This window comes from Dickeya parazeae Ech586 (assembly GCF_000025065.1).
Lineage (GTDB): Bacteria > Pseudomonadota > Gammaproteobacteria > Enterobacterales > Enterobacteriaceae > Dickeya > Dickeya zeae.
Window position 1 is genome coordinate 980417 of record NC_013592.1, and the last position, 57671, is coordinate 1038087.

At 53.2% G+C, this 57671-nt stretch carries 56 protein-coding genes and 2 tRNA genes (2 of these 58 running past the window's edge); 35 read left to right on the forward strand and 23 right to left on the reverse strand.

The genetic code is table 11. The features are described 5' to 3' along the window. Positions 1-1020: the end of an ornithine decarboxylase gene (locus DD586_RS04410; protein WP_012883613.1), read on the forward strand. 1134 nt of this gene lie to the left of the window's left edge; 1020 of the gene's 2154 nt are visible here — the last part of the coding sequence; the start codon falls outside the window, past its left edge; the stop codon is at positions 1018-1020. A 269-nt stretch (positions 1021-1289) separates the two neighbouring features. After that, positions 1290-1700, forward strand: a complete 411-nt coding sequence (locus DD586_RS04415) for a hypothetical protein (RefSeq protein ID WP_041164291.1) — start codon at positions 1290-1292, stop codon at positions 1698-1700. Positions 1701-1774: 74 nt separating this feature from the next. Here DD586_RS04415 and ansP read toward each other — a convergent pair whose 3' ends face one another. From ansP to mutY, 4 genes are all read right to left on the reverse strand, one after another. Continuing rightward, complete coding sequence (ansP, locus tag DD586_RS04420) at positions 1775-3232, reverse strand: L-asparagine permease (RefSeq protein ID WP_012883615.1); 1458 nt, start codon at positions 3230-3232, stop codon at positions 1775-1777. Positions 3233-3682: 450 nt separating this feature from the next. Next, a complete protein-coding gene (mltC, locus tag DD586_RS04425; protein ID WP_012883616.1) occupies positions 3683-4765 on the reverse strand; it encodes a membrane-bound lytic murein transglycosylase MltC in 1083 nt (360 codons plus the stop codon). A gap of 54 nt (positions 4766-4819) precedes the next feature. Beyond that, the gene (locus tag DD586_RS04430) at positions 4820-5092 is read right to left on the reverse strand and encodes an oxidative damage protection protein (protein WP_012883617.1); all 273 of its coding nucleotides are present in this window, start codon (positions 5090-5092) and stop codon (positions 4820-4822) included. A gap of 2 nt (positions 5093-5094) precedes the next feature. After that, positions 5095-6180, reverse strand: coding sequence for an A/G-specific adenine glycosylase (gene mutY / locus DD586_RS04435; RefSeq protein WP_041164790.1), 1086 nt, complete (start codon positions 6178-6180; stop codon positions 5095-5097). A gap of 158 nt (positions 6181-6338) precedes the next feature. Between mutY and trmB the strand changes: the two genes are divergently transcribed. The 4 genes from trmB to DD586_RS04455 all read left to right on the forward strand — a co-directional run bounded on the left by trmB (position 6339) and on the right by DD586_RS04455 (position 12128). Beyond that, on the forward strand, positions 6339-7058 hold the full coding sequence (trmB, locus tag DD586_RS04440; protein ID WP_012883619.1) for a tRNA (guanosine(46)-N7)-methyltransferase TrmB: 720 nt from the start codon (positions 6339-6341) through the stop codon (positions 7056-7058). Next, on the forward strand, positions 7058-7402 hold the full coding sequence (locus DD586_RS04445) for a YggL family protein (RefSeq protein WP_012883620.1): 345 nt from the start codon (positions 7058-7060) through the stop codon (positions 7400-7402). Before trmB ends, DD586_RS04445 begins: the two co-directional genes overlap by 1 nt. A gap of 123 nt (positions 7403-7525) precedes the next feature. Then, positions 7526-8242: a YggN family protein gene (locus DD586_RS04450; RefSeq protein WP_012883621.1), complete on the forward strand. Its 717-nt coding sequence runs from the start codon at positions 7526-7528 to the stop codon at positions 8240-8242. An 880-nt stretch (positions 8243-9122) separates the two neighbouring features. Continuing rightward, positions 9123-12128 carry an autotransporter serine protease gene (locus tag DD586_RS04455; protein ID WP_228669747.1) on the forward strand — a complete coding sequence of 1002 codons (3006 nt, stop codon included), beginning with the start codon at positions 9123-9125 and terminating at the stop codon, positions 12126-12128. Between the two features lie 122 nt (positions 12129-12250). Here the strand turns inward: DD586_RS04455 and DD586_RS04460 are convergent, their stop codons facing one another. From DD586_RS04460 to DD586_RS21950, 5 genes are all read right to left on the reverse strand, one after another. Further along, positions 12251-13291, reverse strand: coding sequence for an NADP(H)-dependent aldo-keto reductase (locus DD586_RS04460; protein WP_012883624.1), 1041 nt, complete (start codon positions 13289-13291; stop codon positions 12251-12253). Positions 13292-13493: 202 nt separating this feature from the next. Continuing rightward, positions 13494-13712, reverse strand: a complete 219-nt coding sequence (locus DD586_RS04465) for a YgdI/YgdR family lipoprotein (RefSeq protein ID WP_012883625.1) — start codon at positions 13710-13712, stop codon at positions 13494-13496. A gap of 153 nt (positions 13713-13865) precedes the next feature. Beyond that, positions 13866-14582, reverse strand: coding sequence for a TerC family protein (locus DD586_RS04470; RefSeq protein ID WP_012883626.1), 717 nt, complete (start codon positions 14580-14582; stop codon positions 13866-13868). A 175-nt stretch (positions 14583-14757) separates the two neighbouring features. Next, positions 14758-15444 carry a DNA mismatch repair endonuclease MutH gene (gene mutH, locus DD586_RS04475; RefSeq protein WP_012883627.1) on the reverse strand — a complete coding sequence of 229 codons (687 nt, stop codon included), beginning with the start codon at positions 15442-15444 and terminating at the stop codon, positions 14758-14760. Between the two features lie 196 nt (positions 15445-15640). Beyond that, on the reverse strand, positions 15641-15805 hold the full coding sequence (locus DD586_RS21950; RefSeq protein WP_157668883.1) for a hypothetical protein: 165 nt from the start codon (positions 15803-15805) through the stop codon (positions 15641-15643). A 411-nt stretch (positions 15806-16216) separates the two neighbouring features. On the opposite strand from DD586_RS21950, the gene rppH reads away from it, so the two are divergent. The 9 genes from rppH to ptrA all read left to right on the forward strand — a co-directional run bounded on the left by rppH (position 16217) and on the right by ptrA (position 26071). Further along, positions 16217-16744 carry an RNA pyrophosphohydrolase gene (gene rppH, locus DD586_RS04485; protein ID WP_012883628.1) on the forward strand — a complete coding sequence of 176 codons (528 nt, stop codon included), beginning with the start codon at positions 16217-16219 and terminating at the stop codon, positions 16742-16744. Positions 16745-16758: 14 nt separating this feature from the next. Beyond that, complete coding sequence (ptsP, locus tag DD586_RS04490) at positions 16759-19005, forward strand: phosphoenolpyruvate--protein phosphotransferase (RefSeq protein ID WP_041164792.1); 2247 nt, start codon at positions 16759-16761, stop codon at positions 19003-19005. Between the two features lie 235 nt (positions 19006-19240). Next, entirely contained in the window at positions 19241-20104 is an 864-nt protein-coding gene (gene lgt, locus DD586_RS04495) for a prolipoprotein diacylglyceryl transferase (RefSeq protein ID WP_012883630.1), read from the forward strand. A 31-nt stretch (positions 20105-20135) separates the two neighbouring features. After that, on the forward strand, positions 20136-20930 hold the full coding sequence (gene thyA, locus DD586_RS04500; RefSeq protein WP_012883631.1) for a thymidylate synthase: 795 nt from the start codon (positions 20136-20138) through the stop codon (positions 20928-20930). Positions 20931-21180: 250 nt separating this feature from the next. Then, a complete protein-coding gene (locus DD586_RS04505) occupies positions 21181-21672 on the forward strand; it encodes a prepilin peptidase-dependent protein (RefSeq protein WP_012883632.1) in 492 nt (163 codons plus the stop codon). After that, on the forward strand, positions 21666-22259 hold the full coding sequence (locus DD586_RS04510; protein WP_012883633.1) for a prepilin peptidase-dependent protein: 594 nt from the start codon (positions 21666-21668) through the stop codon (positions 22257-22259). The genes DD586_RS04505 and DD586_RS04510 overlap by 7 nt, the downstream gene beginning before the upstream one ends. Positions 22260-22359: 100 nt before the next feature. After that, positions 22360-22764 carry a YgdB family protein gene (locus tag DD586_RS04515; RefSeq protein WP_041164297.1) on the forward strand — a complete coding sequence of 135 codons (405 nt, stop codon included), beginning with the start codon at positions 22360-22362 and terminating at the stop codon, positions 22762-22764. After that, a complete protein-coding gene (locus tag DD586_RS04520) occupies positions 22748-23134 on the forward strand; it encodes a prepilin-type N-terminal cleavage/methylation domain-containing protein (protein WP_012883635.1) in 387 nt (128 codons plus the stop codon). Before DD586_RS04515 ends, DD586_RS04520 begins: the two co-directional genes overlap by 17 nt. A gap of 39 nt (positions 23135-23173) precedes the next feature. Beyond that, positions 23174-26071, forward strand: a complete 2898-nt coding sequence (gene ptrA / locus DD586_RS04525; protein ID WP_012883636.1) for a pitrilysin — start codon at positions 23174-23176, stop codon at positions 26069-26071. A gap of 146 nt (positions 26072-26217) precedes the next feature. On the opposite strand, the gene argA is transcribed toward ptrA, so the two are convergent. Then, positions 26218-27543, reverse strand: coding sequence for an amino-acid N-acetyltransferase (gene argA / locus DD586_RS04530; protein ID WP_012883637.1), 1326 nt, complete (start codon positions 27541-27543; stop codon positions 26218-26220). 223 nt (positions 27544-27766) lie between these two features. Here argA and amiC point away from each other — a divergent pair, with 223 nt between their 5' ends. Further along, a complete protein-coding gene (gene amiC / locus DD586_RS04535; protein ID WP_012883638.1) occupies positions 27767-29005 on the forward strand; it encodes an N-acetylmuramoyl-L-alanine amidase AmiC in 1239 nt (412 codons plus the stop codon). A 63-nt stretch (positions 29006-29068) separates the two neighbouring features. Here amiC and DD586_RS04540 read toward each other — a convergent pair. Both DD586_RS04540 and DD586_RS04545 read right to left on the reverse strand, forming a co-directional pair. Beyond that, positions 29069-29145: transfer RNA gene (locus DD586_RS04540), tRNA-Met, on the reverse strand. Between the two features lie 39 nt (positions 29146-29184). Then, positions 29185-29261 (reverse strand) — tRNA-Met (locus DD586_RS04545). Between the two features lie 212 nt (positions 29262-29473). Here DD586_RS04545 and mltA point away from each other — a divergent pair. Then, the gene (gene mltA, locus DD586_RS04550; protein WP_012883639.1) at positions 29474-30634 is read left to right on the forward strand and encodes a murein transglycosylase A; all 1161 of its coding nucleotides are present in this window, start codon (positions 29474-29476) and stop codon (positions 30632-30634) included. Positions 30635-30672: 38 nt separating this feature from the next. On the opposite strand, the gene DD586_RS04555 is transcribed toward mltA, so the two are convergent. From DD586_RS04555 to DD586_RS04565, 3 genes are read right to left on the reverse strand one after another with little or no spacing between them, the layout of a single operon-like run. Further along, positions 30673-31152, reverse strand: coding sequence for a GNAT family N-acetyltransferase (locus DD586_RS04555; RefSeq protein WP_012883640.1), 480 nt, complete (start codon positions 31150-31152; stop codon positions 30673-30675). Then, complete coding sequence (locus DD586_RS04560; protein WP_012883641.1) at positions 31152-32165, reverse strand: D-2-hydroxyacid dehydrogenase family protein; 1014 nt, start codon at positions 32163-32165, stop codon at positions 31152-31154. Before DD586_RS04560 ends, DD586_RS04555 begins: the two co-directional genes overlap by 1 nt. Positions 32166-32184: 19 nt before the next feature. Next, a complete protein-coding gene (locus DD586_RS04565) occupies positions 32185-32631 on the reverse strand; it encodes a GNAT family N-acetyltransferase (protein ID WP_012883642.1) in 447 nt (148 codons plus the stop codon). A 263-nt stretch (positions 32632-32894) separates the two neighbouring features. On the opposite strand from DD586_RS04565, the gene tcdA reads away from it, so the two are divergent. Continuing rightward, a complete protein-coding gene (gene tcdA, locus DD586_RS04570) occupies positions 32895-33722 on the forward strand; it encodes a tRNA cyclic N6-threonylcarbamoyladenosine(37) synthase TcdA (RefSeq protein ID WP_012883643.1) in 828 nt (275 codons plus the stop codon). Here the strand turns inward: tcdA and csdE are convergent. Continuing rightward, a complete protein-coding gene (gene csdE / locus DD586_RS04575; protein WP_012883644.1) occupies positions 33710-34153 on the reverse strand; it encodes a cysteine desulfurase sulfur acceptor subunit CsdE in 444 nt (147 codons plus the stop codon). The two genes, tcdA and csdE, sit on opposite strands and share 13 nt — an antisense overlap. Positions 34154-34156: 3 nt before the next feature. Beyond that, the gene (csdA, locus tag DD586_RS04580) at positions 34157-35362 is read right to left on the reverse strand and encodes a cysteine desulfurase CsdA (protein ID WP_012883645.1); all 1206 of its coding nucleotides are present in this window, start codon (positions 35360-35362) and stop codon (positions 34157-34159) included. A gap of 171 nt (positions 35363-35533) precedes the next feature. Between csdA and DD586_RS04585 the strand changes: the two genes are divergently transcribed. The 4 genes from DD586_RS04585 (at position 35534) to rlmM (ending at position 38605) form a co-directional block, all read left to right on the forward strand. Next, positions 35534-35755 carry a YgdI/YgdR family lipoprotein gene (locus DD586_RS04585; protein WP_012883646.1) on the forward strand — a complete coding sequence of 74 codons (222 nt, stop codon included), beginning with the start codon at positions 35534-35536 and terminating at the stop codon, positions 35753-35755. 351 nt (positions 35756-36106) lie between these two features. Further along, the gene (locus tag DD586_RS04590; RefSeq protein ID WP_012883647.1) at positions 36107-37033 is read left to right on the forward strand and encodes a transcriptional regulator GcvA; all 927 of its coding nucleotides are present in this window, start codon (positions 36107-36109) and stop codon (positions 37031-37033) included. A gap of 83 nt (positions 37034-37116) precedes the next feature. Next, a complete protein-coding gene (locus tag DD586_RS04595; RefSeq protein ID WP_012883648.1) occupies positions 37117-37503 on the forward strand; it encodes a DUF423 domain-containing protein in 387 nt (128 codons plus the stop codon). A 1-nt stretch (position 37504) separates the two neighbouring features. After that, positions 37505-38605 (forward strand): 23S rRNA (cytidine(2498)-2'-O)-methyltransferase RlmM, encoded by a 1101-nt coding sequence (gene rlmM / locus DD586_RS04600; RefSeq protein WP_012883649.1) that lies wholly within the window; start codon positions 37505-37507, stop codon positions 38603-38605. An 86-nt stretch (positions 38606-38691) separates the two neighbouring features. Here rlmM and xni read toward each other — a convergent pair whose 3' ends face one another. Then, a complete protein-coding gene (xni, locus tag DD586_RS04605; RefSeq protein WP_012883650.1) occupies positions 38692-39453 on the reverse strand; it encodes a flap endonuclease Xni in 762 nt (253 codons plus the stop codon). A gap of 55 nt (positions 39454-39508) precedes the next feature. Then, the gene (ppnN, locus tag DD586_RS04610) at positions 39509-40873 is read right to left on the reverse strand and encodes a nucleotide 5'-monophosphate nucleosidase PpnN (protein WP_012883651.1); all 1365 of its coding nucleotides are present in this window, start codon (positions 40871-40873) and stop codon (positions 39509-39511) included. 384 nt (positions 40874-41257) lie between these two features. On the opposite strand from ppnN, the gene syd reads away from it, so the two are divergent. From syd to DD586_RS04630, 4 genes are all read left to right on the forward strand, one after another. Beyond that, entirely contained in the window at positions 41258-41806 is a 549-nt protein-coding gene (gene syd, locus DD586_RS04615) for a SecY-interacting protein (protein WP_012883652.1), read from the forward strand. Between the two features lie 733 nt (positions 41807-42539). Continuing rightward, a complete protein-coding gene (locus tag DD586_RS04620) occupies positions 42540-42860 on the forward strand; it encodes a YqcC family protein (RefSeq protein ID WP_012883653.1) in 321 nt (106 codons plus the stop codon). Between the two features lie 2 nt (positions 42861-42862). After that, positions 42863-43648: a tRNA pseudouridine(65) synthase TruC gene (gene truC, locus DD586_RS04625; protein WP_012883654.1), complete on the forward strand. Its 786-nt coding sequence runs from the start codon at positions 42863-42865 to the stop codon at positions 43646-43648. Between the two features lie 18 nt (positions 43649-43666). Beyond that, positions 43667-44119 carry a flavodoxin gene (locus DD586_RS04630; protein WP_012883655.1) on the forward strand — a complete coding sequence of 151 codons (453 nt, stop codon included), beginning with the start codon at positions 43667-43669 and terminating at the stop codon, positions 44117-44119. Between the two features lie 135 nt (positions 44120-44254). Here the strand turns inward: DD586_RS04630 and DD586_RS04635 are convergent, their stop codons facing one another. The 4 genes from DD586_RS04635 to map form a co-directional block, all read right to left on the reverse strand. Beyond that, on the reverse strand, positions 44255-44641 hold the full coding sequence (locus DD586_RS04635) for a DUF3461 family protein (RefSeq protein WP_012883656.1): 387 nt from the start codon (positions 44639-44641) through the stop codon (positions 44255-44257). A gap of 125 nt (positions 44642-44766) precedes the next feature. After that, positions 44767-45591 carry a 2,3,4,5-tetrahydropyridine-2,6-dicarboxylate N-succinyltransferase gene (dapD, locus tag DD586_RS04640; RefSeq protein ID WP_012883657.1) on the reverse strand — a complete coding sequence of 275 codons (825 nt, stop codon included), beginning with the start codon at positions 45589-45591 and terminating at the stop codon, positions 44767-44769. Between the two features lie 74 nt (positions 45592-45665). After that, positions 45666-48350, reverse strand: a complete 2685-nt coding sequence (gene glnD, locus DD586_RS04645) for a bifunctional uridylyltransferase/uridylyl-removing protein GlnD (RefSeq protein WP_012883658.1) — start codon at positions 48348-48350, stop codon at positions 45666-45668. Positions 48351-48400: 50 nt separating this feature from the next. Continuing rightward, complete coding sequence (map, locus tag DD586_RS04650; protein ID WP_012883659.1) at positions 48401-49195, reverse strand: type I methionyl aminopeptidase; 795 nt, start codon at positions 49193-49195, stop codon at positions 48401-48403. Positions 49196-49561: 366 nt separating this feature from the next. Between map and rpsB the strand changes: the two genes are divergently transcribed. The 9 genes from rpsB to bamA form a co-directional block, all read left to right on the forward strand. After that, the gene (rpsB, locus tag DD586_RS04655) at positions 49562-50287 is read left to right on the forward strand and encodes a 30S ribosomal protein S2 (protein WP_012883660.1); all 726 of its coding nucleotides are present in this window, start codon (positions 49562-49564) and stop codon (positions 50285-50287) included. A 125-nt stretch (positions 50288-50412) separates the two neighbouring features. Beyond that, positions 50413-51270, forward strand: a complete 858-nt coding sequence (tsf, locus tag DD586_RS04660; RefSeq protein WP_012883661.1) for a translation elongation factor Ts — start codon at positions 50413-50415, stop codon at positions 51268-51270. A gap of 170 nt (positions 51271-51440) precedes the next feature. Further along, positions 51441-52172: a UMP kinase gene (gene pyrH / locus DD586_RS04665; protein ID WP_012883662.1), complete on the forward strand. Its 732-nt coding sequence runs from the start codon at positions 51441-51443 to the stop codon at positions 52170-52172. Positions 52173-52313: 141 nt separating this feature from the next. Next, complete coding sequence (frr, locus tag DD586_RS04670) at positions 52314-52871, forward strand: ribosome recycling factor (RefSeq protein ID WP_012883663.1); 558 nt, start codon at positions 52314-52316, stop codon at positions 52869-52871. 201 nt (positions 52872-53072) lie between these two features. Beyond that, positions 53073-54266, forward strand: a complete 1194-nt coding sequence (gene ispC, locus DD586_RS04675; protein WP_012883664.1) for a 1-deoxy-D-xylulose-5-phosphate reductoisomerase — start codon at positions 53073-53075, stop codon at positions 54264-54266. A gap of 181 nt (positions 54267-54447) precedes the next feature. Continuing rightward, positions 54448-55209 (forward strand): (2E,6E)-farnesyl-diphosphate-specific ditrans,polycis-undecaprenyl-diphosphate synthase, encoded by a 762-nt coding sequence (gene ispU / locus DD586_RS04680; protein ID WP_012883665.1) that lies wholly within the window; start codon positions 54448-54450, stop codon positions 55207-55209. Between the two features lie 9 nt (positions 55210-55218). Then, positions 55219-56076 (forward strand): phosphatidate cytidylyltransferase, encoded by an 858-nt coding sequence (cdsA, locus tag DD586_RS04685; RefSeq protein WP_012883666.1) that lies wholly within the window; start codon positions 55219-55221, stop codon positions 56074-56076. 21 nt (positions 56077-56097) lie between these two features. After that, positions 56098-57453 (forward strand): sigma E protease regulator RseP, encoded by a 1356-nt coding sequence (gene rseP, locus DD586_RS04690; RefSeq protein WP_012883667.1) that lies wholly within the window; start codon positions 56098-56100, stop codon positions 57451-57453. Between the two features lie 34 nt (positions 57454-57487). Beyond that, on the forward strand, positions 57488-57671 hold the beginning of the coding sequence (bamA, locus tag DD586_RS04695; protein WP_012883668.1) for an outer membrane protein assembly factor BamA. The gene runs 2234 nt beyond the window's last position; 184 of the gene's 2418 nt are visible here — the first part of the coding sequence; its start codon is at positions 57488-57490; its stop codon lies beyond the right edge, outside the window.

The window sequence follows — 57671 nt, forward strand, 5'->3', positions numbered from 1 at the left end:
CATAAGCGTCTGAATAACGCCTTCATGCTACATGCCTCCACCAGCCCGTTTTACCCGCTGTTTGCGGCGCTGGATGTGAACGCCAAAATGCACGAAGGGCCGAGCGGTCGTCGGTTGTGGATGGAATGCGTCAGGCTGGGGATTGAAGCGCGTAAGCAACTGCTGGAGCACTGTTCGCTTATCAAACCGTTTGTGCCGCCGATAGTGGGCGGGAAACGCTGGCAGGATCACGACACCGATGTGATGGCACAAGACGTGCGTTTCTTTAACTTCGAGCCGGGCGACAGCTGGCATGCTTTTGAAGGCTACGCGCCGCAACAGTATTTTGTTGACCCGTGTAAGCTGTTGCTGACTACGCCAGGCATTGACGCGGCAACGGGTGCCTATACCCCATTTGGTATTCCGGCGACGATTCTCGCCAACTACCTGCGTGAGCACGGCATCATTCCAGAGAAATGCGATCTGAACTCGATTTTGTTCTTGCTTACGCCAGCAGAAGACCGTGCGAAGATGGAGCGTCTGGTGGCGGCGTTGGTGCAGTTTGAGCAACTGATCGAGCAGGATGCGCCGTTAAGCGAAGTCTTGCCGAGTCTGTATCGCAAGCATGAACAGCGTTATGCCGGTTATACGTTGCGGCAGTTGTGTCAGGAAATGCACGATTTTTACGCCAGCCATGACGTGAAACGGCTGCAAAAAGAGATGTTCCGTAAAGCCTCTTTCCCACAGGCGGTGGTATTACCGCAGGACGCGCATACCGCGTATATCCGTGGCGAGGTGGATTTAGTGCCGTTAGCTGAGGCTGAGGGGCGAATTGCCGCTGAAGGCGCGTTGCCTTACCCGCCGGGTGTGTTGTGCGTGGTGCCGGGGGAAGAGTGGGGTGGTGCGGTGCTGCACTATTTCCAGGCTCTCGAAGCCGGTATTAACCTGATGCCAGGCTTTGCGCCGGAACTACAAGGCGTTTACAGTGTGGCGCAGGAAGACGGTAGCAAACGTCTGTGCGCGAATGTGATTGCCCGCTAACTTCATCATCATTCTTGCCGCATTATGGATCGACATAATGCGGCAATCCTTGCTCTGCCTTCAGGCACATCCGCCACTCTTTAAATCCCTTCTTGCTATTGATGTTCTCCAATTTATTCCTTTGTCAGACCGAGCTTAATGGATCACTGTCTCACTATGATGCTCCAGTGGATGGTCATTTGACCGTATGTCCACATTAATGTACTCCCCAGTATGTTCGACTCTGGGTCGTGATATTCGAAACAAAGGGAAACATGATGCCATTAGTAATGATGAAACAAGAAACGGCTATTAAACACTTTGAACCAGTCAAGGATACCAATGACATGGTTGAGGCGGTAAAGAGTGATCGAGAACTTCGAATTAGTATGGCTATCGAGCAACATAAAACACGGCCGGAATCAACGGAATTGAATACCACGTTGTTTATTCGTCAGCGGACTTTTGATCAACTGGTGAATGGTACCTATTGTGCGGAACAGGCGGCACCGGTTGGTGGCGTCCCAGACCAGATAGAGCGGTATATTGCCAACAAAGATATTATTGCGAAAGTGAGTACGCGCAAAGGTATCGATGGTTATACCGTTGAAGAGGATTTGGTCGGTGTTGCAGCTGGTAATGCAACTTTTAAATGTCGATATGAAAATGGTGCCTGGATTATGTGGCACTATGACAACTAAATCTGTTTGTTGCGCGTAAAAAGTGAAGCCCCGGCAAACTGTCGGGGCTTCTTATTTATACTACTACTGACGCTTTACCCTGCCGTTTTCTCATGCTCTGCTTTCAGGCGATTGGCGTCTTCTTTTTGTTTGCGCAACCCATACCAGCCCGCGATAAGCAGGACAGCCAGTACCGGAATCGTAGCGATAGTCCAGGTGCCGTTAGGGTAGTCCAGCGCCATCAGCACCAGTACGCTGAGCAAGAAGGCCAGCGTCAGCCAGGAGGAAAACGGCGCCAGCGGCATACGGAAAGAGACCGGCTTGGCTTTGCCCTGATGAATGGCCTGACGTAGCTTCATCTGACAAATAATGATGAATGCCCAGGAACTGATAATACCGAGCGAAGCCACATTCAGTACGATTTCAAATACCTGCGACGGCACAATATAGTTCAGAAATACCCCGATCACATGGATACAGACGGTAACCAGAATCCCGGCATAAGGTACTGACTGCGCGTTCATGTTGCCAAGGAATTTTGGTGCTGAACCGCCCTGAGACAACGAACGCAGGATACGGCCGGTAGAATACAGTCCGGAGTTAAGGCTGGAGAGCGCCGCCGAGAGCACCACGATATTCATGATAGTGCCGATATAAGGAACGCCCAGTTTGCTAAAGAAGGTAACGAACGGGCTTTGTCCGGCCTGATAGGCGTTCCACGGCAGCAGGCAAACCAGCAGGATGACAGAGCCGACGTAAAACAGGCCGATACGCCAGATAACACTGTTGACCGCTTTGGGCAGTGTCTTCTCCGGGTCTTTACACTCGCCTGCGGCGGTACCGATAAGCTCTACTCCGGCAAACGCGAAGATAACCCCTTGTATCAGCACTAATGCTGGTAGCAGACCATGCGGAAACAGACCGCCGTTATCGGTTATCAGGTGCAACCCCGGTATGTTGCCATCCAACGTTTTGCCCGTGCCGAGAAAAATTGTGCCCACGATCAGGAACAGGGAAATCGCCGCCACTTTGATCAACGCGAACCAAAATTCCATCTCGGCGAACCATTTCACGCCAATCATGTTCATGGTAGTGACGATAGCCAGTGCACCGAGCGCGAACATCCATTGGGGAATATCGGCAAAAGTACCCCAATAGTGCATGTAAAGCGCAACAGCGGTGATATCGACGATACCTGTCATCGCCCAGTTGAGGAAGTACATCCAGCCGGCGACATAAGAGGCTTTTTCGCCCAAAAACTCGCGTGCGTAGGAAACAAAGCTACCGCTGGAAGGACGGTGTACGATCAATTCACCCAGTGCCCGCAGAATGAAAAACGAGAAAATACCGCACGTCAGGTACACCAACGCCAGTGCCGGGCCAGCCATCTGTAATCGCGCGCCTGCGCCGAGAAATAAGCCGGTACCAATCGAACCACCGATAGCGATCATCTGCACCTGACGGTTACCCATGCTTTTGTGGTAACCCGCTTCGTGTGACTCGAGCCAACGCCGTTTGGCGTGGTGCTCGGCCTCATTGTTATGTTGATTCATTGCCCGTTTGATTCCTTGTCTGTCATTCAGGAGCATGAAGTTAGCTGTTGTGTCACAGCCTGGTTCATCGTGTGGCTTGCTTTTCATCATACGAATAGCGTTTTTGCTTCTGCGGTGCAGGGGAGCTAAAAACGCCAGCGATGCTACCGTTTCCTGACCGGAGAGGCAAAAACTCTCTGCGTTGATTCCTTCACTTTGTTTTGCTTGTATGCTTCATTTTTCACCTTTATTAAGTGATTAATTGGTTAAATGCTGTTTTCTTAGTCGTTAAGTCTATTAATTGGCTTTTTAGATAGTGTTTGCTTATGACTGTAACCAATCGTTTGCAATGGTCATTTGTTAATCATTGCTAATGATGTGACGCAGAAATGGCGGTGGAGGCGACAAAAAATAGCGGGGGTTGGGAAGCAAGCGGTGTCCTGAACGGACACCGCTTGTTGCGGCGAAATATCAGCGGCTATAACCGCGATAGTTTTTCTGCGCCGTATTAACTTTGTACAGATAATGGCGTGATTCAGCAGACGGATGGCGTGTCGTCAGGGTCTGGTAGACCTGGCTGGGCGACATAGTATTGATAATGCCAAACGCCGTGTCTTTATCGCTGGAGAAGACCCGTAATACGCTGCCCGCGCCGCCGTTATAGGCAGTGATCATGGCGTAGCGTTGTGAAGTCGGATCCTGAATACCAGACAGGTAGACGTTTTTCAGCATCGCCAGATAGGCCGTACCGGTATCAATGTTGTTCTCCGGGTCAAACAGGTAGCTGCGGCTTGGCTGGCCCCATTTCCCTCTCATTTTGAATACATCGCGTCCGGCGCTGTGTTGTACCACCTGCATTAGCCCCAGTGCGTCAGAGCGGCTAACCGCATACGGGTTGAAACTGGATTCTGTTTGCATGATGGCGAGAATCAGTGAGGCGTCGATGCCATAGCGTTCGGAAGCCTGACGCACCATCGGCAGGTATTTGTGCGCACGTTTATCCAGGTGGTTCGGCACCAGTTGAATGGTGACTGACCAGATGACCTTCATACCGGATGTACGGCGTTGCAACTTGTTCTGCAGCAGATAATCAGCAAAATTGCCCGCGCGGCCTTCCCAGCGAATCGGCTGGCCGGTGTTGTCCAGCACCTGACCGTACAGCAGGGGTTCACGGCTTATCTGGATATCGTTGGCATCGGAATAAAGGTCGGTATTGCTGGCGTTATCCCCCATCAACAGGGTGGTGATAATCGCCTGACGCAGACTGGCCAGATAGTTGGTTGAAGAAATGGTTTCGATGGTGATGGTACCGGCGTCGAAGTTGACGTGACTACGCGTCATATATTGATCAGAGTATTTGACGTAGTCTTTGGGGCCGGCGATCAGAACCTCGTTCAATCCCCAGATGTTTTCGATGTTATTGGCGAATTGCCCCATCAAAATGTCGAAGGCGTTGGTGTCTTTAATAAACGCCTCGTTGTTCTCACCTCCTTTTTTGCTGGAGCAGGAGATCAACAACGGGGCGACAAGCAGCAAAGCAAGCAGTTTCTTCATTGTATCTAGCCGTACGAGATCAGGAATGCATCAGGGCCTGGCGGCCCTTGTCATTTAGTGTTGCGGCGGGGTGTAACCGTCGATATGCACGTCCTTGCCTTCAAACAGGAACTGCACCATCTCTTGTTCCAGCAGCTTGCGGTGTTCCACATTCATCATGTTGAGTTTTTTCTCGTTGATAAGCATGGTCTGCTTGGCTTGCCAATGTGCCCAGGCTTCTTTCGAAATGTTGTTATAAATGCGTTTACCCAATTCACCGGGGTAAAGCTGGAAGTCGAGCCCTTCGGCGTCACGTTGTAAAAAAGTACAAAAAATGGTTCTGCTCATGCTTATTCCTCATCATGTGCACAGGCTTCAGCGAAGACCGATTGCGGCTGAGCCAACTGGCGTAACAACCGTTCTACCGGGGCGGCAAGCCCTACGGATGGCGGGTGCGCTAAGTTATACCAAAGACCGGCACCTTCATCCATGCAGGAACCTGTGTCGGAGACCTCCAGCCACATCGGTACGATATCCAGGTGGAAATGGCTGAAGGTATGACGAAAAGCAATGCCCTGACGCAGCCCTTGTGGGGGGATGCCGCGCTGACTGAGCCATTGCACCAATTCATCTTTCGTGGTGAATTGCGGAAAACAGTACAGGCCGCCCCACAGGCCGACCGCCGGACGTTGCTCCAGCCAAACGGTCTGTGCCTGTTGCATCAGCAAGAACCAGGCGTTTCTTTCCGGTAATGTCTGCTTGGGTTTTTTGCCAGGGTATTCGGCCCAGTTGTGGTTAGCGTAAGCGACACAACCGTTACTGAGCGGGCAGAGTTCGCATTTGGGGCGGCTGCGGGTGCAGACCATGGCTCCCAAATCCATCATCGCCTGATTAAATTTTTCGACACCAAGCGCCGGGGTGACGGTTTCGCTCAACGTCCACAACTGCTTCTCGACCTCTTTTTTCCCCGGCCAGCCAGTGACGGCGTAGCAACGCGCCAACACCCGTTTGACATTGCCATCCAGAATCGGATAGTGCTGACCGAGTGACAGCGAGAGAATAGCACCCGCGGTGGAGCGGCCCACGCCGGGCAGGTCGACGATGTCATCGAATCGGGTAGGGAAGTCGCCGCCGTGGCGCTCGACGATCGTTTGCGCCGCCTTGTGCAGGTTGCGGGCGCGGGCATAGTAGCCAAGCCCGGTCCACAGGTGCAGTACATCATCTAATGGCGCCGCTGCCAGTTCCCGCACCGTAGGAAAGCGCGCCATAAACCGTTCGAAATAGGGAATGACGGTGGTGACCTGGGTCTGCTGTAGCATCACTTCTGACAGCCAGACTTTATACGGGGTTTTCTCGAGTTGCCAGGGTAAGGTTTTACGTCCGTAGCGCTCGTACCACTCCAGCACCTGTTGCGCGAACTGTTGCGCTTGCATCATAGAGGCGTCGTTATCCGGCAGGTAAAAATTTGACAGCGATTGCAGCACAGAGTGAATGTACTGTAAACCGGAACTTTCCGCCTCCGCCTACTTGCTAAACAACCGTATCCTTGGATAATGCGCGTTTTCCCAACCCAATCAGACTTACAGAACGCATTATGATCAATAACGTCATATCTCCGGAATTCGATGAAAACGGGCGTCCACTGCGCAGAATCCGCAGTTTTGTGCGCCGCCAGGGCCGCCTGACCAAAGGACAGCAACAGGCGCTGGATGATTTTTGGCCGGTGATGGGCGTGGAATATCAGAATGAGCCGCTGGATTTCACCCAGTTATTTGGGCGTGAGGCGCCAGTGGTGTTGGAGATTGGTTTTGGGATGGGGGCATCGCTGGTGACGATGGCGCAGCAGCACCCGGAACAGAATTTTATCGGTATCGAAGTGCATGTCCCCGGTGTGGGCGCTTGTCTGGGGGCCGCTCAGGAAGCGGGCGTCGACAACCTACGGGTGATGTGCCACGACGCGGTAGAAGTGCTGGAGCGAATGATTCCCGATGGCTCGCTTGCCATGGTGCAACTGTTTTTCCCTGACCCGTGGCACAAAGCGCGCCATAACAAACGTCGCATTGTACAAGCACCGTTCGCCGAGCTGGTGCTACGGAAATTGGCGGTTGGCGGGGTGTTCCATATGGCGACCGACTGGGAACCTTATGCGCAACATATGCTCGAAGTGATGAGTACGGTCGCAGGTTACCGCAATCTGTCTGATCATAATGATTATGTACCGCGTCCGGCTTCACGGCCGTTGACTAAATTTGAGGCCCGCGGCCAACGGCTGGGGCATGGCGTCTGGGATCTGATGTTTGAGAGGAATCAATAATGGCTAAGAATCGGAGTCGTCGTTTACGCAAGAAACTGCATATCGATGAGTTTCAGGAGTTTGGTTTTTCGGTTAGCTGGCGTTTTGCGCAAGGAACCAGTGTGGAAGAGATTGATCGCACGCTGGATCTGTTTGTTGATGAGGTGATCGAGCCAAACGGCCTGGCGTTTGAAGGCAGCGGCTATCTGCAATGGGAAGGTCTGGTGTGCCTGCAACAGCTGGGTAACTGCACCGATGAACAGCGTGAACTGGTGCGTAACTGGCTGGAGTCACATCAGTTGACGGAGGTAACGGTCAGCGATTTGTTCGACATCTGGTGGGATCTGCCCGCTCACCTCGGTTAAATCGCGCGTTTTTTGTCACCACTGCTGTCATCATCGGTGAAGTACGCCGGTGATGGCTGTGGTGAAAGCCTTTGCCGCCGGGTGTTGCGGCTGGTGTTTGACGCCGTTTTTTCAGGAGTTTTTATGCTGCGTAAAATGACCTTGGGAGCATTGATGTTACTGGCCTGGCAAGCGCAGGCAGCCTATCAATGCCATGTTCAACCACAAGACGACATCATTATCAGCCCACAGAGTGTGAGCGTGGTCGGTGCCAGCGGTAATCTGCAAATTTCACCGCAAGGGGATGTATTGAGCAACGGCAGCGCGCTGAACCTCAATAGTGCACAGCGTCAGCAGGCTCAGTCGTATCAGGCTGAATTGCGCCAGCAACTGCCGTGGATTGACGAAGGGGCACGCCAACACCTGGAGAAAGCGCGTCAGGCATTAGACAAGGTGATTGTGCAACAGCTCGGCAGCGACAGTAATGTGCGTAACCGGCTGGGGTCATTGGATGAGCAGCTAAAACAGCAGATGAACCGGATTATCGAGCATCGCAGCGATGGTCTGGCTTTCCATCATCAGGCGATTAAGCGGGCTGAGCAGGACGGACAGCAGATTGTCGAGCGGACAATGGGTGGGGTCTTGCAAGATAGCCTCAATGAAATGGGCGTCAAACAACTGGGCAGCAGCGGCGGTAATCCGTTGCAGGCGATGATGGGGAATCTGGGTGGTCTGCAGCAAGCCATTCAAACTGAGTGGAAAACGCAGGAATCAGATTTTCAGCGTTTTGGTCACGATGTTTGCAATCGGGTGACGGCACTGGAAAATCAACGCCAGACGCTATTGAAGTCAATTAAATAACCTTTACTTCCATAAGGGCGAATGCATTATTCTGTGTTCGCCTTTTTCTTTTTATCATGTACATGCCTCTTCACACTCCTGCCGTGATTTACATTTATTAAACTTCCCCATTTCCTTATTCACGTTATTGTTTCTTGATTTTTCTATTTATTCTCATTTTGTTTCTGTTTTATTTTCTTTCACGAAATTGAAAATGAAATGGCTTGTTTTGTTCATTTTTATTGTGTAAGAATATTATTAAGAGGCGCAAGTTTTCGTTATGACTTGATGTCATCCTGTAAAAATAAATTCATGGTCACCGGGTTACGGGTTGATACGCTAATGGGTGGGATTGAAACCCAACGTATCTGAAACCTGAAGTGTGGCACATGAAGTATGCAGGAGTATGCTGGATTATAACAGCTATAGGGCGTTTCTGAATCAATGGAATGTATTAAATGGAATGTATTACCGAATAAGGATGACGGTCGATGATGGCAAGGTATGCCCCAATAGGCGGTATTTTCACCACGATGATGATGACGTATGAACATTTTTTGTTCAACAAAATTCATCAACTTTCTTTTTTAGTGACGACATCTCATACCTATCTCCCAATGCGCCATAAAGCATAAAGGAAATAATGAGCAGGGTGTCACTCCCCACACAGCAAATAAAACGTCCCGTACTGCTTGATTATCGGATCTCCCGATCCGTGCGTTGAGATTTTATTATTTTTTTCATTGCCAGGATGTGTCATATGTGCATGACGTTTCAGACGTTAGGGGCTTCTCATGCCCCAAAAACGGATTTTTTTCATCACATCTGTCGGGTTGTCATCGATAACATTCGCGTTAAGAGCGTTCGCGTTAAGAGAGGATCGCTCGCGATAGTGTTATTGATGCTGAACATTGGGGGCGCGTTTTCCCCCAGTTATGCCACGACCGCTGATGATTTTCGCACACCGGAATATCTGCGCAACGGTGCCGCGCTCGATTCTATCCACGCGGCTGATGCGTATGCGCTGGGGTACAGCGGTGCCGGGGTCACCGTTGGCATTATTAACCGCGTCGGGGATTTATCCAGTAATGATGAGTTCAATGGCAAGGTGGACTCAGGTTCACACTGGATTAGCGACCCTAGCAGTGCCAGCCCGCACGGTTATTGGGTTGCCGGGGTGATTGGCGCTGCCCGTAATGGGGTTGGGGTTCAAGGCATTGCCTATGATTCGAACCTGTTAACGCTGGGAACGGATAATTCCATTGGGGATTTATTGCAGGGCATGGTGGACATGACCAACCGCTCGGATGTGAAAATCATCAGCAACAGCTGGGGGTTTTTGTTCTATCCCGACCAGATCTCCTCTTACTCGGCTGCCATGCAGGACTTGCTGCTCAATACGGTGGTCCCCGCTTATGTCAGCGCAGGGAATGTGCTGGCCAGTCAGGGGCAGTTAATGGTGATGTCCGCCGGTAACGAAGGACATCTGACGCCGACACTGTTTTCCGCGCTGCCGACGGTGTTGGATAACAATGGTCTTCAGGACAATATCGCCAATACCTGGATTAACGTCATGGCCTATGATCCCTCTCAGCCGACCAGCAGCGCCGCGTTTATTGCCACATTCAGCAACCTGGCTCAGGGGGCGACCGATTATAGTCTGCTGGCACCTGGCGTTAATATCATCACACCCTCCACCAATAACACCTATTTTCGGGTTAGCGGCACCTCCTTCGCTTCACCTTATGTGGCGGGGGTCGGTGCACTGGTCAGCCAGGCGTTTCCCTATATGAGTGGCAAGCAGATTGCTGATGTGCTGTTGTCGACTGCGACGCCACTAACGGGTGATGCGTTGCCGAAAGCGGTGGTACTGGCGAATGAACAGTATGACGAGAATCAGTCGCTCACCGGTACGGCTATCAAAGTGTATTCCACCCATACCGGTATTACCTTCACCGATGATGAACTGACCACACTAATAAGCTCATTGAAAATTAAAAGCCCCTATAACGGTATGACGGATGATCAGGTGCGTGCAGCAATTTTGAGCGCGGCTGCCGACCAGAATATTACCGTGATGTCACAGAGTGCCTATCAGGCGCTATTCGGGCAAGGGGTCGTCAATGCGTTTAAAGCGGTACAAGGCCCCGGTTTACTGAACGCGAAACGTCTGGTGGACAGCGATCTCAGTAGCGGTACGTTTGGTGGGAATTTTGCCCTGTACTCTATTGATACCAAAGGTATTGATAGCACCTGGAGTAACGACATCGGCCAGGTGAAAAATACCACCAGTGGAAGTGCGTTGCTTGGGCTGGATGTCGGCCTGCGTAAGCAGGGTGCCGGTACGCTATATCTGACAGGGAATGACACCTTTGCCGGTCCGACGGTAGTAGAAGGTGGCAAGCTGATTGTCGGTAAGGTAGCCGGTGATGCCGGACATCTGGCCGGTGACGCCTGGGTATTATCCGGCGCGATACTCGGTGGGCATGGCACTATCAACGGCTCTGTCGTGGTACAGAATGGCGGTACATTATCACCGGGCAATTCAATCGGCACACTCACGGTGGGCAATGTACGCTTTGATCCCGGCTCCATTTATCTGGTGGAGATCGATCAACAAGGTCATGCTGATCAGCTGGTGGTGACGAATACTGCCCAGTTGGCCGGGACGGTTAAGCTGGTTGGGCAAGCCCCCGCCCATCTGGGGGAGCAGTTCACGCTGGTGAAGGCTGGCACCTTGACCGGTGCATTTGATGCACTGGAGTCGACGAACAATTCGCTGTTTTTGACCAATGCATTGACCTATAACGCGCAAAGTGCGCTGGTCAGTGTGGTGCGTAACAGTGTGCGTTTTAGCGATGTGGCGCAAACCGCGAATCAGAGTGCGATAGCTAACGCCATCGATAACCAAGCGGGTACAGCGGTATTGAACGCAATTGCCGATCTACCGGATGCCGACAGCGCCCGACGTGCGTTTGATAATCTGAACGGTGAGTTTTATGCCACGGCACGCAATGCGCTGATTCACAACAGTCAGTCGGTTAGAGAGATTCTGAACAATACCATGATCAGTGCAGGAAAAGGCGCGGAACCCTGGGTCAGTAGCTGGGGGTATGACGGTCGTCAGGATAACGACGGCGTGCAGGCCGGAATCAAATACGATGGTTACGGCGTGTTGCTTGGCAATGGTACCCCGGTTGGCGAACAAGGAGCGTTGGGGGTTGCCGTTGGTGCGGAAAAAGGGCAAATCACGATGGATTCTCGTGCATCCCGAGGTGATCTGAACGCTTTGCATGCCGGTGTGTATTTGTCTGGTCGGGCACTGGCGCTCGATCTGCGCTCTGGCCTGAGTTACAGCCATATCACGCTCGATAGCCAGCGCGGTATTACAGTCTCCGGTCTGGATGGGCAGGCAACCGGTGACTATCACGCCAATCTGGCTCAGGGGTTTGTGGAAGCCAGTCACCGCTTTGACGTCTTTGATAGCGTCAGTATAGAGCCCTATGGCAATACCGCCTGGGTCTGGCTGCAAAATCAGGCAGGGCAGGAGAGCGGTAGCAGTGCGGCGTTGGCGTTTGATAAGGAGACCAGCCGTAGCGCCTTTGCAACCGGCGGTTTGCGCCTGAAAGTCCGGCCGTTATCACGCCTGCCAGTATCATTGTATGGGGATATCGGCTATCAGCATCGTTTAAGTCACGATGACAATCAGGTTCGTTTACGCTTTGTTTCCGGTGGCGATACCTTTACCACACAAGGGCTGCCGCTGGCGGATAACACGCGTCTGATGCGGGCAGGGGTGGCGGTGGATTTTTCCCGTAATATGCATTTGTCACTGGGGTATCAAGGCGATCGCGCTACTCGCATGAAAGATGACAGTGCTCAGGCGCTATTTAGTATGGCGTTCTGACTGAACGGTACGGTGGGAACTGCGCCTTCCTGGGAAGGCGCAGTGTATTATCAACGTGCACTATACCATCATGGAGCACTACACCATCATGGAGCACTACACCATTATGGAGCAGTACACCATCACGGTGCGGGAATGGTAAAGCGGCGGTGGATAGCTTCCAGTTCCGTCAGGATCTCTTCACTGAGCGTCAGGCTCAGGCTATCCAGGTTGGTTTTTAACTGTTCCAGCGTTGTCGCGCCAAGCAGGGTGCTGGCGACAAACGGTTGCTGGCGCACAAACGCCAACGCCATTTGCGCCGGGTCCAGACCGTGCTTGTTTGCCAGTGCCACATATTCGGCGATGGCTTGCTGGGTATGCGGTGCCGAGTAGCGAACAAAACGACTAAACAACGTATTACGTGCGCCTGCCGGTTTAGCGCCGTTGAGGTATTTCCCCGTCAAGGTGCCGAATGCCAGCGGCGAGTAGGCCAGCAGTTCCACGCCTTCATGCTGGCTGACTTCAGCCAGACCGACCTCGAAGCTGCGGTTCAGCAGACTATAGGGGTTCTGAATAGAGACGATACGCGGCAACTCATGTTTTTCCGCCAGTTGCAAATAGCGCATCACCCCCCATGGGGTTTCGTTCGATACACCGATATAGCGGATTTTCCCCGCCCGTACCTGTTCGTTTAGCGCTTCCAGGGTTTCCAGTAACGTGACGGCCGGTTTTTCCTGGGTGTACTGGTAATTGAGCTTGCCGAAGCTGTTGGTCTGACGCTGCGGCCAGTGTAGCTGATACAAGTCGATATAATCGGTGTTCAGGCGTTTGAGACTGTCGTCCAGCGCGGCGCGGATATTCTTGCGATCCAGCGCCTGCTGCGGGCGTAAGCTACTGTCATTGAGACGCGCCGGTCCTGAGACTTTGCTAGCGATGATCAGCTTTTCACGCCCACCGCGGCTTTTCAGCCAGGAACCGATGTAGCTCTCCGTGAGTCCCTGCGTTTCCGGCCGTGGTGGAACCGGGTACATTTCTGCGGTATCAATCAGGTTAACGCCGGCGGCAACCGCAAAATCCAACTGGGCATGGGCGTCTGCTTCGCTATTTTGCTCGCCGAAGGTCATGGTACCCAAACCGAGTGTACTGACTTCCAAACTGCTGTGGGGAATACGGTGATAGAGCATTGCGGTTTCCTTTTTATTCTTCTGAGTAACGCGGGTGCGACGGCACCGCAATTTTGACTATAACTAAGCTGTGACGAGGGGGGAAGACCCTTTGTGCGGTCAGACTACGCATTGATCAGGGCAAAAACGACGTCCCCCTGACTATGGGGGCTGCAACGAAGGCGGTTTGGGCCGTATCCCTCAAACCGCCCTGAATAACCGATTAGCGTTCCATTATCTGAGAAACACCGTCGTTGTTGACCTGGTGTTGTACGCCATCTTCATCAGTATAACTGAGCAGTCCGGTTGCGGGATCCAGCACGGGTTTCCCTTTGGTCAACAGCATTTGACCGTCTTTCGTGGCGATAACATAGTGGCTGGCACAGCCGGAGAGTAGGACCACAAAAGTCAGGGCAATGGCGGTTGTTATCCGAGATCGCATGCTGAATTTACCTATTGTTTAGCAAAAAAATTGAATATTTTTTCAGTCTAGCAAAGCGCTGTTCGGATGAGGTTAGGATTTATGGTAAAAAAATTAAAAAGATACGTAAGGATAAGCGGGGAAACGGTGAATACACCGCTTCCCGCCAGAGAATTACTGTTTTTTGACGGATTTCTTACCGCGCATCAGGTTCAGCGCTTCCACCGACATGGAGAAGAACATGGCGAAATAGATGTAGCCTTTCGGCACATGAATCGCGACGCTTTCCAGAATCAGTGTAAAGCCCACCAGAATCAGGAATGACAACGCCAGCATTTTCACCGAGGGGTGACGGTCGACGAACTCACCGATAGGACGTGCGGAAAACATCATGACACCGACGGCAATCACCACGGCAGCCATCATGATAAACAGGTGGTCAGACAGGCCAACGGCGGTGATCACGGAATCCAGGCTGAAGATGATATCCAGCAGCATAATTTGCACGATGGCACCGAAGAACGAATGTACCTGTGATGTATGATCTTCCGAGCCGCCCTCGATCGTTTCGTGAATTTCTTTGCTGGATTTCCAGATAAGGAACAGACCACCGAGGAACAAGATCAGGTCGCGGGCCGAAACGGCTTGTCCGAATACGCTAAACAGCGGATTGGTCAGCCTGATAACCCAGGCGATGGACGCCAGCAGGCAGAGCCGCATCAGCATGGCGCAGAGTAAACCGATACGTCGGGCTTTATTCTGTTGATGTTTAGGCAGTTTGGCGACGACCAGTGACAAAAAGATGATGTTGTCGATACCAAGGACGATTTCTAATATGGTGAGGGTCCCTAGCGCCAGCCAGGCATTAGGGTCTGCGATCCAATCGAACATTATCTCAGTGCATCCTTAAACGAAATGTAAATGACTATTATCTCCGGCCTGATGCCGCACAGGCAAGCGGATTTATCGCCGCTTTCTTTTCAGGCGACGGTTCCGGCAAGTCGGGTATCCGGTGATAGCGCGATACGGTAGGCAGAGACGTCTGGTATACGGCCGCGTTGGGGTATTACAACAGAAAATGGCGGGCCAGTAGCGGGGTGGTAAAGGTTTTCTTCAGATAAAAACCGCGTGGTAGCGTCATAATCGGTTGCCCGTGTTCGCCAATCGCCTCCGTCAGTGCCCGGCTATTGGCGGCTTTGGGGCGCAATTGCAACACCTCGCCGTGACGGGCGGTAATACTTTCCACCTTGCCCAGCACAATCAAATCCATCAATTCTTCCCAATCCTGACGTAATTGTTGTTCTTCTTCAGGACTGGGGCTCCACAACAGCGGCGCACCGATACGGCGTTCACCCAGCGGAATGGGACGTGAACCTTCCACCGGAATCCACAGTACTCTGGCCAATTTATGGCGCACATGGCTACTTTCCCAGGTGACGCCACTGTTGCCAGTGAGCGGCGCTACGCAGACAAAGGTAGTTTCCAGCGGGCGTCCTTGTTCATCTACCGGGATGGTTTTTAATTCAATCCCGATATCAGGGAAATCCTGCTCGGGTTTGCTACCGGCGCTGGCACCCAGAAAACGTTCCAGCAAGACGCCTATCCAGCCTTTGTCGCGTTTCAGGTCGGCAGGCAACGGTAATTGGGCGATACGGGCCAGTTCCGCCAGTGAGTAACCGGCCAGCGCTTGTGCCCGTAGCAACAGTGTGTGTTCGCTGTCCGGCGGTACCTGATGGGGCGTAGGTGTCTGCATGGATCGAGTATCCGTTACTGATAACAGGGTTGATTAAAAAAAGTACAGCTATAACGGGGGATAACGTCAGGCATTCAGCTATTCAGATGAAAAATAATAATAGCATGATTCTTTTATGATTTTTCTCCGGTTCCCCACAATGAAAAACATACTGCCGGTTTTTGTTCATGACAAGACACCGGCAATGAACAGGATTTTACACTATGTTATCCACAGATTTCTTGGATAACCGGGATAACTCAGGATTACTGTTTTGATTTACAGCCTTGACGGGCGGTGCTTTTGCTGGTTTTGCTGATTTTTTGGCTGGTTTTCCCTCTTCGCCTGTGGATAAAACCGGCATAGTGCGATCTTTCGCCATTCTGAAAACCGGATTTGCACCGGGTGGTGGTGAGAAGTGGATTGAACGGGGAAAAGCAGGTTAATTCGTTGAAAGGGAATGGCAATTTAGCGGGGTAGATCACGCTCACATAAAAGCTGATATGAGTTTTGCTCACTTTTTCATGATGTTCTTCACAAAGATGTCCACAGAAAAAGTGAATAAACCGACGGAATTGCCATGCGAATGTTTATAACTTCGATCCTATCTGTGGGTTACCGATGTGTTATCTAAAATCTCGTGGGAATGGCAAGGCTGCGACCCGAGCCAACGACATGTGGCACGATTGGAGCAAACACATCAATAAAAGGGAAGTAAAGCGGGAGTTTACCGTCTGCCAGGAGTGTGAAACAATCGAGTCATCTTTGCATTCTAGTTTATCGAGGTAGTCCGGTGATCGACGATGATGGCTACCGCCCGAATGTTGGTATTGTAATTTGTAATCGGCAGGGTCAGGTATTGTGGGCTCGCCGCTACGGCCAGCACTCCTGGCAGTTTCCTCAAGGGGGAATCAACCCCGGAGAAAGCGCGGAACAAGCCATGTACCGCGAACTGTTCGAGGAGGTGGGGCTGCGGAAAAAGGATGTTCGTATCCTGGCTTCCACCCGAAGCTGGTTACGCTATAAATTGCCAAAACGTTTGGTGCGTTGGGATACAAAACCGGTATGTATCGGCCAAAAGCAAAAATGGTTTCTGCTACAGTTAATGTGTAATGAATCTGACATCAATATGCAAAGCAGCGGCACTCCGGAATTCGACGGCTGGCGTTGGGTGAGCTACTGGTATCCGGTACGCCAGGTGGTGTCGTTCAAACGGGATGTTTACCGTAAGGTGATGAAGGAATTTGTCATCGCCGTGATGCAGCTACAGGAGAATTCGGCTACCCGAATATCATCAGGCACCAGACGAAAACGAGGATAATCCGACACATCATGATGCTCACGCGACTGCGAGAAATTATTGAAAAGGTTGCGGCCGCTGCCCGGCTGAGTGATGCGTTGGACATTCTGGTTAATGAAACCTGTCTGGCGATGGATACGGAAGTCTGTTCTATCTATCTGGCTGATCACGATCGTCAATGTTATTACCTGATGGCGACGCGTGGGTTGAAAAAGCCGCGCGGTCGTACCATCACGCTGGCGTTTGGTCAGGGGATTGTCGGCCTGGTGGGTGAACGGGCGGAGCCTATCAATCTGGCGGATGCGCAAAGCCACCCCAGCTTCAAGTTTATTCCCGCTGTCCGTGAACAGCATTTTCGGTCATTTTTGGGTGTGCCGATTATCCACCGGCGTCAGTTGTTGGGCGTGCTGGTGGTGCAGCAGCGCGAGCACCGGCAGTTCGACAAAAACGAAGAATCATTCATGGTGACGCTGGCCACCCAGATGGCGGCCATCCTTTCCCTATCCCAAATGAAGGCGTTGTTCGGGCAATACCGCCAGACACGCGTTAAAGCGATGGCGGCTTCTTCCGGCGTCGCTATTGCACCGGGCTGGCAGGACCGTAGCCAGCCGTCGTTGGAATTGGTGTTTCCGGCCTCCAGTCTTGACAGTGATCGTGAACGTTCCCGATTGTTGGTGGCGATGGAAGAAGCTGGCGCGGAGTTTCGCCGTTTCAGCAAGCGTTTTAGTGCCAGCTCGCAAAAAGAGAGCGCAGCCATCTTCGATTTCTATTCCCACTTGCTCAACGATGCCCGTCTGAAACGTGATTTGTTTCAGGAAGTGGATACTGGCAGTGTAGCTGAGTGGGCCGTTAAAGTCGTTGTCGAGCGGTTCGCGGCGCAGTTTGCCAGTTTGCAGGATCCTTACCTGCGTGATCGCTCCAGTGACCTGCGTGCGTTAGGTCAGCGTCTGCTGTTTCACCTTGACGACAATGCCCAGAGTAATGGGCAGTGGCCGCCGCGCTTTATTCTGGTGGCCGACGAACTGACTGCTACGTTGCTGGCCGAAGTACCGCAGGATCGTCTGGCCGGGGTGGTGGCCTATGACGGTGCTGCCAATTCCCACGCCGCTATTTTGGTGCGAGCGATGGGCATTCCCACGTTGATGGGCGCGGATATTCAGCCTGAGCTACTGCATCAGCGCCTGCTGGTGCTGGATGGGTATCGCGGCGAGCTGCTGGTTGACCCGGAGCCGGTGCTGGTGCAGGAGTATCAGCGCCTGCTGAGCGAAGAAAACGAGCTCACCCGGCTGGCGGAAGACGATATGGAACGCCCGGCGGTGCTGAAAAGCGGTGAACGGGTGGATGTGATGCTCAATGCTGGTCTGAGTGCCGAGCATGAGAAGCGTTTTATCAATCAGGTTGACGGCGTCGGCCTGTATCGCACCGAAATTCCGTTCATGCTGCAAAATGGCTTCCCTTCGGAAGAGGAGCAGATGACGCAATATGAAGGCATGCTGCGGCTGTATCCGACCCGACCGGTGACGTTGCGTACGCTGGATATCGGCGCTGACAAGCAGTTGCCTTATCTGCCCATCAGCGAGGAAAACCCTTGTCTGGGCTGGCGCGGTATTCGTGTCACGCTGGACCAGCCGGAAATCTTCATGATTCAGGTTCGCGCCATGCTGCGTGCTAACGCCCATATCGGCAATTTGAGCATTTTACTGCCGATGATCAACAGCCTGGATGAGATCGACGAAGCAAAACGGCTGATCGACCGGGCAGCGGCGGAAGTGTCGGAACTGCTTGGCTTTCCGTCGCCGCGTCCACGCATCGGCATTATGATTGAAGTGCCGTCGGTGTTATTCCTGTTGCCGCATCTGGCATCCCGTATCGATTTTGTTTCCGTCGGTACCAATGACCTGACCCAGTATTTACTGGCGGTGGATCGCAATAATCCACACGTTGGTTCGCTTTACGACAGCTTGCATCCCTCAATGTTGCAGGCGCTGAACATGATAATCACGCAGTGCCATCATTATCGGCTGCCTGTTTCGGTGTGCGGCGAGATGGCAGGCGAACCGATGGGCGCGTTGTTACTGATTGGTCTCGGGTTCCGTACGCTGAGCATGAACGGACGCAGCGTTGCCCGCATCAAATACCTGTTGCGCCGCATTGGCGAGGATGAAACACGCCAACTGGTCAACAAAGTACTTAACGCGCAAACCGCCAGTGAAGTCCGCCAGTGGGCGTCGATTTTCATTGAAGAGCGGGGATTGGGCGGTCTGATTCGCGGCGGGCGCTAAACGCAGGCAATTGGATTTCTCCACCCGACTTTCTATCCAGATTTATCTACCCTGATTCATTCATCCGGGCTGCGCTACCCGGAAATGTTTACAGTTCTTTTATTCCCTCGCTGCCAACTGTTTCTACTGGCTATGCTATTATGCGCAACCGCAGACGGGCGATGGCGGTGCTGCCTTCTCTCGGCCCCTTAATAGCCCCGAAATCAGGGACAAAGCAACAAGAATGTGGTGATCGATGACGACGAGCTATCTGGAGTTTCCCAAGTTTGATCCGGTAATTTTTTCATTAGGACCGGTTTCCCTGCACTGGTATGGATTGATGTATTTAGTCGGGTTTGTATTCGCCATGTGGCTGGCGGTACGCCGTGCGAACAAACCGGGTAGCGGATGGCACAAAGACGAAGTAGAAAACCTGCTCTATTTCGGTTTCCTTGGTGTGTTTGTCGGCGGCCGTCTGGGTTATGTATTGTTTTATGCCCTCCCTTTATTTCTGGATAATCCGCTCTATCTGTTCCGGGTGTGGGACGGTGGCATGTCTTTCCACGGCGGGTTATTGGGTGTTATCACGGTTATGCTGTGGTTTGCGCACCGTACCAAACGCCATTTCTTTCAGGTCTCTGATTTTATTGCTCCATTGATTCCGTTTGGTCTGGGTGCGGGCCGTCTGGGTAACTTCATCAATGGTGAACTGTGGGGCCGGGTCACGACAGACACGCCGTGGGCGATGCTGTTCCCCGGTTCTCGCGGCGAGGATATGGCGCTGGCGGCAGGCAACCCGCAGTGGCAGGCCATTTTTAACCAATACGGTGTATTGCCGCGTCATCCGTCGCAGTTGTATGAACTGGCGCTGGAAGGGGTGGTGCTGTTCATCATTCTGAATGTGTTTATTCGTAAACCGCGCCCGATGGGCAGCGTGTCTGGGCTGTTTCTGATCGGCTACGGCTGTTTCCGTATTATTGTGGAATTTTTCCGCCAGCCGGATGCACAATTGGGGCTGTTTAGCGGCATCAGTATGGGGCAGATTCTGTCGGTACCGATGGTGTTAGCGGGTATCCTGATGATGGTATGGGCGTACCGTCGCCAGTCAGCCCGGCAGTAATGGTTAATAAAATTATTGAGATAGAGGTGGTATGAAACAGTATCTGGAACTGATGAAAAAAGTGCTCGAAGAAGGGACTCCCAAGGATGACCGCACGGGCACGGGAACGTTATCGATTTTCGGTCATCAGATGCGTTTCAACCTGCAGGAGGGGTTCCCGTTGGTGACCACTAAGCGTTGCCACCTGCGCTCGATCATCCACGAACTGTTGTGGTTTCTCAATGGCGATACCAATGTCGGTTACCTGCATGACAATAAGGTCACCATTTGGGATGAATGGGCGGACGAGAATGGCGATTTGGGGCCGGTGTATGGTAAGCAGTGGCGTGCCTGGGGGGCGGCGGATGGCCGTCAGATAGACCAGCTACAGACCGTGCTAAGACAACTGAAACAGGATCCGGATTCGCGCCGCATTATCGTTTCCGCCTGGAATGTGGGGGAACTGGATAAAATGGCGTTGGCACCGTGCCATGCTTTTTTCCAGTTCTATGTCGCTAACGGTAAACTCTCCTGCCAGTTGTACCAGCGTTCCTGCGACATCTTCCTGGGCCTGCCGTTTAACATCGCCAGCTATGCGTTGCTGGTGCACATGATGGCGCAGCAGTGCGATCTGGAAGTCGGCGATTTCGTCTGGACCGGTGGCGATACCCATCTCTACAACAACCACCTGGAGCAGACCCGTCTGCAGCTTAGCCGCGAACCGCGTCCCTTGCCTAAGTTGGTTATCAAACGTCGTCCGGAGTCGTTGTTTGATTATCGTTTTGAAGATTTCGACATTGAGGGGTATGACCCACACCCGGCCATCAAGGCACCGGTAGCGGTCTAACTCTTCGTCCCGCACGAATCTCACCGCCCAAAGGCGGGTACGGCCGACAATGGAAAGTGCGTTTCCTGTTGCGTCCGGTACCTTTCGATGGGCGGTTTTTTATCTGTAGATGGAAAGGTGGCTGCCAGTTTGCGAGCAGTCGCGCATTTCCCCTGTCTGTTGCCGTTGCCCCCCATACTGTTTGCGATACGTCCTGTAACTTCATGCTTCAACGCTATTCATACTGATACTGCACTTTAAAATCACCGCTATGGACAAAACCAACCGTAGGCAGCAGGGTTTTTCCCTGCTGGAATTAATCGTGGTGATAACCATTGTGGCGTTGCTGGCAGGCGGCGGGTGGCACAGATGGCTGTCTTACCGTCAGGCGTTGATGCTGGAACAGCATGCCCGCCACATGCTGGCGTTCATCGGCCGTGTACAGGCGAATGCTTACTGGCGTAATCAGAATGACAGTCTGTGGGTCAAATCAGCGCCCGGCAACTGGTGCATAGGGCGTGGTACTGAACCTGCTGCCTGCCCACCGGACAGCCCTTTCATTTTTACCCGCGCTTCGCAGGACGTCGCACTCGTCGAAACGACCAGCGATCGGCTGATGTTTTACGGATTGCGCAATGCGGCGCAAGCCGGGCACCTCACCGTGGGTAACCCGGCAGGGCGCGTACGGGTAGTGATTTCAGTACGTGGGCGCTTGCGCCTTTGTAGCGAATTACAGCCAGTGCAGGGGATACCACTATGCTGATCGTATCGACCAGACGACGTGTCCGCGGTTTTACCCTGCCGGAAGTGATGCTGGCGATGGCGCTGAGTAGTGTGACTATGCTGGCGGTGGCACAACTGTTGCCGTTGCTGCGGGCCAAGACGCAAGACAGTACCAGCCAGCTCCGTCTGGAGCACGTGTTGAGGCAGACGTTGTTCGGCATAGAAAAAGATATTCGACGTGCCGGATTTTGTGGCGGTAGTTGTCAGGGAACAGCATTGACGCTGGAGGCTGACGCCTCGAATCAAGTGAACTGTCTGTCGGCTGCTTACGACGTGAATCGCAATGGCCGCTTCGAAACGGCAGAGCAATCTGAGCCGGAGTTTTTTAGTTACCGCTTGCGTGCTGGTACGCTGGAGGTGCAAACGGGTGGCCCACGCTGTCAGGGAAATCGATGGGAGAAGTTACTGGATCCCAGCGAGGTGACGATTACCCGTTTTGAGGTCACCAGGGAGACTTCCGGTGTGCAGCCGCGCTACCGGTTATTGCTGGCGGGCTACTGGACAACACGTCCCAGGCAGCGCCAGCAGGTTGAGAGTCTGGTGGCCGGGAGAAATCATGCGGGTTAGGCAACGCACATCACGCCGGTTACATAGATCACACAGCCCCTATAGGCATCCATATAGACCACCATATAGACAACAGCGGGGCAGCATACTGGTGGTCGTTATGCTGGTGATGATGATAGGGATGTTGATGTTGGGTGGGTTACAACGCCAGCTGGATCTCCAGTTGCAGCAAGGTATTGAGGAGCAGCGTTTCTGGCAGGCTTTCAATCAAGGATTGTCATCACTGAACTGGGGCATGTCATTACGCTGGCCGGTGAGTGATGAATGGCAATGTCAAACCTTGCCGTCGGCACAATTACGCGCGTGCCTGCGTATCAATCACGATGACCGTTCCGGGTTGTTGCGAGGTGAAGGACAGGTTGATGGCGAACTGCAACCGTTGACGTTTTATCACCGGGTTATGATCGATGTCACAACAGCAGAGGGCTATATCCGGCCCATTATGGGTGGGTGGTCAGATTTTTGTCCAGATGCGATGGAGCAGGCCTGTGTTCCGGTGCAATGAAAAGCGAGTGGGCTGCGCGAGTGCTGGCTTCAGTTTGCCGGAAACACTGGTGGCAATGCTGTTATTCGCGGTTTCGTTGGCAGGGCTCTTGCAATATCATCAGGTACTTCAGCAATCATTGTTGCATCAGATGCAACAGCGTCAGGCGTGGCGGCTGGCTCACCAGAAACTGGAAGGTGAAAACGTCGGGCCGGTTTTATCGTCGCCGCTCGTTCCAGCTGGATGGGACGTAAACCGTACCGAACAAGCCTATCCGCCGTTTTGCCGTCGCATAACGGTGACGGTGGTCACGCCTTATCGCTACCGGGCGGCGCTCAGCCGCTGGTTTTGTGATGCCCCCGATGCTGTTGAACAACGCGGTAACCCGTAGCCTGAAATAAGAGCCTATATAACGCCTCTGGAGAGAGTAATGCGGAAATTTTGTGTGTGGTTTAGCGTACTGCTGTTGTTTTTCTGGTTACCGCTCTCTCAGGCGTCGGATGGCTGGCAGCCACTGCCGCAGACGATACGAAAGAGTGAGAATGATGTAAGACAGTATCAGGCGATACGGCTCGACAATGGGATGACGGTACTGCTGGTTTCTGATGCTCAGGCTACCCGCTCACTGGCGGCGCTAGCGTTACCGGTCGGTTCGCTGGATAACCCCCCGCAGCAACCTGGGTTGGCCCATTATCTGGAACATATGTTGCTGATGGGGTCGAAACGCTATCCACAGACCGATGGGTTGGCCGAATTTTTGAAAATGCATGGCGGCAGTCACAATGCTAGCACGGCTTCTTACCGCACGGCGTTTTACCTTGAGGTGGAGAATGACGCGTTACAACCAGCAGTTGACCGGCTGGCGGATGCGATAGCAGAACCACTGCTTGACCCCATCAACGCCGATCGTGAACGTCATGCGGTTAATGCGGAATTGACTATGGCTCGAGCTCGCGATGGGCTGCGTATGGCGCAGGTCGGGGCGGAAACCATCAACCCGGCACATCCAGGTTCCCGCTTTGCAGGCGGCAATCTGGAAACCCTTAGTGATAAGCCCGGCAGTAAGCTGCATGATGAACTGGTGGCGTTCTACCAGCGTTATTACTCCGCCAATCTGATGAAAGGCGTGATTTATGGCAAGCAGCCGTTGCCGGCGCTGGCGGCTATTGCGGCCTCGACATTTGGTCGGATTGCGAATCATCAGGTGAGTGTGCCGCCGATTACCACACCGGTAGTCACAGATGAGCAACGCGGGCTGTTTATTCACTATGTTCCGGCGCAACCTCGCAAACAGCTAAAAATTGAGTTTCGGGTTGATAACAACAGCCCGGCGTTTCGCAGTAAAACAGATACCTATATCAGTTATCTGATCGGTAATCGTAGCCAAAATACGCTTTCTGACTGGTTGCAGAAGCAGGGGCTGGCCGAGTCCATTCGTGCCAGCTCTGACCCAATGTCCGAGCGTAACAGCGGTGTATTCAATATCAGTGTCGATTTGACTGACAAGGGACTGGAACAGCAGGATGATGTGATTGCCGCCGTATTCAGCTATCTGGATAAACTGCGCAACGAAGGCATTCAGTCGCGTTACTTCGATGAGATCTCGCGAGTGCTCAACATTGACTTTCGCTACCCCTCTCTGAACCGTGATATGGGGTATGTGGAATGGCTGGTGGATACCATGTTGCGGTTGCCGGTGGAGTACACCCTTGAAGGGCCTTATCTGGCTGATCGCTTTGATCCTGATGCTATCAAGAGTCGGTTGTCGGGCATGACGCCACAGAATGCCCGCATTTGGGTGATAAGCCCGGAACAACCCCATGACAAAGAAGCCTATTTTGTCGGCGCACCTTATCAGGTGGATAAAATCGGCGATGCCAGGATGACAAAATGGCAGCAAATGGGCCAATCGTTGGCGCTCAGCTTACCGACACCTAACCCTTATATCCCGGATGATTTTTCACTGATCACGGCTGATGCGGCGATTACGCACCCCAGGAAAGTGGTCGATCAGCCGGGGTTGCGGGTGTTTTACATGCCAAGCCGCCATTTTGCCAGCGAACCCAAAGCCGATATCACCGTGATGTTGCGTAACCGCATGGCGAATGATTCTGCCCGCCACCAAGTGCTGTTCGCCCTGAACGATTATCTGGCGGGTGTCGCGCTGGATGCGCTTAGTTATCAGGCTTCAGTCGGCGGTATCAGCTTTTCGACCAGTAGCAATGACGGGTTGGTGATGACAGCCAGCGGCTATACCCAGCACCTGCCAGAATTACTGCTGACACTGGTTGAGCAGTATGCCAGTTTCAATTCGACGCAAGAGCAACTGGAGCAGGCGAAATCCTGGTACGCCGAGCAGCTCGACGCCAGTGAGAAGGCTAAAGCCTATGAACAGGCGATGTTCCCCATTCAGGGGTTATCGAGCGTACCGTATAGTGAGCGAAGCGAACGACGCAATTTGCTCAAGGACATTACGCTGCAGGAGCTGATGGAATACCGTAAGGCGTTGTTGCAGCAGGCGGCGCCGGAGATGCTGGTGGTGGGTAATCTGGCTCAAGAGAGAGTGGTCAGCCTGTCGTATAACCTGCATGAGCGTCTTGGCTGCGGGGGTACGCAGTGGTGGCGTGGGCAAGCCGTCAGCATTAGTCAGTCACAAAAGGCCATGTTGCAACGTGCTGGCAGCAGCACCGATTCGGCGCTGGCGGCGGTCTATATTCCGGCGGGATATGGCGAAGTACAGAGTGCGGCGTACAGCAAGCTGCTAGGGCAGATTATTCACCCTTGGTTCTTTAATCAATTGCGGACTGATGAGCAATTGGGATATGCCGTGTTTGCCACACCGGTTTCCATTGACCGGCAGTGGGGGATTGCGTTCCTGTTGCAAAGCAATAACAAGCAACCGGCTTACCTTTATCAGCGTTATCAGGACTTTTTTGGCAAGACTGAGCAGCGGTTGAACGCAATGAGCGCCGAGACTTTTGCCCAGAATAAGCAGGGGCTTATCAATGCGCTCAGCCAGCCGCCTCAGACGTTGGATGAAGAAGCGGCCCGTTTGCGTGGCGATCTCGACCGTGAGAACTTTGCCTTCGATACTCGCCAGCAGTTGATCGGCCAGTTGGCGTCCATCTCATCGGCACAATTAACGGACTTTTTCCGGCAGGCGTTGCATCCGCAAGGGTTGGCCATTTTGTCCCAGATTTCCGGGAGTGCGAGTGGGCATGTTGACTATGCCCGGCCATCGGAGTGGCAATTCTATGCCTCAACGTCCGCGCTGCAACAAACGCTACCGCTAAAGCCCGTTGAGCAAAAACAGACGGAAACGCAGTAAACACGGAGATAGGTAACAGACAGGTAGTGGGGCGACAGGCGGCGCTACCTGGCGATGTACCGGCGTAATTCCCTTCAGGGAGAGAGGTAACGCGTGGCGATGGGCCACGCGTTATGACATCATCAGTACTGCTTTAACTAAGCTGCTTACAGGTCGATGACCAGAATCTTGGAGCGACGTTGGTAGTTGTAAAGCTCTTGCTTACGTTTTGGCAACACCGCCACTTCCGCTGGCTGGAAACCACGTTCCTGGAACCAGTGAATGCTGTGGGTGGTCAATACAAACAAGCGTTTTAACCCTTGCTGGCGCGCTTGCACGGAGATGTGATGCAGCAACTGATCGCCACGCGATGAATTGCGGTATTCCGGGTGGACCGCCACGCAGGCCATTTCACCGATACTTTCCTCTGGAAACGGATAGAGTGCGGCACAGGCAATGGTCAGATTGTCGCGGACCACAACGGTGAATTTGTCGATCTCCATTTCCAGTTGCTCGCGAGAGCGGCGCACCAGAATACCCTGTTGTTCCAGCGGACGAATCAGCTCCAGAATCCCACCGATATCGTTGATGGTTGCCCGGCGGATTTGCTCGGCGCTTTCCATCACGATTTGGGTACCGATGCCGTCACGGGAGAACAGTTCCTGCAGCAACGCGCCATCTTCCTGATAACTTATCAAATGGCTGCGGCGCACTCCGCTGCGGCAGGCTTTCACCGCTCCGCGCAGGAAGCGTACGACTTCGGAGTTGTAGTCGCCCGCGTCTTCCAGTGACTGAATGCGCAGTTGGGCTTCGTCGGGCAGCAACTCCGATACGATGTTGCCTTCGACATTCGTGACCCCCTGAGAGGCACAAAAGCCAATCATCTTCTCGGCTTTGAGCTTGATAGCCAACTGGGTGGCGACTTCTTCTGAGGTCAGATTGAAACTTTCGCCAGTGACGGAAACCGCTACCGGTCCCAGCAACACGATTGCACCGCTGTCCAACTGACGATGTAACGCTTCTTCGTCAATGCGGCGGATGCGTCCGCTGTGGCAGTAATCTACGCCATCATCCACCCCAAGAGGCTGGGCGATGATAAAGTTACCACTGACCACATTGATGTGTGCACCCTGCAACGGCGTGTTCAGCAGACTCATCGACAGCCGTGCGGTGATATCCAGTTGCAGCATACCGGCCGCCTGTTTCACCAGCTCCAGCGTGGTGCTGTCCGTTACGCGAGTATGCTTGTGATAGCGAGGTTCATAGTGATGGGCCATCAGATTCGCATCTATCTGGGGGCGTGCGCCATAAACCACCACCAGCTTGATACCCAGACTGTGTAACAGGCCGATATCATTAACAATTTTGGTAAAATTTTCGTGTTCGATGGCCTCGCCGCCGAGCATGATGACAAACGTTTTACCACGATGTGCGTTGATGTAAGGAACTGAGTGGCGGAAGCCTTGAACCAGTTCTGTACTACGTTCCTTCACTGCGAGCCCTCTTGAATTTTTATTCGATATTTTCGTATTTTTATTCCTTGTAAACCAAAAGGCAAGCGATAACTTTTCGGTCTGACCTTATAGTTTAACGAAGCCCGTCTGACACAGTAAAAAACATGAAAATGATTTTTGCATGACAGCGTGAGAGGTATTGGTTAAAGTTTTTGACGTTTTTCTCAATCTGTCTGATTTTTATAGTCATTAGCGGAGCCGCATGTCTGATCCGAAACACCATCTGACCCGTCGTCATTTATTGCAGGGCGCCGCCGCCACCTGGTTATTGAGTATCAGTGGCGTGGGGCTTGCCGCTACCTCGCAGGTGATTGCTGTGCGAGTGTGGCCTTCTTCAGCGTATAGCCGCGTGACGCTGGAATCCAGCCAGCCGCTCAAGTACCGGCAATTTATGCTGGAACACCCTGACCGACTGGTCGTCGATATCGAAAATGCCTCGCTAAACAGTGTGCTGAAAAATGCGGGCCGACAATTCGAGCGGCTGGATCCCTTCATCAAGACGGCACGGGCCGGACAATTCGATAAAAATACCGTACGACTGGTGCTGGAGCTGCGCCAGAAGGTTAACCCCAGGCTGTTTACACTGGCTCCGGTCGCGGGCTTTCGACATCGATTGGTCATGGATTTGTATCCTGCCGCCGGGCGTTATGATAATGCGGATGATCCGCTACTGGCCTTGCTGGAGGATTACAACAAAGGTGATCTGGAGCGGACGTTGCCGCCGGAAAGGCCTAACGATGGTAGGGGCGGACGTGAAAGACCGCTGATTATTATGCTGGATCCGGGGCACGGTGGCGAAGACCCTGGCGCTATCGGTAAAAACCGAACCCGCGAAAAAGATGTGGTGCTGCAAATTGCCCGGCGCTTGAAAGCGTTGATTGAGCGTGAACGCAATATGAAGGTCTACATGACCCGCAATGAGGATGTGTTCATTCCGCTGAAGGTACGGGTCGCCAAAGCGCGTAAACAGCGTGCCGATTTGTTTGTTTCTATCCATGCCGATGCTTTTTCCAACCGCTCAGCTCGCGGTTCTTCCGTGTTTGCCTTGTCTAAAAAAGGCGCGACCAGTTCAGCGGCGCGTTATCTGGCACAAACGCAGAATGAATCGGATTTGATAGGGGGCGTGAGTCTCAGTGGTGATCACTATTTAGACAGCACGATGTTTGATATGGTGCAAACCACGACCATTAACGATAGCCTGAAGTTTGGTAAGGAGATCTTGCACCGGCTGGGAACCGTCAATCATCTACATAAGAACAGTGTTGATCAGGCCGGTTTTGCGGTGCTGAAAGCGCCGGATATTCCATCCGTGCTGGTGGAAACGGCATTCATCAGTAATCTGGAGGAAGAGCGTAAGCTGCGAACCAGTCGTTTTCAGCAGCAGGTAGCACAATCTATTATGGATGGGATAAAGGCTTATTTTGCAGCGCAGGCGCGTTAGGCGTGTGAAGAAAATAGTCTGAACGACAGGCATAAAAAAACACCCATCAGGGTGTCTATTTATTGGTTGCGGGGGCCGGATTTGAACCGACGACCTTCGGGTTATGAGCCCGACGAGCTACCAGGCTGCTCCACCCCGCGTCCGTCTTCTTACTTTTAGTATGATGCTGGTACATCAATTGGTTGCGGGGGCCGGATTTGAACCGACGACCTTCGGGTTATGAGCCCGACGAGCTACCAGGCTGCTCCACCCCGCGTCCGTGGATGCGCACTATACTCCGCGTTCGATTCGATGCAACCTCTTTTTTCAAATAGTCTACGTTTTTACAGATAGATGGTGAAAATCTCATCATGGTGTTTCTTTTTTAGACTGCTGAGGCCCATTTTGTCATGATGCGTTTTATTACCTCCGTCTGTTTGCTATCGTTTTGCGTGGTTTCACACTCAAGAAAACAAGAGAGCACGGAAAATGAAAGGATGGTGGGGGAAATACGTGTTGACCGGTGTGGTCATCGCGATTCTGGCAGGCTGCCAGACCCGGCCCAGCGATCGCGGTCAACAGTATAAAGATGGGCGTCTTGATCAACCGCTGGAGTGGGTAAATACGCCGAATGCCAATGGCAAGCCGGTGAATGCAGGCGATTTTTCTCAGCAGATTAGCCAGATCCAGGCCTCCTCTCCCGGCCTCTACTCTCGTAACAGTGATATTTTTCAGGCTGTCCAAAACTGGCTCCAGTCTGGTGGTGACACGCGCCAACTGACGCAGTTCGGTCTCAATGCCTGGCAGATGGAAGGTGTCGACAGTTTCGGCAACGTGCAATTTACCGGTTATTACACCCCGGTGGTGCAGGCGCGTCGCTACCGTCAGGGTGAGTTCCGATTCCCGTTGTATGCCATGCCGCGTGTGCGTAAAAACGGCCGTTTACCGGACCGTGCCGCCATTTATTCCGGCGCATTGAGCAACGAACTGGCTATCGCCTGGACCAATTCGCTGATGGACAACTTCATGATGGAAGTGCAGGGCAGCGGCTATGTTGATTTTGGTGATGGTGGTCCTTTGACCTTTTTTGGTTACGCCGGCAAAAACGGCCATGCTTACCGCAGTATCGGCAAGATATTGATTGACCGAGGCGAAGTTCCCCGAGAAGAGATGTCGATGCAGGCCATTCGGCAGTGGGCCGATCGGCACTCCGAGGCGGAAGTGCGAGACCTGCTGGTGCAGAATCCTTCTTTTGTGTTCTTTAAGTCTATGGCATCAATGCCCGTCAAAGGGGCGAGCGCGGTACCGCTGGTAGCGCGAGCTTCGGTCGCGTCTGACCGTTCATTAATACCGGCGGGTACCACGTTGCTGGCGGAAGTCCCGCTGCTGGACGCACAAGGCAAGTTTACCGGTAAGTATGAGATGCGCCTGATGGTAGCGCTGGATGTGGGAGGCGCGATTAAAGGACAGCACTTCGACATCTATCAGGGGATCGGCCCGGAAGCGGGTCATGCCGCCGGGTTTTACAACCATTATGGCCGGGTGTGGGTGCTGAAAAACGCGCAATCTTCCTCTGCCATGCCGTTGCTCAGTGCAAGCAACGGCGCTGCCACAAGTACTGGTGGGCTGATGGGCAGCAATCCACATTAATGTGTGGCCCCGCCAGCGTGCACGCTGGCGGGAATATATCAACCGATAGCTTTGACCATTTGGATACAGGGCAGTGAAAATCCGCGCGGCGATTGATAAAGACTGACCTCATCGCCTTCGAACCCCTGAGCGCGGTAAAACGGTGCGGCGTTAAGGGTGGCATCGAGCCTGATTTCCGCCAGACCCGCCGCGCGGGCTAACGCTTCCAGATGCAGCATCATCCGTTTGCCGACGCCTTGCCCCATCACGTCCGGCTCAACGAACACCGCATCTATCATTCCGGTATGAAGATTGATCATCCCCGTCCCGACGATCCGGGCGGCTATTTCTGCCAGATGAAAATGGTGGGTGACGGTGTTTTCAAATTTCTCGCTGAATTCACCGCTGGTCCACAGCTGTAGCTGTTCTGCCGTGTAATCGTGTCGGCAACCGTGCAAGATGGCGCGATTGCGCAGTTCAAATGCGGCCGGTGCATCGGCCCGGCGAGCCTTACGCAGCGTGATGGTGGGCGTGTGCATTACTCGGTTCCTGCAGCGGTATCATGAGAATGTGTGTCGGCAAGCGCTGCGTGGTTCACCAGATTGGTTGGGTGACCAGCAGCAAACGCCACCACATTTTCGAAGGCGGTTTTAAAGTACAGCTCGTAGCTACCTCGTTCGACATAACCGATATGCGGTGTAGCCAGGACATTTGGCAGCGTTAGCAGCGGTTCGTTTTCTGACGTGGCTGGCTCATTGTCGAATACGTCCAGGGCTGCCTGTTTGCCCGTATGAGCTCGGAGTTCATGCCAGAGCGCGCCCGGCTCCACCAGTTCGGCGCGGCTGATGTTAACGAACAGCGAGTCCGGTTTCATCAGTGCGAGGTCTTCCTGAGTGACGCAGTGGCGTGTGGCTGCGTTCAAACGCAGATGTAACGACAGAATATCCGCGCTGGCGAAAAAGGATGCCTTGCTGTCGGCAGCGGTAAAACCGTGCTGGCGCGCCAGCTCCCGCGATCTGTCACTGCCCCACACCAACACTGTCATTCCAAAGGCGGCAGCATAGCGGGCGATACGCTGCCCGATTTTACCGTATCCCCAGATACCGAGCGTCAGACCATGTAAGGTTCTCCCGAGCCCCAGCGGGCCGTTTTGCTGCCAATTGCCCTGCGTCAACTGCGCGTTATAGCCAGGAAGGTGGCGTGATGCCGCCATGATAAGGCTCCAGCATAATTCCGCGGGCGCAATCGGTGAGCCTGTCCCTTCAGCCACCGCAACACCATGCCGGGTGCAAGCGCCTACATCGAGGTGCTGGCTCACTTTACCGGTCTGGCTGACCAGTTTTAGCGACGGGAGCTGGCTCAACAGCGCGTCGGTGATACGCGTGCGTTCGCGAATCAGCACCAGCGCGTCAACGCCCCGCAGTTGGGCCGCCAGTTGGGCGGTATCGGTATAGGTTTTATTCAGAATCCGGACCTGATGGCCTTGCAACAGCGAAAAGCAATTCAGTTGTCTGACGACGTCCTGATAGTCATCCAGAATGGCGATATTCATGCTAATCCTTAACCGCGTTTCATGGTGTGTTGGGGAGGCAAGTCATAATGAACTCACGCTCGTTTTGGTCGGTGACCCGAAACCCCAGCCGGTGATACAGATGGCGGGCCGGGTTATTTTTCAGCACGCTCAGCACCACCGGCTGGTGTTGCGTGCATGCCTGAGCGAGCAGCTTTTCAATCAGTTGTTTGCCAAGCCCACGGTTTTGAAAATCCGGGTGGATTTGAATCTGCATCAGATACCAATGTTGCTCTTGCGGCATGAAACAATACTTGAACAGCCCGGCAGGTTGTCCGTCGACCTCTACGATATGTGCGTGTTCGAATCCATAACGCACACGGCGCATCAGGCTCTCGGCGTCTGTCGAGGCGCCAATATCCGTCAGGTATTTCCCCATGGTGAGCCAGCGTAGTTGTAGCAGGAAGTCGATATCGGATTCGGTGGCGGGGATCAGGTCAACATGCATGGTTCTTTCTCCGGCAGCGCTGGGTTTCATGATGCGTCAGTAGCTAAAGTGCCACAGCTCGCCGGCGTTCGTCACCTGCCAGCGCGATAAATAGGCGTGTCGGCTTGGCTTGTGTAAACCAGCTTGTGGTAACCAGACAAGGCAAGGGAAGAGGGTTAGACAACAGGATGACCCACAAGTAACGCTTCTGGAGCGGTATACGCTGCGTAAACCGTTTGACTGGGGTATCATCGCTGCCGTTTTTGATTGAAAGAAGGTGGGCGATGAGTACGCAGTTATCCGAAAGTTATTTGCAGCGTTTTGGCGGTACGGCGCGATTGTACGGCCAGCGGGCGTTGTCGCTGTTTGCCGGGGCACATGTCTGTGTTATCGGTATCGGCGGGGTTGGCTCATGGGCAGCTGAGGCGTTGGCTCGCACCGGTATCGGCGCGATTACCCTGATTGACATGGATGATGTGTGCGTCAGCAACACCAACCGGCAGATTCACGCCTTGCGCCAGCACACCGGACAGTTGAAAACCGAGGTGATGGCACAGCGCATTCTGGCGATCAACCCGGAATGTCAGGTGACTTGCGTTGATGATTTCATCAGCGCGGATAACGTGGCGGAACTGCTGGATAAGCGTTTTAGCTATGTGATTGACGCGATTGATAGCGTGCGCCCTAAAGCCGCACTGCTGGCCTGGTGCCGCCGTAACAAGATTCCGGTGGTGACGACCGGCGGAGCGGGAGGGCAGATTGATCCCACTCGTATTGAAGTCGTCGATCTGGCGAAAACCATTCAGGATCCGCTGGCGGCCAAGCTACGCGAGCGGTTAAAGCACGATTTCAATATCGTTAAGAACAGCAAAGGTAAGCTAGGGATCGATTGTGTGTTTTCCAGTGAGCCTCTGGTCTACCCGCAGCCGGATGGCTCGGTTTGCGCGTCACGCAGCACCGCTGATGGTGTGAAGCGTATGGACTGTGCATCCGGTTTTGGTGCCGCGACGATGGTGACTGCCACGTTTGGTTTTGTGGCTGTATCCCATGCGTTGAAAAAAATGATGGCGCGTGATGCCCGTCAGGCTGCGGCATCCAATCAGGATTCGTGACTGGCGATCTCCTGGATGCGGTTGGCCAGCGCGGCCAGCCCGCCTGCGCGTGAGGCGCTCAGTTCGGTACGCAGACCCAACGTATCGAACAGCGCCAGCGGGTCGTTCTGTCGTAACGACTGTGCCTTTTTACCTTCCACCGCTGTCAATATGATAGCCAGCAATCCACGCACAATGCGGCCGTCGCTGTCGCCATAGAAATGCAGTGTGCCGTCCGTCTGGCGTTGATATCCCAGCCAAACGCGGTTTTCACAGCCAGACAGTTCAATCTGCTCCTGACGATAGGCTTCCGGTAGGGACGGCAAGGTTTTACTGAGCAGAATCAACTGGCGGTACCGCTCTTCCCAGGAGCGGCAGGCGCTAAACCGCGCTATCAATGCCGCTTCATCGATATCGGTACCAAACGGGTGATGTGTGGAGTCGGTAGTCATCAATCAATCCATCAGTAATTCAAGTGCTTTTTGGGTCGAGTGGACCAGCTGGTCTACATCCTGCTGCTGGTTGTAGGGCGCAAATGAAGCACGCAACGTGCCCGCGACCCCCAGCGCCGCCATCAGCGGTTGGGCACAGTGGTGGCCTGCCCGCAGCGCGATACCGTCTTCTGCCAGCAATGTCACCAGATCATGGTGATGTACACCTTCTATAGTGAAGGACAGCAGGCTGGAATTGGGAGCCCGGAAACTGCGAAAGCCGGGCAATACGCTCAGTTGTTGCTCTGCATCGCTCGCTAACGTGATGCTGTGCTTGTCTGCGGCGATACGATCCTGTTGCTGCCACCAGTCAATCGCTGCCGCCAGACCGATAACCCCAGCAATATGTGGCGTACCCGCTTCAAACCGTTGCGGGATCGATTGAGGCGTAAGACCGTCAAACGATACCGTCGTCATCATTTTTCCCCCTCCTTGCCAGGGCGGCATGCTTTCCAGCAGGTCGGGTTTGCCGTACAGCACGCCGATACCGGTCGGGCCATACAGTTTGTGACCAGAGAAGGCATAAAAGTCGGCATCTAACGCCGAGATATCCGTTTGCCCATGCACAATACCTTGCGCGCCATCGACCATCACCACGGCACCGGCCTGATGTGCCAGTGTAATCGCGAGTCGCAGGTCCGGCATTCCGCCGGTCACATTCGACATCTGGCTAATTGCCAGCAGACGGGTTCGGGTAGTGAGCAGCGAGGGGAGCAGATGGAGGTTGGGGTGATGGTCTGCGCCAATCGGCAGTTTTACCACGCACGCCCCGGTTTGCTGCGCCACCATCAGCCACGGGATCAGGTTCGCGTGGTGCTCGGATTCACAGACCAGAATTTCATCACCGGGCTGTAACCGGGGGCGGGCATAACATTGCGCCACCAGGTTGATGGCTTCCGTTGTCCCTTTCGTCCAGACAATGCTGCGCGCCTGTTGCGCGCCAATGAAGCTGGCGACTTTTTCGCGCGCCAGTTCAAATGATGCTGACAACTGGCGGGCAGCACGGTGCTGGCTGCGGTGCACATTACCCGTTTCACTGGCGTAACACTGCTCAATCGCGGTGATGACGACGTCAGGTTTCAGCGCAGTGGCGGCGCTGTCGAGATAGACGCCTGGCTGACGAAGCGCAGGAAAGTGCTGGCGAAAATATGGGGCATTGAACGGTTTCATGTCGATCCTCTGTTGAACGATAGATCCTGTCCCATTTTTGTGGCTGAAACAAGTTTAGGACGATCCTGAACGAAAACTGTGCACACCTTGCTACCCTTAATCTTGCTGGTTTTAGCGTTTAATAACGAGAAATGCCGTAATTTAGGCATTAAAAATCATCAGGAGTTAATTATGAAGAATAAGATTATCACTCTTATCGCGCTGGGTATGGTGTTGTCGCTGTCAGCCTGTTCCAGCAACTATGTGTTAGAAACCTCTGATGGGCGGACTATTGTTGCTAATGGTAAACCCAAAGTGGATGAGGAAACGGGCCTGATTAGTTACACCGACGCCTACGGCCATCATCAACAGATTAACCGTAATGATCTGAAATCAATGACGGAAGCGAAGTGACGGATAGCGTCTGAGTGGAAAGTACAGACGAAAAAAAAGCACCGCAAAAATGCGGTGCTATGCAAAAATCACTTAGACAGACAGGGTAAATGTACAGGAAATGATAAGGTAGCATCGCTACCACGTCTGAAATGCAGACAGTAAATAAATAGCAAACACAACATCACAACCACAAGCCAAAAACACATCAGCTAGCTGGTGCGCTTTTCGTTCCGGCTCAGGGAAGTGGCGCTACTATAGGTATTTGCTGGTACATCCTCAACGGACAATTTATAATGCATCGGATTACAAAAACTAATGGCAAATCGCGGTACGGCTACCGGGATAAGCCGCTTATGAAGAATCCGGTTTATGTCGAAACGATTGCCGCCTCTCAATGCCCTACGTGTGTTTGATGCTGCTGCCCGCCACCTGAGCTTTACCCGTGCGGCCGAAGAGTTATTTGTTACCCAGGCTGCCGTCAGTCATCAGATCAAATCGCTGGAGGATTTTCTCGGCCTGAAATTGTTCCGTCGTCGTAACCGTTCTTTGTTGCTGACGGAGGAAGGGCAGAGCTATTTTCTGGATATCAAAGAAATCTTTTCCGCTCTCAATGAGGCAACCCGCAAGTTGCAGGCACGGAGTGCTAAAGGTGCGCTAACCGTCAGCCTGCTGCCCAGCTTTGCCATCCACTGGCTGGTCCCCCGTTTGTCGAGTTTTAATACCGAATACCCCGGTATTGATGTGCGAATTCAGGCTGTTGACCGGGAAGAAGAGCGGTTGTCCGATGATGTGGATGTGGCGATTTTTTACGGTCGAGGCAACTGGCCGGGACTGCGGGTGGAAAAGCTGTACGCTGAGTATCTGCTACCGGTTTGTGCGCCGCAGTTACTGGCAGGAGAGCATCCGCTGAAAACGCCGGCGGATTTGGCATGGCATACGCTGTTGCATGATGCCTCTCGGCGTGACTGGCTGGCTTACACCCGCCAGCTAGGTATCGCACAAATTAATGTGCAGCAAGGGCCGATTTTTAGTCATAGTGCGATGGTGTTGCAGGCGGCGATCCATGGGCAAGGGGTGGCCTTGGCTAACAATGTGATGGCGCAAACGGAAATTGAGGCTGGCAGATTGGTGTGCCCGTTTAATGACGTGCTGGTCAGTAAAAATGCGTTTTATCTGGTTTGTCATGACAGCCAGGCGGAACTGGGTAAAATAGCCGCCTTTCGTCAGTGGATCCTGGCGCGTGCGGCCAGCGAACAGGAAAAATTCCGTTTCCGCTACGATAACACGGCGCGTTGATCGACCGTTTTCGTTGCACATTCCGTTTACGCTGAGCCCACCGGGTTCAGTCTCTTTTTCTTGATAATGGATACACTCGAACGATGAACAGCCGTTTTATGCTGATATTCGCTGCCGTCAGTGGGTTTGTCTACGTGGCATTGGGCGCATTTGGCGCACATGTACTGAGCAAGTCGCTGGGCGAAGCAGAAATGTCCTGGTTGCATACCGGGCTCCAGTATCAGGCGTTTCATACGCTGGTGATTCTGGTGTTGTCGGTGATGATGCATCAACGGGCGAATGTCTGGTTTTACTGGAGTGCGGCGTTTCTGGCGCTAGGTACGCTGCTGTTTAGCGGTAGTCTGTATTGCCTGGCCTTGTCGCAGCTCAAACTATGGGTATTTGTCACCCCGGTAGGGGGCTTCTGCTTCCTGACAGGATGGCTGTTACTGTTAATTGGAGCCTTACGCTTAAAGAAAAAGGCTGAGTAGCATGAATAAAGTGATTTTGTATTGCCGCCCTGGGTTTGAGAAAGAGTGCGCGGCGGAAATTACCGACAAAGCGGCGCGTCATAACGTGTATGGCTTTGTACGGGTAAAAGACAACAGCGGTTATGTGGTGTTTGAGTGTTACCAGCATGAAGATGCCGATCGACTGATTAAAGAGTTACCGTTCCAGGAATTGGTGTTTGCACGTCAGATGATGGTCTGTGGCGAGTTATTGCGTGACTTACCGCCGGAAGATCGCATCACGCCGATAGTGGGCATGCTGACCGGGGCGCTGGAACGTGCCGGTGAGTTGCGGGTTGAAGTACCGGACACCAATGAAAGCAAGGAACTGATGAAGTTCTGTCGCAAGTTCACGGTGCCGCTGCGCGCTGCACTGCGGGAAAACCGCATCCTGCTGGCGCAGGAGAAAGCCAACCGCCCGGTGATTCATGTGTTGTTCATTGCCCCAGGTTGCTGCTATGTCGGTTATTCCTACAGCAATAACAATTCGCCGTTCTATATGGGGATCCCCCGGCTGAAATTCCCTGCGGACGCCCCCAGCCGTTCGACGCTGAAGCTGGAAGAGGCATTTCATGTTTTCGTACCGGCCGACGAGTGGGATGAGCGCCTCGGCAGTGGTATGTTCGCGGTGGATTTGGGGGCCTGCCCCGGGGGCTGGACCTACCAACTGGTCAAACGCAGTATGATGGTGCATGCCGTCGATAACGGTATGATGGCGCAGAGCCTGATGGATACCGGACAGGTGATCCACCATCAGGCAGACGGTTTTCGTTTTGAACCGCCGCGCAACAATATCTACTGGCTGGTGTGCGATATGGTGGAAAAACCGGCCAAAGTCACCAGCCGTATGGCGGACTGGCTGGTCAATGGCTGGTGTCGTGAAGTGATCTTCAACCTCAAGCTGCCGATGAAAAAGCGCTATGAGGAAGTGACCCAGAATCTGGCCCTGCTGGCGCAGCGACTGGAAGAGAACGGCATTAACTTCGAGATTCACGCCAAGCATCTCTATCACGACCGTGAAGAGGTTACCGTCCACGCCCGGCGTATTTGGGGTGCGATCCCCGGTCGTCGCGACGAGCGCTAAGTGTGTGACAGGATTGCCGTTGGCCGCAAGACGCCACTGCGCCAACGGCCCGACGACATCCCTACTTACGCTTCCTGACCCTGCGTCTAACCCGATGCAGGCAGGCGTAATTGCTGCAGGTTGCCGTTCAGTACCAAATCGGTTCTGAGTGTTGCAACCTGACGGCAACGGTAAGCCATCTCTTGTTGAGATTCGAGCTTGCGGCGCCATTTCTCCGGTATCTGTTCCAACTGCTGGTACAACGCTTCCAGCGAGCCTGCCTGTTGTAGCAACTGTGCGGCCGTTTTTGGTCCAATGCCGCTGACGCCGGGTATTTTGCTGCTGCTGATACCCGCCAGCCCCCAGTAATCCGGTAGCTGCGCTGGTTGCACGCCAAACTCCTGTTGGATGAACGGGACATCCAGCCAGCGCTTTTGAAAGTAATCCCGAATGCGCAGGGTGGGGGCCAGTAACTGGCAGTAGCCTTTGTCGGTCGACACAATAGTGGCCTGGTGCCCTTGGGCGGCGACTTTGCTGGCAAGCGTCGCGGCCAGATCGTCCGCTTCATTGCCTGGCGAGTGCCAGCTAGCGACCCCGAGCGCCAGAAAAGCCTCTCTTATCTGCGGTAACTCATACGACAAATTTTCTGGCATAGGTGCGCGCCCGGCCTTGTACTCCGGTAGCAACTGGTGGCGCCAGCTCTGGTCGCGATGTTCGTCGTCAAAAACGGCAACGGCGTGGGTGGGTCGACTGTGCTGGAGCAACTGATTCAACGCATGTTGACAAGCGGTCAGACAAGACGAGCCCTGTACCGCATGAATGCGTCTTATCAGGTTGAGCGCGTCGACAATCAATAGGTGTACGGCCATAAGCGGTGATCATGTGAGTGGTCGCCACCGGCTAATGCCGGTGGCTGACGGATGGTCAGGAACAGATTTCATAGCATGGCACATAGGCGCTGCCGGGCAGTTTCATGCGCTGCTGGGAGACAAAGTCCTGCAATAGCTGGTCCATATTTTTCATGATGTCGGCATTACCGTGTAGCTTGTAAGGGCCGAATTCTTCAATCAGGCGGATACCTGCGTCTTTGACGTTACCGGCCACGATACCGGAAAAAGCCCGGCGCAACGTCGCAGCCAGCTGTTCGGCGGGCTGGTCGGGATGCAGATTGAGGTTCGCCATGTTCTCATGCGTCGGCTCAAACGGCAGCTGCAGGTCTGGCGCGATACGCAGCGACCAGTTGAAACTGTAGGCATCGCCGGTGTGGCGACGGTGCTCTTTCACCTGTGGCATGGTTTTCTTCATCTGCCGGGCGACTTCGGCCGCATCGTTAATGATGATGGAGTAATAGCGGCGAGCCTGACGGCCTAACGTACTGACAATGAATTCATCAAGCACCCGGAAGTAGTCGGCGCTTTCCCGTGGACCAGTAAGAATAATCGGCAACACCTGCTCGCTATTGCTCGGGTCCATCATGATCCCCAGCAAATACAGGAATTCTTCCGCCGTACCCACCCCGCCGGGGAAAATCACGATACCATGGCCGATGCGGACAAAGGCTTCCAGGCGCTTTTCAATATCCGGCATGATAATCAGTTCGTTCACCAACGGGTTAGGTGGCTCAGCCGCGATGATGGAAGGCTCGGTCATCCCGATAAAACGCCCATCCCGGTAGCGCTGCTGGGCATGCCCTACGGCGGCACCTTTCATTGGCGCTTCCATCGCGCCCGGACCACAGCCGGTGCAGATGTTCAGTTCGCGTAAACCCAGCTGGCTGCCGACTTTACGGGCATACAGGTATTCATTTTCATTGATGGAATGACCACCCCAGCATACAACCAGATTCGGCTCCTCGCCGACGTGCAAGGCTCTGGCGTTACGCAGAATGGAAAACACCAGATTGGTGATGTGGGTGGAGTCTTCAAGATCCAGATTCTGATAACGACCGGCGTTTGCTATCTGACCGTTCACAAACAGGATGTCACGCAACACCGCGAACAGGTTGGCTTGCAGCGAGCGGATAATTTGCCCATCAACAAACGCCTCTTCGGGAGGGTTGACGAGTTCCAGTTTGACGCCACGCTCACGGCGCAGCACGTTGATGTCGAAATCCTCGTAGCGGGAGAGCAACTCCTTGCTGTTGTCCGTCTGACTACCGGAATTCAGTACGGCGAGGGAACAGTTGCGGAATAACCGGTAAAGATCGCTGCTGGCGGTGCTTTTCAGCATGTCGACTTCCAACTGCGACAGTAAATCCATGGACCCTAATGGGCTGATATGTGTGATCATACTACTCCCTGAAACGCAGTGTGCGGCTACAGTTGTTCAAGACTTTTGTGTAGTTCATTGATAAATCCATACACTCATAAAACCATACAGTTATCAGACTTATGTGTTGAGACAATACCGGGTTGATGCAATATCGTGCAGATACAACACGATGCCGATACGAGATAACCGGGACCAACACGGGTTCAATGCGTTTGTGTGGTATGTTTCTCTGATACCTCACCTTAACGTGTCGCGTAGTCTTTTGCCAAGGTATGCGAATGCTCCAACGGTTAAAGTTGCGTGGCGTTACGCACTTTGATGCGTATTCTGTCGACGACGGGCACCATAATCAGGATAAAATGCGTGCCAGTAGCAGTTAACCGGTACAGAGTGAGAGGCAAGATGGAGCAGCAGGTATCACAGGCGCTGAGTGTGTTCACCCGGCATTATGTCGAGCTATGGCAACGAGAAACCGGGCACCCCCCAGCGAGCGATGAGCTGTACGGCGTGGCTTCACCCTGTATTGTCGCAACATTGGAAAACCAGGTGCACTGGTTGCCACAGACGCCAGCCATATTTGTGCAACTGGATGGTGTTGAGAAGGCTCTGGAGATTCAGTTACATCCTGATATTCATGCTTTTTACTCCAGCCAATTTGCCGGTGACATGACGGCACGTTTTGAGGAACTGGATTTCACGCTGCTTCAGGCCTGGAGCGAGGATGATGTCGTTCGTCTGCAGGAGAATCTGATTGGTCATCTTTTGACACAAAAACGACTAAAATTGTCACCTACATTGTTTTTGGGGACAACGGATTCTGAAATGTCGCTAATCTCTTTATGTAACCTGAGTGGCGAAGTGGTGCTGGAAGAATTTGGTACACGCCAGCGTCGGGTGTTGTCACCGAATCTGACTGATTTTCTGTATAAGCTGTTGCCATTGATTCCATAATGCTGAATCGCGTTTCGCTTTTCGGCGTGTGAGAGATCTCTTACATTGTGTGTAAGCGATCTCTTATCTTTAATATTAAACTAAGATTTCCATTCAATTTTTGTATTATTAATTAATGAATTAATGGCAATCGTCATCAAGACGCACTTTTTGTATGGCTATTGTGGCATTTGGGTGGCTTGCTGATTCGCTTTAATTAATACATCTTATTATTCAGTTTCGTAACACGGTAACAGGTTATGTCGACCATGCCAGGAGGGCGGGACGCGTAAACGTTGTTACAGCCAGACTCTTTTTTCAGGATGAAATAAGGGACACCTCCAGGAAGGAGAATGAGAGCCGGCCTGGGAATGCCGGTGGGGCAGGAGCCTAAAGGAATGGGATCACGGATGATTGTGAAGGATCGAACGTCATGGACGAAAGAGGGATCGCCAGCAAGGATTGTGGGTTAGGACGACCATAAAGGACAAGTTTTCAAGGACGAGCAGGGAAGCAACAAGGTAGCGGGATTGCTGCAAACGAACTAAGAGGGAGCCGAGAAATCGGTTCCCTCTTTTCGTTTTCAGCCCTAAACCACCTCCTTGGGAGGCGGTGATTGTTGTCAGTTTTATCCCGTCTGTATTATCTCGCCTGTCGTGGTTGATATCGCTGGTGCAGGGGATCGAGATGCCAGAATACGGTAACGATGCTATGCTTTGCCGCCCTGTAATTGCGTCTGATGAGAACCGGACCTATGAGTGTAGAGATTCAGATTCGACAATCGCTGTTTGCTATTGAGCGTGCGCTGAAAGCGAGCCCGCTATGGCAGTCTTCTGCGCCTGATGAAGCCGCATTTGCCAGCCACGAGCCGTTCTGTATCGATACGATGGCGGCGGAACAGTGGCTGCAGTGGGTTTTTTTACCGCGTATGCATGCATTGCTGGATGGTAATGCGCCGTTGCCGACCCGGCTCGCGATTCTGCCTTATTTCGAGGTGGCGTTCGATGGGCGTGCGGATGAGGTGGGTGAGTTGCTGACGCAACTGCGTGTGCTTGACACATTGTTTGAGGAATAAGGATGCTGGAGATTGTTTATCAGGATGAGCATCTGATAGCGGTAAATAAACCATCGGGTTGGCTGGTACATCGCAGTTGGTTGGATCGCAAAGAAAAAGTGGTGGTGATGCAAACGGTGCGCGACCAGATTGGCCAGCATGTGTTTACCGTACACCGCCTCGATCGCCCAACCTCCGGCGTGTTGTTAATGGCGTTATCGTCTGATGTGGCACGCCTGCTGGCGCAGCAGTTTGAGCAACATCAGATGGAGAAAATGTATCACGCGGTGGTACGTGGCTACGTGATGGACGATGGTGTCATTGATTATGCTTTGACGGAAGAGCTGGACCGCATCGCCGATAAATACGCCGACCCGGATAAAGCGCCGCAGCCAGCCGTTAGCCATTATCGGGTGTTGGCCCATGCCGAACTGCCTGTAGCTATCGGGCGTTATGACACCGCCCGTTACAGCCTGCTGGAGTTAACCCCTAAAACCGGCCGTAAGCATCAACTGAGGCGACATATGGCGCATTTGCGTCATCCCATCATTGGGGATACGACCCACGGCGACCTTCGTCAGAATCGTGGTATGGCAGCGCACTTTGGTTGTGCCCGGTTGATGCTGCATGCCAGCCAGTTATCGCTTATCCATCCGGTGACTAACGAGCCACTGGTTATCACAGCGCGCTGGGATGAGGCATGGCAAGGCGTAATGACGCAGTTTGGCTGGCAAGGCCATCTCCCTGATGTTGAAAGGGTTGAGTTTCCATTGGCGTCGGGTCAGGATAGCAACCTGACGTCAGCGTAAAAAAGGAGAGTCAGCGTCATGGCGCAAGTGGGTATTTTTGTTGGCACCGTATACGGTAACGCGTTGCTGGTTGCGGAAGAAGCGGAAGGCATTCTCAAGGCTCATGGACACGAGGTGAAAATTTTTGAGGATGCTTCAGTGGATGACTGGCTGGCTTACAGTCAGCAAACGGTACTGGTAGTGACCTCTACCACCGGACAAGGGGACTTGCCTGAGTCTATCCTGCCGCTGTATGAGGGGTTGCGCGAAAAAGTCGGTTATCAGCCAGACCTGCATTATGGGCTGATTGCGTTGGGCGATAGCAGCTACGATACCTTCTGTGGTGGTGGGCATCAGTTTGATGCACTGCTACAGGAGATGGGGGCAAAACGTGTCGGCGAGTTGTTGGAGATCGACGCGGCTGAGCATCCGGAGCCGGAAGTGGTGTCCTGCCCATGGGTAGAGTCCTGGGCGGCGATGCTGGCGGCGTAATGACTGTCTGTATTCAGGTTGTGAAAACGGGGCCTGATGGCCCCGTTTCTTGTATGGCTGGCATGTGGTTGTGGTATCACAAACCGCGTTTGTGATACGGCATCAGCCTCAATAGCAATCGGGATGCCTGATTGCTTAGCGTTGGGTCAGTTTTTCAAGATCGGCTTCGATTTCGCTGATCTTATTAGTGACTACGCTTTCCAGATGGCGCAGGTCGGACAGAATCTTGCGTTTCAAATCCACTTCAACCTGATCTCGCTGGCAAATCTGATCGAGCTCATCCACGACATAACGCAGATTGGGGCTGATCTCGTTGATTTCTTTGTAACCCTGCCCGGCATTGTCTGCCACGATGGTTTTACGCTGACGCGGATACTTGAATTTGACGCTTTTAGCGAAGAATTCCCCTTTATCCTTGCGAAAGTAAATTTTCAGAATATCGTTGTTGGCCTCCTGACGAAGACTGTACCTGTCGATATCTTCCGGGTTGGAAATCCCAAGACTTTTCAGATTGTCGTACATAACACCACCTTTCTTGTTTTACGTCGGCCTGAAAAACTGGGCCAGTACTGTTGGTCGTGACGGCGGGATGCCGTAAAAAAAATGGCGGGTTGCTTACCCGCCATTCAGTTTAGTCGATAGTGGTATTAGTCGATAGTGCGCAATAACTCATTAATGCCCACTTTTCCGCGGGTTTTCGCGTCTACTTTTTTCACGATCACGGCGCAATACAGGCTATAGCTGCCGTCTTTAGATGGCAGGTTGCCGGAAACGACCACCGAGCCAGCCGGTACGCGGCCGTAATGTACTTCGCCGGTTTCACGATCGTAAATTTTGGTGCTCTGGCCGATGAAGACACCCATCGAAATCACCGAGCCTTCTTCGACGATCACGCCTTCTACGACTTCAGAGCGCGCACCGATAAAGCAGTTGTCTTCAATAATGGTCGGGTTAGCCTGTAACGGTTCGAGTACGCCACCGATGCCAACACCGCCAGACAGGTGTACGTTTTTACCAATCTGAGCGCAGGAACCGACGGTTGCCCAGGTGTCCACCATGGTGCCTTCGTCAACGTAGGCACCGATATTGACGTAAGACGGCATCAGCACGGTATTGCGGGCGATAAACGCCCCCTGGCGCACGCTGGCTGGCGGGACGACGCGGAACCCTTCACGCTGGAAGCGCGCTTCGTCGTAACCGGCGAATTTCATCGGTACCTTGTCGTAGTAGCGGGTTTCCGCACCTTCCATCAGGTGGTTGTCGTTGATGCGAAAAGAGAGCAGCACCGCTTTCTTCAGCCACTGGTGCGTCACCCACTGACCGTTGATTTTCTCAGCCACACGCAGCGCACCGCTGTCCAACTGGCTGATAACCTGATTCACCGCTTCGCGCGTTACCGCGTCCACACTGGCCGGGGTGATCTCTGCGCGACGCTCAAATGCGGTCTCGATGATGTTCTGTAATTGCTGCATCCTGTTTCTCTTTCGTGATTAATCAAACCAGGCCGCGTGCCGCCAATACCAGACGGCGGCACGCAGCTTAATAGTTAAGAAGCTACTTTATCGTTTGGGTCGAGGGCTTCTGTCAACCGTTGTTGCAATTTAAGCCGCAATTCGGGGCTTAATGCCCGCCTTTCGCTATCAGCCAGAATAAACAGGTCTTCGACCCGTTCGCCGATGGTGGAAATGCGCGCGCCGTGCAGCGACAGGTTGAGGTCGGCAAACACTTCGCCCACCCGAGCCAGCAGACCGGGCTGGTCGAGGGCAATCAGTTCCATGTAGCTGCGTCTGTCGGTATGGGTTGGCAGAAAACTGACTTCCGTCGGTACGCTGAAGTGGCGCAACCGGGAAGAGGGGCGTCGCACCCTGGGGTGTTGGTAATCCCGCTGGGTCAATGCCTGCTCGATGGCATGGCGAATCATATCATGCCGATCCGGTGCCAGCGGGCTGCCGTCCGGCTCCAGCACGATAAACGTGTCCATCGCCATACCGTCGCGGCTGGTGAAGATCTGGGCGTCGTGTACGCTGAGATTCCGGCGGTCCAGCTCGCCTGCAACCGCTGCAAACAGATAAGGGCGATCCGGGCTCCAGATGAAAATTTCGGTACCGCCACGGCTGGCTTGATGGCTAATTAATACCATCGGCTTGCTGGTATCATGCTCCAGTAAATGGCGGGCATGCCAGGCCAGTTGATTTGGAGAGTGACGCAGGAAATAGTCTGCACGGCAGCGACTCCAGATGTGGTAGAGCGCTTCTTCGTCGATATTGTCCATACGCAGTAACGCCAGCGCCTGCAAACGGTGGTGACGCACCCGTTCGCGCAAGTCTGGCGAGTTCTGCATGCCGCGGCGAAGCTGCTTTTCGGTGGCGAAATACAGCTCGCGCAACAGGCTTTGTTTCCAACTGTTCCACAGCGTTTCGTTAGTGGCGCAGATGTCGGCTACGGTCAGGTTCAGCAGGTAACGCAACCGGGTTTCACTTTGAACCTGTTCGGCAAACTGTTGAATGACCGTAGGGTCCTGAATATCGCGTCGCTGAGCGGTGACTGACATCAACAGGTGGCAGCGCACCAGCCAGGCCACCAATTGCGCTTCCCGTGAGTTCAGCCCATGCTGTGCGGCGAACTCCAGCGCATCTTTGGCTCCCAGTTCCGAGTGATCGCCGCCGCGCCCTTTGGCAATATCGTGGAATAGTGCTGCCAGCAGTAATAATTCCGGTTGCGGCAGGCGCGGATACAGCTCTACGCACAGTGGGTGGGATGCGCGGGTCGCTTCTTCGGTAAAGCTCTCCAGTTTCAGCAGCACCCGGATGGTATGTTCATCCACGGTGTAGGCGTGGAACAGGTCAAATTGCATCTGCCCGACAATGTTGCCCCACAATGGCATGTAGGCCCACAAGACGCTGTGGGTATGCATCGGCAACAGCGCCCGGCTGACGGCACGCGGGTGGCGCAGAATGTTCATGAACAGGCTACGAGCTTCCGGTATGGTACACAGCGGCTGACTCAGGTGACGGCGCGCGTGACGTAAATGTCGCAGCGTGGTTGAGTAAATACCGGTGATTTCCTGATTACGCACCATCAGGTGGAACATGCGGATAATGGCTTCAGGTTTGCGCTCAAACAGTGTTTCGTCACGCAAGTCGATAAGCTGGCCGCGTAACTGAAAATCTTCATCCAACTGGCGGGGTTTCTCGCTGGTATCCAGTGCCAGTATCGCTTCGTCAAACAGTTGCAGCAGCATCTGATTGAGTTCACCGACCCGGCGCGTCATCCGGTAGAAATCCTTCATCATGCGCTCAACTGGCGCGTTGCCTTCTCCCTGATATTGCAGCAGTTGCGCCACATTGAGCTGCCTGTCGAACAATAAGCGGTTATCGTAACGTGGCAGGATCAGATGCAAGGCAAAACGAATACGCCAGAGAAAACTCTGGCACTCGTTCAATTCGTTACGCTCCGCTTCCGTCAGGAACCCGAATCCCACCATTTCGTTAAGCGATGTCGCGCCAAAGTGGCGACGGGCCACCCATAGCAGGGTGTGGATGTCTCGCAATCCGCCCGGGCTGCTTTTGATATCCGGTTCAAGGTTGTAGCTGGTGCTGTGGTAGCGCTGATGGCGTTCGCGTTGTTCTGCTATTTTGGCGGGAAAGAAGGTTTCTGATGGCCAGAATGCATCGCTGAAAATGTGCTTTTGCAGCATGAGGAACAGAGCCACATCGCCGCAAATCATACGGGATTCAATCAGGTTGGTGGCGACGGAAATATCCGCCCGTCCTTCTTCCAGACATTCATCCAGCGTACGCACACTGTGGCCGACTTCCAGCCGCAAGTCCCACAGCAGGGTGATAAACGTTCCGATAGCCTGGGATTGCACATCGGTGAGTTTGTGCTGGCTTAGCACCAGCAGGTCAATATCCGACAGGGGGTGCAATTCTCCGCGCCCGTAGCCGCCTACCGCGACCAGTGCGGTTTGCGGCGTACATTCAAACCCATAGAATCGCCACAGCCGTTGCATCAGGTGGTCGATAAATAGCGTGCGGGCATCAATCAGAGCTTCCGCACTCACGCCCGCTTTGAATTCCTCCGACAGCCAGTTTTGGAACTGTTCCATATGGGTTTTCAGCGTCTGGCATTTCAGCATGTCATCCGTGAAAGTCAGCGGTGAAGCGGGGATAGGGTGAGCCGTGGATGGCGGAGAGCCGGTGATATCATGCGGGGAGTTGTTATCGATCATGTTGCGCCACCATAAACAAAAAAAGCCGGCGTTAGCCGGCTTATGCTCAATTATTCCTGATGCGTGATGATGTTGGGGATGGTGTCATCCTTACGCAACGTCATTATTTCGCAGCCGTTTTCAGTCACCACAATAGTATGCTCGTATTGCGCCGACAAGCTACGATCCTTGGTTTTTACCGTCCAGCCGTCTTTCATGGTACGAATGCGGTAATCACCGGCGTTAACCATAGGCTCTACGGTAAACACCATACCCGGTTGTAACACGACGCCGCCGTCGTCGGCATCGTAGTGCAGTACCTGCGGTTCTTCATGGAAACCGCGGCCAATACCATGACCACAGTACTCGCGCACCACAGAGAAATCCTGCGCTTCAACGTATTTCTGGATTTCGCGGCCCAGAGTACGCAACCGGATACCCGGCTTTACCATCCGCAGCGCCAGATACAGGCTCTCCTGCGTCACTTTGCACAGGCGTTCCCCCAAAATCGTCGGTTTGCCGACGATGAACATTTTGGACGTATCGCCGTGAAAATCGTCTTTGATCACCGTAACGTCAATGTTGACGATGTCGCCGTCCTTGAGGATTTTGTCATCGCTTGGAATACCATGACACACCACTTCATTGACGGAAATGCAGACAGACTTAGGAAAGCCGTGATAGCCGAGGCAGGCGGAAATCGCATTTTGCTTGTTGGTGATGTGGTCATGGCAAATGCGGTCCAGTTCACCGGTGCTCACGCCGGGGACCACGTACGGCTCGATGATTTCCAGTACTTCTGCCGCCAGACGGCCGGCCACGCGCATTTTTTCGATGTCTTCAGAGGTTTTTATTGATATTGCCATTGCATTCAGTCCGCAGGTATCGTCGTTTCGACGAAAGAGGGTCAGTAAATAGTGATTTATGGTATCAGCCCAGCCTGACACTGCCAAATCATCATTCCTTCATGGGACTGTCATCGCAGGCAGGATCTACAGCGGTAGAATGCAACAAAAGTTGGTGTCCGGGGGCGGTTTATGGTATAAAGCGCGCCGGTGTTCCGGCTGGAATTTCAGATGACTGAGTTCCTGTCGGTTCAAACTGAACTCACTATGTGTATAACACACACGTGTCGACACATTCGCCGGGGTGCCTGTAATGGTTTTTCCATTCTGGTCGGTGTAATGGGACACGTGGAGGCATAACCCCATACTTAATCTATAGAGGTAATCATGGCAACTGTTTCCATGCGCGACATGCTCAAGGCTGGCGTACACTTTGGTCACCAGAAACGTTACTGGAACCCGAAAATGAAGCCGTTCATCTTCGGTGCTCGTAACAAAGTTCACATCATCAACCTTGAGAAAACAGTACCGATGTTCAACGAAGCCCTGGCTGAGCTGAACAAAATTTCTTCCCGTAAAGGCAAGATTCTGTTTGTTGGTACTAAGCGCGCAGCAAGCGAAGCGGTAAAAGAAGCTGCTAACAACTGCGACCAGTTCTTTGTGAACCATCGCTGGTTGGGCGGTATGCTGACTAACTGGAAAACCGTTCGTCAGTCCATCAAGCGTTTGAAAGATCTGGAAACTCAGGCTCAGGACGGCACGTTCGACAAGCTGACCAAAAAAGAAGCTCTGCTGCGCACCCGTGAACTGGACAAGCTGGAAAACAGCCTGGGCGGTATCAAAGACATGGGCGGTCTGCCTGACGCGCTGTTCGTTATCGACGCCGATCACGAACACATTGCTATCAAAGAAGCAAACAACCTGGGTATCCCGGTATTTGCAATTGTTGATACCAACTCCGATCCGGATGGCGTTGATTACATCATCCCTGGTAACGACGACGCCATTCGTGCAGTAAGCCTGTACCTGAATGCTGTTGCTGCTGCTGTCCGTGAAGGCCGTTCTCAGGATCTGGCTGCTCAGGCAGAAGAGAGCTTCGTCGAAGCTGAATAATAAGGCCAGCTCTGTTGAGCCCTTATTAACCAGGTATTGACATATGTTGGTTAGGGGGCCTTGTCAGGCCCCCTTTTTACTTATCTCTTACTTATCTCCGCCACGAGATAACCGAGGAAAAGATAATGGCTGAAATTACCGCTGCCCTGGTAAAAGAACTGCGCGAACGTACCGGCGCAGGCATGATGGAATGTAAAAAAGCTCTGGTTGAAGCCAACGGCGACATCGAGCTTGCAATCGACAACATGCGTAAATCTGGCCAGGCTAAAGCTGCGAAAAAAGCGGGTCGTGTTGCCGCTGAAGGTGTGATCCTGACCAAAATTGCCGCTGATGGCAAATACGGCATCATCGTTGAGCTGAACTGCGAAACTGACTTCGTAGCAAAAGACGCTGGCTTCAAAGCGTTTGGCGAAGAAGTGGCTACCGCTGCACTGAACGAACGCATCACTGACGTTGACGTTCTGAAAGCGAAATTCGAAGAACAGCGTACTGCGCTGGTCGCGAAAATCGGCGAAAACATCAACATCCGTCGTATCGCTGTGATGACTGGCGACGCGCTGGGTTCTTACATGCACGGTGCTCGCATCGGCGTTATGGTTGCTGCTACCGGTGCTGAAGAAGAGCTGATCAAGCACATCGCTATGCACATCGCTGCCAGCAAACCGGAATACGTCAACGCTGAAGACGTACCGGCTGACGTGGTTGCCCGCGAGCATCAGATCCAGTTGGATATCGCCATGCAGTCCGGCAAGCCGCGCGAAATCGCTGAGAAAATGGTTGAAGGCCGTATGCGTAAATTCACCGGCGAGATCTCTCTGACCGGTCAAAACTTCGTGATGGACCCGAACAAAACCGTTGGCCAACTGCTGAAAGAGCACAACGCTTCTGTGAGCAGCTTCATCCGCTACGAAGTGGGTGAAGGTATCGAGAAAGCTGAAGTTGACTTTGCTGCTGAAGTCGCAGCAATGAGCAAACAGTCTTAATAAAAAGGGAGCCGCCAGTTGGCGGTTCCTTTTTATCCAGCCAAGCTATTCGCGATACCCGTAATTCGTGATACAAGCAATTTCATGGCATCTGGCCCCTTATCAATGGTGCGCCGGGTGTGGCAGTAATAACCCCCAGTACGATGACAGCCTGTTAGGACAAGAACACCATGGCAACCAACGCAAAACCCGTATATCAACGAATCCTGCTGAAGCTGAGTGGCGAAGCGCTGCAGGGAGCTGAAGGTTTCGGTATCGATGCGAGCATTCTCGATCGCATGGCCCAGGAAATAAAAGAGTTGGTTGAATTGGGCATTCAGGTCGGCGTAGTCATCGGTGGCGGTAACCTGTTCCGCGGCGCGGGTTTGGCCAAAGCAGGCATGAACCGCGTGGTGGGCGATCATATGGGGATGTTGGCAACCGTGATGAACGGTTTGGCGATGCGTGATTCGCTGCATCGTGCTTATGTCAACGCCCGTCTGATGTCGGCCATTCCGCTTAATGGCGTGTGCGACAATTACAGCTGGGCTGAAGCTATCAGCCTGCTGCGTAACAACCGTGTGGTGATTTTTTCTGCCGGTACTGGCAATCCCTTCTTTACCACTGACTCTGCTGCTTGCCTGCGTGGCATTGAAATCGAAGCCGACGTGGTATTGAAAGCTACCAAAGTAGATGGCGTTTTCTCAGCTGATCCGGTTAAAGATCCGAATGCAACGCTCTACGAATCACTGAATTATCAGGAAGTACTGGAGCGTGAGCTCAAAGTTATGGATCTGGCCGCCTTTACGCTGGCGCGCGACCATAATCTGCCAATCCGTGTGTTCAATATGAACAAGCCAGGGGCGCTGCGTCGTGTCGTGATGGGCGAAAAAGAAGGGACGTTGATCAGTAATAACGGCTAACGTCTAATTTAAGGTAATATCTTGTTTTGGTGACACAAGATTGCGCCTATATTGCCAGCCTGCTGCTGGCAATCGATGATTCGCTGGGTCATGCGCGCCGTGCGTGACCTGACTGGCAACCAGTTTTCAAGGGTTCACAACGTGATTAATGAAATCAGAAAAGACGCCGAAACACGCATGGATAAATGCGTAGAGGCTTTCAAGAACCAGATCAGCAAAGTGCGTACTGGCCGAGCGTCCCCTACTCTTCTGGATGGTATCCATGTGGAGTATTACGGTAGCGCAACCCCGTTACGCCAGTTAGCCAATATCGTGGTGGAAGACTCCCGTACGCTGGCTGTCACCGTATTTGACCGGACCTTGGGCCCGGCGGTGGAAAAAGCTATCATGGCATCCGACCTCGGGTTGAATCCGATGTCTGCCGGTACGGTTATCCGTGTTCCGCTGCCGCCGCTGACAGAAGAACGCCGTAAAGATCTGATCAAAGTGGTGCGTGGTGAAGCAGAGCAAGGGCGAGTGTCGGTGCGTAACGTTCGTCGCGACGCTAACGATAAGCTCAAGGCACAACTGAAAGACAAAACCATCAGCGAAGACGAAGAGCGTCGCGCTCAGGATGACGTCCAGAAACTGACTGACGGTTTTATTAAGAAGATTGACGCCGCTCTGGCGGAGAAAGAAAAAGAACTGATGGATTTTTGATTCATCAATTCGTTACAGCGCCGCTGGCAGGTGTGCAGTGTTGTCTGCTCCTTCCGCGGCGTTTTGTTTTTCAGCTTTTTTGATGCGAGATGTTTTGTGTAACGCCACGCATTTTCACACCAGCCTCATCGACAGGTCGGCGCTGACGTTACAGACTGGCACCACGCCTGTCATCAACCCCAGCTTTATCAGGTCATATTCATGAAGCAACTGACAATCCTCGGCTCCACCGGTTCTGTTGGCGTTAGTTCATTGGCCGTGGTCAGGGCCAATCCAGACAAATTTTCGATAATGGCATTGGTCGCCGGGCGTAATGTTTCCCTGATGGCGGAACAGTGCCTGGAGTTCTGCCCGGCGTATGCCTCAATGGCGGATGAAGATGCGGCACACGAACTGCGTATCCGCTTACGTGACGCGGGGAGCCGGACGGCTGTGTTATCTGGCGCGCAGTCTGCCTGCGAGCTTGCAGCGCTGGATGGGGTCGATCAGGTGATGGCGGCGATTGTCGGTGCAGCAGGGCTGTTGCCGGCACTCGCGGCAATTCGTGCGGGTAAACAGGTTCTGCTGGCGAATAAAGAATCGCTGGTGACTTGTGGTCGACTGTTCATGGACGAGGTGTCGAAGAACGGGGCGAGATTGTTGCCAGTCGATAGTGAACACAGTGCGATTTTTCAGAGTTTACCTGAGCCAATCCAGCGGCAACTGGGATATGCTTCGTTAACGCAATACGGGGTTGAGCGAGTGGTGCTGACCGGTTCGGGTGGGCCATTTCGTGAGATTCCGCTTGCTGCATTGGAGAGTGTCACCCCTGAACAGGCGTGCGCCCATCCAAACTGGTCTATGGGGCGAAAGATTTCGGTGGATTCCGCCACCATGATGAATAAGGGACTGGAATATATCGAGGCGCGATGGCTGTTTAATGCCTCGGAATCACAGATGGAAGTGGTTATCCATCCCCAATCCGTTATCCACTCTATGGTGCGCTACCGGGATGGCAGTGTGATGGCGCAATTGGGTACGCCCGATATGCGAACCCCTATAGCCTATGCGATGGCTTATCCTGATCGTGTTTTTTCCGGTGCGGCAGCACTTGATTTCAGCCGCCTGGGCGCGTTGACCTTCTCTGAGCCGGATTTTCAGCGCTACCCTTGCCTGCGCCTGGCGATTGAGGCATGTAATCAAGGGCAGGCTGCCACGACGACTCTCAATGCAGCAAATGAAATTGCGGTTGCGGCATTTTTACAATCCGGTATTCGGTTTACCGATATCGCCGCAGTCAATCAGTGCGTGATGGAACAACTGACATTACCTGAACCGCAAAGCGTTGATGATGTGTTGTCTATCGATACCTGGGCAAGACAAGCCGCAGAAAATGTATTGCGGCGTTATCAGTGACCTGACGCGGGTGTGTTTGTTCACATGCGCCTGAAATGGTATAGTCTGCGCCGCTTGATGCAGGTGGTTATTAATAAAATACCACGGTGATGAAAGCTGTGTGTTCACAGCTTTTTTTATGCTGTCAGGTTTGGCTGCGACTGGATAATCATTTTCTTGCTCGAGGAAATCAATACACGCTATGCCCGCCGAAAATCAACACGGTAATCAAAAGTTGTTACCTAACGGCCCCCGCCATGTCGCGATCATCATGGATGGCAATGGTCGTTGGGCTAAACAGAGGGGAAAGCTGCGGATCTCCGGTCATCAGGCAGGAGTGAAGTCAGTACGCCGTGCGATCAGTTATGCGGTCAGCCAGAACCTTGAAGCCTTGACGCTATACGCATTCAGCAGCGAAAACTGGAACCGCCCGGCGCAGGAAGTTTCTGCGTTGATGGAGCTGTTCGTGCGCGTATTGAATAGCGAAGTCAAAAGCCTGCACAAGCACAATGTCCGTTTGCGAGTTATCGGTGATATTAGTCGATTCAGTAGTCGATTACAGGGACTGATCCAGCGTTCCGAAGCGATGACAGAAAATAATACGGGCCTGACTCTGAATATTGCTGCGAATTATGGCGGGCGTTGGGATATTATCCACGGGGTCAGAAAAATCGCCGAGCAGGTTCAGGAAGGGTTACTGCGTCCTGATACCATTGATGAATCGACTCTGAATCGTTATATGTGCTTAAACGATCTGGCTCCGGTCGATTTGCTAATAAGAACCAGCGGAGAACATCGTATCAGCAATTTCCTGCTATGGCAGATTGCGTACGCAGAACTCTATTTTACCGATGTTCTCTGGCCGGATTTTGACGAACAAACCTTTGAAGGTGCCATTCATGCCTTTGCTCAACGTGAGCGTCGCTTTGGGGGAACTACGCCTGACGATGCAGATGCATCGTAGGGGGTATTTTTGCTGAAGTATCGCCTGATTACTGCGCTGATTCTTATTCCTTTGGTTATTGCGGCGCTTTTTTTCCTGCCGCCGTTGGTTTTTTCTTTGGTGACGCTGGCTGTGTGTATGCTGGCTGCCTGGGAATGGGGCCAACTGGCTGGTTTGGTTTCTTACTCACAGCGAATCTGGCTTTCCATTGCCTGTGGTTTCCTGCTGGCAGCGATGATGCTGACCTTACCGGATTACCACTATTCCATCACGTTTGTGCCGGTCTGCCTGTCCCTATGGATTTCTCTTGCCTGGTGGGGCGTGGCGCTATTGCTGGTGCTGTTTTATCCCTCCTCCGCTGCAATGTGGCGACATTCCCGTGCGCTGCGTCTGTGCTTTGGCCTGCTGACTATCGTGCCGTTTTTCTGGGGTATGTTGGCGCTGCGCCAGTTCGAATATGAAACCAATCCTTTTAGCGGTGCCTGGTGGTTGCTGTATGTGATGGTGTTGGTGTGGGGCGCTGACAGTGGCGCTTATCTGTTTGGCAAGCTGTTTGGTCGGCGTAAGCTGGCACCCAAAGTGTCGCCGGGGAAAACCTGGGAAGGTTTCATCGGCGGGCTGGCAACCTCTGCAATGATTGCGTTACTGTTTAGCCATTATGCGCCATTGTCTATCTCAACCTTTACCCTGTTAGTGTGTTCTATTGTCGCGACGCTGGCTTCGGTATTAGGGGATTTGACTGAAAGCATGTTCAAGCGTGAGGCCGGCATCAAGGATAGCAGTCACCTGATCCCGGGCCACGGTGGGGTACTGGATCGTATTGATAGCCTGACTGCAGCCATACCGGTATTTGCCTGTCTGATGCTGCTGCTGTTCAAGGCTGTTTAGGAATACAGGTAGAGTCGGTTTATGCTGAATATTCTCTGGAACCTGGCTGCATTTGTCGTCGCACTCGGTGTGCTTATCACCGTGCATGAGTTTGGGCATTTCTGGGTTGCCCGCCGTTGCGGCGTTCGCGTCGAACGTTTCTCCATCGGCTTCGGGAAGGCATTGTGGCGCCGTCATGATCGTCAGGGCACCGAGTATGTCATCGCGCTGATCCCTCTGGGCGGCTATGTGAAAATGCTCGATGGTCGGGTCGATGAGGTCCCTGAAGAACTTCGGCATCGGGCATTCAACCACAAAACGGTCTGGCAGCGTGCGGCTATTGTCAGTGCCGGACCCATTGCCAACTTCGTATTTGCCGTCATTGCCTACTGGCTGGTGTTTATCATTGGCGTGCCGGGTATCCGTCCGGTAGTGGGTGAGGTTTTGCCCGGATCGATTGCCGCACAGGCGCAAATTTCACCGGGAATGGAACTAAAGTCAATTGATGGCATCGAAACGCCTGACTGGGATAGCGCGCGTCTGGCCTTGATTGGCAGGATTGGCGAACCTGACGTTGTTTTCGAAACCGCACCGTTAGGTTCCACCAGTACAGAGAGCAAACGGCTTGATCTGCAACGCTGGCATTTCGATCCGGAAAGGCAGGATCCGGCGGTGTCGCTGGGGATTGTACCGAAAGGGCCTCAGGTTGAAGCGGTGTTGACTCAGGTCCAGCCCCGCTCTGCCGCTGAAAAAGCGGGTTTGCAAGTCGGGGACAGGATCGTTAAAGTCGATGGTCAATTGCTGGCTCGCTGGCAGCAGTTTGTCATTGCCGTGCGTGATAACCCTGGCAAACCGATTACGCTGGAGGTGGAAAGAGGCGGAGATACGCTGTCCTTTACGCTAACACCTGACAGTAAAACGGTGGGAAAAGGGCGGCTGGAAGGGTTTGCTGGCGTGGTGCCGAAAGTAACCCCTTTGCCTGATGAGTACAAAACCGTGCGCCAGTATGGGCCGTTCAGCGCCATCTATGAAGCTGGGAATAAAACCTGGCTGTTGATGAAACTGACAGTCAGTATGCTGGGTAAGTTGATTACCGGCGACGTGAAGCTGAATAACCTGAGCGGTCCGATTTCTATCGCACAGGGAGCAGGCATGTCAGCAGATTATGGATTGGTGTATTACCTGATGTTTTTGGCGTTGATTAGCGTCAATCTGGGGATTATCAATCTGTTCCCTCTGCCGGTACTGGATGGTGGTCATCTGCTCTTTCTGGCGATTGAAAAGCTAAAGGGTGGACCGGTTTCCGAGCGTGTGCAGGACGTCAGTTATCGCATTGGCACGGTGTTGCTGGTGATGTTAATGGGGCTTGCACTTTTCAATGATTTCTCCCGCCTGTAGGCGTGGATTAGGTTAGGAAAAACGCATAACAACGATGGCGATGAAAAAGTTGCTCATAGCGTCGCTGCTGTTTAGCAGCGCCACCGTATACGGTGCAGACGGGTTCGTAGTGAAAGATATTCATTTCGAGGGCCTGCAGCGGGTTGCCGTCGGTGCGGCATTGCTCAGCATGCCTGTTCGGGTGGGGGATACTGTCACTGACGAGGATATCGGTAACA

Bases quoted from the DNA above. Each gene is read 5' to 3' on its own strand.
- DD586_RS04415 (WP_041164291.1), top strand. From the start codon at position 1,290: ATGATGAAACAAGAAACGGCTATTAAACACTTTGAACCAGTCAAGGAT.
- ansP (WP_012883615.1), bottom strand. From the start codon at position 3,232: ATGAATCAACATAACAATGAGGCCGAGCACCACGCCAAACGGCGTTGG.
- mltC (WP_012883616.1), bottom strand. From the start codon at position 4,765: ATGAAGAAACTGCTTGCTTTGCTGCTTGTCGCCCCGTTGTTGATCTCC.
- DD586_RS04430 (WP_012883617.1), bottom strand. From the start codon at position 5,092: ATGAGCAGAACCATTTTTTGTACTTTTTTACAACGTGACGCCGAAGGG.
- mutY (WP_041164790.1), bottom strand. From the start codon at position 6,180: ATGATGCAAGCGCAACAGTTCGCGCAACAGGTGCTGGAGTGGTACGAG.
- trmB (WP_012883619.1), top strand. From the start codon at position 6,339: ATGATCAATAACGTCATATCTCCGGAATTCGATGAAAACGGGCGTCCA.
- DD586_RS04445 (WP_012883620.1), top strand. From the start codon at position 7,058: ATGGCTAAGAATCGGAGTCGTCGTTTACGCAAGAAACTGCATATCGAT.
- DD586_RS04450 (WP_012883621.1), top strand. From the start codon at position 7,526: ATGCTGCGTAAAATGACCTTGGGAGCATTGATGTTACTGGCCTGGCAA.
- DD586_RS04455 (WP_228669747.1), top strand. From the start codon at position 9,123: ATGCTGAACATTGGGGGCGCGTTTTCCCCCAGTTATGCCACGACCGCT.
- DD586_RS04460 (WP_012883624.1), bottom strand. From the start codon at position 13,291: ATGCTCTATCACCGTATTCCCCACAGCAGTTTGGAAGTCAGTACACTC.
- DD586_RS04465 (WP_012883625.1), bottom strand. From the start codon at position 13,712: ATGCGATCTCGGATAACAACCGCCATTGCCCTGACTTTTGTGGTCCTA.
- DD586_RS04470 (WP_012883626.1), bottom strand. From the start codon at position 14,582: ATGTTCGATTGGATCGCAGACCCTAATGCCTGGCTGGCGCTAGGGACC.
- mutH (WP_012883627.1), bottom strand. From the start codon at position 15,444: ATGCAGACACCTACGCCCCATCAGGTACCGCCGGACAGCGAACACACA.
- DD586_RS21950 (WP_157668883.1), bottom strand. From the start codon at position 15,805: ATGGCGAAAGATCGCACTATGCCGGTTTTATCCACAGGCGAAGAGGGA.
- ptsP (WP_041164792.1), top strand. From the start codon at position 16,759: ATGCTCACGCGACTGCGAGAAATTATTGAAAAGGTTGCGGCCGCTGCC.
- lgt (WP_012883630.1), top strand. From the start codon at position 19,241: ATGACGACGAGCTATCTGGAGTTTCCCAAGTTTGATCCGGTAATTTTT.
- thyA (WP_012883631.1), top strand. From the start codon at position 20,136: ATGAAACAGTATCTGGAACTGATGAAAAAAGTGCTCGAAGAAGGGACT.
- DD586_RS04505 (WP_012883632.1), top strand. From the start codon at position 21,181: ATGGACAAAACCAACCGTAGGCAGCAGGGTTTTTCCCTGCTGGAATTA.
- DD586_RS04510 (WP_012883633.1), top strand. From the start codon at position 21,666: ATGCTGATCGTATCGACCAGACGACGTGTCCGCGGTTTTACCCTGCCG.
- DD586_RS04515 (WP_041164297.1), top strand. From the start codon at position 22,360: ATGCTGGTGATGATGATAGGGATGTTGATGTTGGGTGGGTTACAACGC.
- ptrA (WP_012883636.1), top strand. From the start codon at position 23,174: ATGCGGAAATTTTGTGTGTGGTTTAGCGTACTGCTGTTGTTTTTCTGG.
- amiC (WP_012883638.1), top strand. From the start codon at position 27,767: ATGTCTGATCCGAAACACCATCTGACCCGTCGTCATTTATTGCAGGGC.
- mltA (WP_012883639.1), top strand. From the start codon at position 29,474: ATGAAAGGATGGTGGGGGAAATACGTGTTGACCGGTGTGGTCATCGCG.
- DD586_RS04555 (WP_012883640.1), bottom strand. From the start codon at position 31,152: ATGCACACGCCCACCATCACGCTGCGTAAGGCTCGCCGGGCCGATGCA.
- DD586_RS04560 (WP_012883641.1), bottom strand. From the start codon at position 32,165: ATGAATATCGCCATTCTGGATGACTATCAGGACGTCGTCAGACAACTG.
- DD586_RS04565 (WP_012883642.1), bottom strand. From the start codon at position 32,631: ATGCATGTTGACCTGATCCCCGCCACCGAATCCGATATCGACTTCCTG.
- tcdA (WP_012883643.1), top strand. From the start codon at position 32,895: ATGAGTACGCAGTTATCCGAAAGTTATTTGCAGCGTTTTGGCGGTACG.
- csdE (WP_012883644.1), bottom strand. From the start codon at position 34,153: ATGACTACCGACTCCACACATCACCCGTTTGGTACCGATATCGATGAA.
- csdA (WP_012883645.1), bottom strand. From the start codon at position 35,362: ATGAAACCGTTCAATGCCCCATATTTTCGCCAGCACTTTCCTGCGCTT.
- DD586_RS04585 (WP_012883646.1), top strand. From the start codon at position 35,534: ATGAAGAATAAGATTATCACTCTTATCGCGCTGGGTATGGTGTTGTCG.
- DD586_RS04590 (WP_012883647.1), top strand. From the start codon at position 36,107: ATGTCGAAACGATTGCCGCCTCTCAATGCCCTACGTGTGTTTGATGCT.
- DD586_RS04595 (WP_012883648.1), top strand. From the start codon at position 37,117: ATGAACAGCCGTTTTATGCTGATATTCGCTGCCGTCAGTGGGTTTGTC.
- rlmM (WP_012883649.1), top strand. From the start codon at position 37,505: ATGAATAAAGTGATTTTGTATTGCCGCCCTGGGTTTGAGAAAGAGTGC.
- xni (WP_012883650.1), bottom strand. From the start codon at position 39,453: ATGGCCGTACACCTATTGATTGTCGACGCGCTCAACCTGATAAGACGC.
- ppnN (WP_012883651.1), bottom strand. From the start codon at position 40,873: ATGATCACACATATCAGCCCATTAGGGTCCATGGATTTACTGTCGCAG.
- syd (WP_012883652.1), top strand. From the start codon at position 41,258: ATGGAGCAGCAGGTATCACAGGCGCTGAGTGTGTTCACCCGGCATTAT.
- DD586_RS04620 (WP_012883653.1), top strand. From the start codon at position 42,540: ATGAGTGTAGAGATTCAGATTCGACAATCGCTGTTTGCTATTGAGCGT.
- truC (WP_012883654.1), top strand. From the start codon at position 42,863: ATGCTGGAGATTGTTTATCAGGATGAGCATCTGATAGCGGTAAATAAA.
- DD586_RS04630 (WP_012883655.1), top strand. From the start codon at position 43,667: ATGGCGCAAGTGGGTATTTTTGTTGGCACCGTATACGGTAACGCGTTG.
- DD586_RS04635 (WP_012883656.1), bottom strand. From the start codon at position 44,641: ATGTACGACAATCTGAAAAGTCTTGGGATTTCCAACCCGGAAGATATC.
- dapD (WP_012883657.1), bottom strand. From the start codon at position 45,591: ATGCAGCAATTACAGAACATCATCGAGACCGCATTTGAGCGTCGCGCA.
- glnD (WP_012883658.1), bottom strand. From the start codon at position 48,350: ATGATCGATAACAACTCCCCGCATGATATCACCGGCTCTCCGCCATCC.
- map (WP_012883659.1), bottom strand. From the start codon at position 49,195: ATGGCAATATCAATAAAAACCTCTGAAGACATCGAAAAAATGCGCGTG.
- rpsB (WP_012883660.1), top strand. From the start codon at position 49,562: ATGGCAACTGTTTCCATGCGCGACATGCTCAAGGCTGGCGTACACTTT.
- tsf (WP_012883661.1), top strand. From the start codon at position 50,413: ATGGCTGAAATTACCGCTGCCCTGGTAAAAGAACTGCGCGAACGTACC.
- pyrH (WP_012883662.1), top strand. From the start codon at position 51,441: ATGGCAACCAACGCAAAACCCGTATATCAACGAATCCTGCTGAAGCTG.
- ispC (WP_012883664.1), top strand. From the start codon at position 53,073: ATGAAGCAACTGACAATCCTCGGCTCCACCGGTTCTGTTGGCGTTAGT.
- ispU (WP_012883665.1), top strand. From the start codon at position 54,448: ATGCCCGCCGAAAATCAACACGGTAATCAAAAGTTGTTACCTAACGGC.
- rseP (WP_012883667.1), top strand. From the start codon at position 56,098: ATGCTGAATATTCTCTGGAACCTGGCTGCATTTGTCGTCGCACTCGGT.